Consider the following 42916-nt stretch of genomic DNA (forward strand, 5'->3'; position numbering starts at 1 on the left):
GTTCGAGTACGACCCCGCCGACCACCTGATCGGCAAACTCGACCAGCAACCCGCCGCGCAACACCGCCAGTTGCTGCACTACGACGCCACCGGCCGCATCATCGCCAGTCAGGACAGCCTGCACGGCCAGCGCGAAACCTTCGCCTACGACGCCGCCGCCAACCTGCTGGACGGCCCGCAGGCAGGCGCCGGGCGGGTGGTCCACAACAAACTGCTGACCTACCAGGACAAACGCTACCGCTACGACGCCTTCGGCCGCCTGATCGAAAAACGCAGCGCCGCCCGCGGCCTGCAACGCTTTGCCTACGACGCCGAAAGCCGCCTGATCGAAGTGTGCAACGAAAACGGCAGCGTTGTGCGCATGACCTACGACCCGCTGGGCCGACGCATCACCAAGACCGAACACGACCCCCACGACTACCCCCTGGGCGAAACCCGCTTCACCTGGGACGGCCTGCGCCTGCTGCAGGAACACCGCCACCAGCAGACCAGCCTCTACCTGTACGAAGACCAAGGCTACGAACCCCTGGCCCGCGTCGACGGCAGCGGCGCGCTGCAAAAAGTGCGCTACTACCACAACGACCTCAACGGCCTGCCCGAACAACTCACCGAAGCCGACGGGCACAGCGTCTGGCAGGCGACGTATCGAGTGTGGGGCAACACGCTGCAAGAAGTGCGCGAACCGTATTACATCGAAGAGCAGAACCTACGGTTCCAGGGGCAATACCTGGACCGGGAGACGGGGCTGCATTTCAATACGTTCAGGTTTTATGATCCGGATGTGGGGCGGTTTATTACGCCGGATCCGATTGGGTTGGCGGGGGGATTTAATCACTACGTCTATGCGCCGAACCCCGCCGGCTATGTTGATCCATTAGGATTAAGCTGCACATCAGCGAAAGGCTTCGCCAGGAAAAACACCATCGCTAAACGATGGGTTGGAAAATTGTCTGGCAAAAAACCCGCCGACGTCGACGGCTACCTGACGGCCCGAGGCTGGACAAAAACCTATCCCCAGGCCGGCAGACCGGATGCAATCCAACACGTTCAATATGTGCGCACTACAAAATCCGGAGCCACCTACAAGCTTGACTACCATCCTGGGGGTAGCTCTACCCAGCCCAACATTCACGGCAATGATTATTGGAAAGTGTATAGAACCAACAAAGCCGGCGAGGATGTTGTATTTGGAAGAATAGGCCACGGCGACTTTAAAAATTATGACCTTATCAAAGACTCGCCAGTGTATGTGAACGGCACACTCATGAATGGATTATAAAATGATTGATTTTTCAGCAGAGATAAAATCAAAACACTCCGCCGCCAATATACTACTGGGCGAAAATATTTCGACCTATGTCAACACCCTGTATACAGAACACAAGGTCGAAGTAAAGATTTACACCTTGCCGGATAACGAAACAAGGACAGCCTACGTGGTGGATAAAACCATCACCGTCTCGACACTTGCCGACGGAACAATTTTCTCTATAGGTTGCAACACGCGCTACAAAGGACGATACAAAGATACCCTTTCCACAGGTATGACATTTGCTCAGATAAAAAAACTCACCGCACGCCAACGCATCTTCAACGGTTCACTGATCATTGACGAGGATTTCGGTTTTTCCTACGTACTCCCCTCTCCCTATGACGAAATTGCAGACAGCATTGAAGACATACCACCCGATTTGAAGCTTAATGAAATTTACATCGCAGACTTTTCTTCATGGATCAGTCCACGGACTAATATCAGATAAAAATGGACCTATCCGAGCATCTTTCCTACAAACTTGAAAACTTCTTGAACGTCCGCTCCTACCCTAAGGCTCTAGGCGCCATTTTTTACGAAGAGGACGAGCCCTTACTGCTTCGTGTCGTGGCTAGAAAGCATAACGGCTGCCCCTTCAGCGTGAGCCGCTGGCACGATCTTTTTTCCAACAGTGCCTTTGAAAGGATCATGGCAAAAAGCGGCTTCACGGAGTCGGATTGTTACGCCGTCATCCTGCTCCTGTCGCGTTTTGGCTACCTGCTTGAAATCGACAACCGTCAGCGAACCAACAAGGACTATTTCATTTTTTTCTATCTGGTCCAGTTGCTCAGCCTGAAGAACAGCCCGCTCGACGCAGATGCGCAACTGAGGAACCACATGCTCAGGTTCCTCCTCTTCGAATTGAGCATCGATGACGAGGCCTATCGTCGGTTCAGCATCGAAGACCATCAGTTGATGATGGCGACCGACGCGTTGGGGCCAGTGGATTTTCTGAGCGTTATCGACTTGATCTATACAGCGATCAGGGCCAACAGCAGGAAAGAAAAGGTGCTGCTGGCCACGCTGAAAGACTATCAAGAGAGCATCGTCAGGTTATTAGTCGAACCCGACAATACCCACCACCGTTTTCCGCTCAACGATCATCACAGTGAACTGATGTATCCCGACGTATTCCTGAACGCCTATGCCCAAGACAAGCGGCAGGTGCTCAACGCGTTGCTCGATACGATCAATCCGCTTCAGTCAACGGAGAACCTGTTTGTCTCGAAACGGGCCATGACCTGTCTTTGATAAAGGACGAACAGACCTCGTTCTACAACATTTTGTACAGCCTGTAACTGTACAACCAGACAACTCCGCTGGAATGGCCAAGCGGCTTTGCTGTTCCCGACCACTTCGCCGAAATAAACATTATCAATATAACCTCGGCACTTTCTGGCCCCCGGAAGTGCCTCTCGATAAAGTCACACCGGTAACACGACAACTCAGCCCCCTCAACTATTCATAGAAAAGGATTTCCATGAAGAACTCGATCCACCTGAGACTTTTATCAGCCTTATTACTTTGCTGCTGCGTACCGGTCAGCCATTCGTTTGCTGCCGATGTTCCCCCCGACCACATCGTATTCGCCGCAAGCCCCAAATACCCCTCCAGTGAAAAGTCCGAAAACGGCGAACCGGAATCCAGAGCGGACACAGCGTCCCGCTCCCGATGGCTGATCGAGGCCCAGTACGCCAGCATCGCAGAGTTTCGTGAGCAGTCGGGTGGGCCGGGTGCCGTCCCGGTCATGATTAACGGCAACCTGACTCGATCAGGCCACTCCAGCGAGCGTGGCTATATCAAGACAGTCCTGCAGAACAAACTGAACAATCTTTACGACTATGGCCTGGGTAATCATGACTACGACTTCAATGTCGAAAGTTGCGCCAGTTGCGCCGCCGCAAGCGTCGATGATCTGAAAACGCGATACTGGGGAAAAGTGCCGAACATGGACTTGTCGGCCAGGGCCTCGGGCCTGACGAAAACCTGGTACGGGAGCCTGGCCTATTCCAAGGATTTTGGCGATGTGCATCTGGTTCAGTTGCACAACCAACCGGTCTACTCGGTGAATTTCTCTACGCAGGCCGTCTTCAATACAACCGCCTATGAAATCACGTCGTCCCTCGACTGGTTGGAGCGTGATCTGCAAAAGGCTCGCTCAAAAGGGAAAATCATTCTGTTGAACCTGCATCAGCCATTCCACTGGCCCGTCAGAGAGACGGAGATCAATCGTTTCACCAAGCTGATCGATGACTACGGCGTCACTGCTGTGTTTTCCCACACCACGGACAAGAAGCACGGGCATTACCCGTCCAACTACATCTACGGCGACGTGCCGCTGTTCATGAGTGGCTCGGCCGCAAGCAAGGCCTGGCTATATGTAAAGATCGCTGACGACAGGAAACGACTGATCGTCAATGTCGTTGCCGACAACGACTGGCGCAACCCTGTCGCCCGCCACACCATCGACGTTCGATAAGACTCAATGCGACGTCGATGGAAATCCCATCGACGTCATCTGCTGCGGCGGGACAGCTATACTCGACAAGTCAATTGATCTGGATCATGACTTGTTACATCCGCTACACCATTCGCCCCTTGCGCCCAACGCGACCAAAGGTCGCACCCTTGAGCTAGAGCGACAGGCGTATCATTGCGCCACTGCAACATCCTTCTGACCGTGGTCGGCACGTACTGGCCTCGGCACTTTTCCACTGCCGTGGGATGCAATTGATGAGCAACCAGATTCCGGTACATGACGTTACCCCGCCTGCCAAAGATGCGAACAAAAGCATCGACCTGTACGCCTCTCGGGAAAAGATCTACACCCGCGCTTTCACCGGCCTGTTTCGCAACCTGCGGATGGTCGGCGGTGCGGTATTGTTCCTGCTGTATTTCGGTACGGTCTGGTTGAACTGGGGCGGCCACCAGGCCGTCTGGTGGAACCTGCCGGAACGCAAATTCTTTATTTTCGGCGCGACCTTCTGGCCCCAGGACTTCATCCTGCTGTCCGGATTGCTGATCATTGCGGCCTTCGGCCTGTTTTTCATTACGGTCTATGCCGGGCGCGTCTGGTGTGGCTACACCTGCCCGCAAAGCGTGTGGACCTGGATTTTCATGTGGTGCGAAAAAGTCACCGAAGGCGACCGCAACCAGCGCATCAAACTCGACAAGGCGCCCATGGGCGCCAACAAGTTTTTGCGCAAGCTGGCCAAGCACAGCCTGTGGCTGTTGATCGGCTTCGTCACCGGCATGACCTTCGTCGGTTACTTCACACCGATCCGCGAACTGGTGTTCGAGTTCTTCACCGGCCAGGCCGATGGCTGGTCGTATTTCTGGGTCGGTTTCTTCACCCTGGCTACGTATGGCAACGCCGGTTGGCTGCGTGAGCAAGTGTGCATCTACATGTGTCCGTACGCACGCTTCCAGAGCGTGATGTTCGACAAGGACACGCTGATCGTGTCTTACGACCCGCGCCGCGGAGAAAGCCGCGGCCCACGCAAGAAAGGCATTGACTACAAGGCCCTGGGCCTGGGCGATTGCATCGACTGCACCATGTGCGTCCAGGTCTGCCCGACCGGCATCGACATCCGCGACGGCCTGCAGATCGAATGCATCGGCTGCGCGGCCTGCATCGACGCCTGCGACAACATCATGGACAAGATGGATTACCCACGCGGCCTGATCAGCTACACCACCGAACACAACCTGTCGGGGCAGAAAACCCATAAACTGCGCCCGCGCCTGATCGGTTATGCCCTGGTCTTGCTGGCGATGATCAGCCTGCTGGTGGCGGCGTTCTTCATGCGTTCGCTGGTGGGTTTCGACGTCAGCAAGGACCGCGTGCTGTACCGCGAAAACGCCGAAGGCCGGATCGAGAACGTCTACAGCCTGAAGATCATGAACAAGGACCAGCGCGACCACACCTACATCCTGGAAGCCACCGGGCTGCCCGATCTCAAGCTGCAGGGCCGGCGAGAGATCAAGGTCGCGGCCGGCGAGATCTTCAGCCAGCCGGTAGAACTGTCCAGCGCGCCGGAACAATTGCCATCGAGCACCAACGAGGTGACCTTCATCCTCAAGGATGCCGATGACGAAAGCGTCCATGTCCAAGCCAAGAGCCGGTTCATCGGCCCACAGACCCGTTGAGAGAAATGCCCATGCCTGCAGCAACTGCCACCAGCCCTTGGTACAAGCACCTCTGGCCGTGGATCATCATCGGGATCCTGGCCTGCTCGGTCACCCTGAGCCTGACGATGGTGACCATTGCGGTGAAAAACCCGGACAACCTGGTAAACGACAACTACTACGAAGCCGGCAAGGGCATCAACCGTTCGCTGGAGCGTGAACTGCTGGCCCAGACCCTGCAACTGCATGCCAACGTGCAACTGGACGATGTCACCGGCGAGGTGAACCTGCGCCTGAGCGGCAACAGCCGGCCCCAGACCCTGGAACTGAGCCTGATTTCCCCGACCCAACCGGAGAAGGATCGCAAAATCGTCCTGACCCGCAACGACAGCGAGCCGGGGCGCTACGTGGGCCAACTGACGGACAAGATCGAAGGCCGGCGATTTGTCGAATTGCTGGGGGCGCAGAACGACAAGACCTGGCGTCTGTTCGAGGAAGAGCAGATCAATCATGATCAGGCCATCTTGCTCGGCGATGAACCGCTGCAAGGGGCCGAAGACCTGAAAAAGTAAACCGCTTCCCTGTGGCGAGGGAGCTTGCTCCCGCTGGGCCGCAAAGCGGCTCTGTTTTTGTCTTTCATCCATTGGCCGGACGACTGCTTCGCAGCCGAGCGGGAGCAAGCTCCCTCGCCACGGACAATGTTCACAAACAGCAAGCTCTTCAGCCACAAAGGCCTTCATGCGACACCCATGAACAGTCCCCTGCCCTGCTACCACTGCGCCCTGCCCGTCCCACCCGGCAGTCACTTCACCGCCGTTATCCTCGGTGAAACCCGTCAGCTGTGCTGCCCGGGCTGCCAGGCGGTGGCCGAGGCCATTGTCGCGGGCGGCCTGGAGAGTTACTACCAGCATCGCAGTGAAGCCTCGGCCAACCCTGAAACCCTGCCGATCCAGCTGACCGACGAACTGGCGCTGTACGATCGACCCGACGTGCAGCAATCGTTCGTGCGTCATGAAGGCGAGTTGGCCGAAACCACGCTGTTGATGGAAGGCATCAGTTGCGCCGCCTGCGGCTGGCTGATCGAAAAACAATTGCGCAGCCTGCCGGCCGTCGCCGAAGCACGCTTGAATCTGTCCAACCATCGGCTGCATGTGCGTTGGGCCGATGCGCAGTTGCCGCTGAGCACGCTGCTCGCCGAGCTGCGCCAGATCGGATACGTCGCCCACCCGTACCAGGCCGACCAGGCCAGCGAGCAGCTCGCCGCGCAGAACCGCCTGGCCCTGCGCCAGTTGGGCGTGGCCGGGCTGCTGTGGTTCCAGGCGATGATGGCGACCATGGCCACCTGGCCGGAATTCAACATCGACCTGAGCCCGGAGATGCACACCATCCTGCGCTGGGTGGCCCTGTTTCTCACCACGCCCATCGTGTTCTATAGCTGCGCACCGTTCTTCAAGGGCGCGATGCGTGATCTGCGTACGCGCCACCTGACCATGGACGTTTCGGTGTCCCTGGCAATCGGCAGCGCCTACATCGCCGGGATCTGGACCTCGATTACAGGCGCTGGCGAGCTGTATTTCGACGCTGTTGGCATGTTCGCCCTGTTCCTGTTGGCGGGCCGCTACCTGGAGCGCCGGGCCCGGGAACGTACCGCTGCCGCCACTGCGCAACTGGTCAACCTGCTGCCGGCCTCATGCCTGCGCCTGGAAGAAAACGGCCAGAGCGAACGCATCCTGCTCAGCGAGTTGCGCACCGGCGACCGCGTGCTGGTGCATCCGGGGGCCGTGCTGCCGGCCGATGGCAAGATCCTCGACGGTCAATCCAGCATCGACGAATCGTTGCTGACCGGCGAATACCTGCCCCAACCTCGCCGGGTGGGCGACGCTGTCACTGCCGGCACGCTCAATGTCGAAGGCGCCTTGACGGTCGAGGTGCTGGCGCTTGGGCAAGAAACCCGGTTGTCGGCCATCGTGCGCCTGCTCGAACGCGCCCAGGCCGAGAAGCCGCGACTGGCAGAAATCGCCGATCGCGCCGCCCAGTGGTTTCTGCTGTTCTCGCTGGCGGCCGCTGCAGCCATCGGCCTGTGGTGGTGGCAACTGGACGCCCCCCGCGCCTTCTGGATCGTCCTGGCGATGCTGGTCGCCACCTGCCCTTGCGCGCTGTCCCTCGCCACGCCGACCGCGCTCACCGCCGCCACCGGCACCTTGCACAAGCTCGGGTTGCTGCTTACGCGCGGTCATGTGCTGGAGGGCTTGAACCAGATCGACACGGTGATCTTCGACAAGACCGGCACCCTCACCGAAGGCCGCCTGGCACTGCGCGCCGTTCGACCGTTGGCGACCCTCGACAGCGATCAGTGCCTGGGATTGGCGGCGGCCCTGGAAAACCGCTCCGAACACCCTATCGCCCGCGCCTTCGGCCGTGCGCCGCTGGCCGCCGAACAGGTCCACAGCACGCCGGGACTTGGGCTCGAAGGCCTGGTGGGCGAACAGCGCCTGCGCATCGGCCAGCCCGGCTTCGTCTGTCAGTTGAGTGGCGTCGCGCTACCCGTCATGCCCGACGAGCCTGGGCAATGGTTGTTGCTGGGCGATGAAATCGGTCCCCTGGCCTGGTTCGTCCTCGATGATCGCCTGCGCGCCGATGCCCCGGCGTTGTTGGCAGCCTGCAAGACCCGGGGTTGGCATACGCTGCTGCTGTCAGGCGACAGCTCACCGATGGTCGCCGGCGTCGCCGCCGAATTGGGCATCGACGAGGCCCGGGGCGGCTTGCGTCCGGACGATAAACTGGCGGTGCTGCAACAGTTGCACCAGCAAGGACGCAAGGTGTTGATGCTCGGTGACGGGGTGAATGATGTGCCAGTGCTCGCGGCTGCCGACATCAGCGTCGCCATGGGCTCGGCCACCGACCTTGCCAAGACCAGCGCCGACGCCGTGCTGCTGTCCAACCGCCTCGACGCCCTGGTCCATGCTTTCAGCCTGGCCCGACGCACCCGACGGGTAATCATCGAGAACCTGGTGTGGGCGGGCCTGTACAATGGCCTCATGTTGCCGTTCGCCGCCCTCGGCTGGATTACCCCAGTGTGGGCGGCGGTCGGCATGTCCATCAGTTCGTTGACCGTGGTGCTGAATGCGCTGAGGCTGACCCGTCAGCCCAAGGCAATAGTATTCGACGCCACGCCCGATACCCGCCCGCTGCCGGCCTGAGCCACGCGGGCCTGGAGTTCCGAGATGCCTGCTCTTTACGTGATGATCCCGGCGGCGCTGCTGATCGTCGCCATCGCCGTGTACATTTTCTTCTGGGCCGTGGACAGCGGACAGTACGACGATCTCGACGGTCCGGCCCATAGCATTCTGTTCGACGATCAGGACCCGAACCACAAGGCGGCGGTGGATGAAGCCGACGGCCAGCCCCGCGAACCGGACGACAAGGCCCCGCCCCATGCTTGATCTGGCGCCACTGCTGGTCTCGGCAATCATCCTCGGCCTGCTGGGCGGCGGGCATTGCCTGGGAATGTGTGGCGGGCTGATGGGTGCCCTGACCCTGGCGATTCCCAAGGAGCAGCGCAGCCGGCGCTTGCGGCTGTTGCTGGCGTACAACCTGGGGCGGATCCTCAGCTACGCCGGCGCCGGGTTGCTGATCGGCCTGGCCGGCTGGGCCGTCGCCAACAGCCCGGCGGCGATGTTCATGCGGGTGCTGGCCGGCGTGTTGTTGATTGTCATGGGCCTGTACTTGGCCGGTTGGTGGAGCGGCCTGACCCGCATCGAAAGCGTCGGTCGTGGCTTGTGGCGGCGCATCCAGCCCATCGCCAACCGCTTGCTGCCGGTATCGAGCCTGCCCCGCGCATTGCTGCTCGGCGCGCTCTGGGGCTGGCTGCCGTGCGGCCTGGTCTACAGCACCCTGCTATGGGCCGCCAGCCAGGGTAATGCGCTGGACAGCGCGTTGCTGATGCTTGCCTTCGGCCTCGGCACCTGGCCGGTGCTGCTCGCCACGGGCCTTGCGGCCGAACGCATCACCGCCCTGCTGCGTAAACGCAGCGTGCGCATGGCCGGTGGCTTGCTGGTGATCATATTCGGCGTCTGGACCCTGCCGGGGCCGCATCAGCATTGGCTGATGGGGCATTGACCGAGTCGCCTGCCATCGCGAGCAGGCTCGCTCCCACAGGGAATCGGTGGCGAACACCGGATTTGTGTCCACCCTGATCAATTGTGGGAGCGGGCTTGCCCGCGAAGGCGCCGGGCCAGCTTGCATCAATGTCGAATGCCGGACCGCTTTCGCGAGCAAGCCCGCTCCCACAGGATATCTGCCCAGCCCCTGCCCCGTTGATGCAAATCAACACGCCATCCCGCCGGTGCCTCTAGACTCGCGACCATGCCAGCCTATCCGGGGAATGCCCGCATGCTCGACGCCCTTCGTTGGGACTCTGACCTGATCCGCCGCTACGACCTGGCGGGACCACGCTATACCTCGTACCCGACCGCGGCGCAGTTCGGTAGCCAGGTCGGCACCTTCGACCTGCTTCATGCCCTGCGCGAGAGTCGCAAGGCCCAGCGCTCGCTGTCGCTGTACGTGCACGTGCCATTCTGCGCGAACATTTGTTACTACTGCGCTTGCAACAAAGTCATCACCAAGGACCGTGGTCGTGCCCACGCCTACCTGCAACGCCTGGAACAGGAGATCCAACTGATCGGCTGCCACCTGGACCCGGCCCAGCGCGTGGAGCAACTGCACCTGGGCGGCGGAACCCCGACCTTCCTCAGCCACGACGAACTGCGCCAGCTGATGGCAAAGCTGCGCCAGCACCTGAACCTGCTGGACGATGACTCCGGCGACTACGGCATCGAAATCGATCCTCGCGAGGCCGACTGGTCGACCATGGGCCTGCTGCGCGAACTGGGCTTCAATCGGGTCAGCATCGGCGTGCAAGACCTTGACCCGGCCGTGCAACGTGCGGTCAATCGCCTGCAAAGTCTGGACGAAACCCGCGCGGTCATCGAAGCTGCCCGAACGCTGCAATTTCGCTCGATCAACATCGACCTGATCTACGGCCTGCCCAAGCAAACCCCCGAAAACTTTGCCCGCACGGTTGAAGAGGTCATCAGCCTGCAACCGGATCGGCTCTCGGTCTTCAACTACGCGCACCTGCCGGAGCGTTTCATGCCCCAGCGGCGGATCAACAGCCAGGACCTGCCCAATCCAGTGCAGAAGCTGGCGATGTTGCAGGGCACCATCGAGCAGCTGACCGCCGCCGGTTACCGCTACATCGGCATGGACCACTTCGCCCTCCCCGATGACGACCTGGCCATTGCCCAGGAAGAAGGCACCCTGCAACGCAACTTCCAGGGCTACACCACCCACGGCCATTGCGACCTGATTGGCCTGGGGGTCTCGGCCATCAGCCAGATCGGCGATCTGTACTGCCAGAACAGCAGTGACCTGAGCCACTACCAGAACACCCTGGCCGATGGTCAGCTGGCGACCGCCCGCGGTTTGTTTTGCACGCCTGACGACCGATTGCGCCGTGCGGTGATCCAGCAGTTGATCTGCCACTTTCACCTGCCCTTCGCCGAGATCGAACGCCGCTTCAGCATTGATTTTTGCGAATACTTCGCCAGCCTGTGGCCGCAGTTGCAGGCCATGGCCGAGGATGGACTGATCGAGCTGGACCGCAGCCACATCACCATATTGCCCGCCGGGCGACTGCTGGTGCGCTCGGTGTGCATGGCGTTCGACGCCTATCTGGAGCAGCATAATCGGCAGCGATTCTCCCGAGTCATCTGAGCGCGACAATTTGACGAGAACACCGCACTGGTCGGAGATCCTTTGCTGGGTTACCCTTACGGCTTATGTGTGTTTTTCCCACAAGGATTTAAGAAATGTCCGAGCCAGTCAAACAGCGCGCTCATAGCCAGGCCCATTGCAAGGACTGCAGTCTGGCCCCCCTCTGCCTGCCACTTTCTCTGAATCTGGAGGACATGGACGCGCTGGATGAAATCGTCAAACGGGGCCGTCCGTTGAAGAAAGGCGAGTTTCTGTTTCGCCAGGGCGACGCCTTTGATTCCGTCTATGCGGTACGTTCGGGCGCCTTGAAGACTTTCAACCTGAGCGACGGTGGCGAGGAGCAGCTCACCGGCTTCCACCTGCCCAGCGAGCTGGTGGGCCTGTCCGGCATGGACACCGAGACCCATCCGGTCTCGGCCCAGGCGCTGGAAACCACGTCTGTGTGCGAAATTCCCTTCGAACGTCTCGACGAGCTGGCGCTGCAACTGCCGCAGCTGCGCCGCCAGCTGATGCGCGTGATGAGCCGGGAAATCCGTGACGATCAGCAAATGATGCTGCTGCTTTCGAAGAAAACCGCCGACGAACGCATCGCCACCTTCCTGGTCAACCTCTCGGCACGCTTCCGCGCCCGCGGGTTCTCGGCCAACCAGTTCCGCCTGAGCATGTCCCGCAACGAAATCGGTAATTACCTGGGCCTTGCGGTGGAAACCGTGTCCCGGGTGTTTACCCGCTTCCAGCAGAATGAGTTGATCGCCGCCGAAGGCAAGGAAATCCATATCCTCGACCCGATCCAGCTCTGCGCCCTGGCCGGCGGTTCGCTCGACGGCTGATTCACCAGCGCGGCCGAAGGACACTGAGCGATCGTCCCGGCCGCGCTATACTGCCGCGTTTGTAGCCCTGCCAGGACACCTGAACGATGGTCTTCGATTCCTTCGACATCAAATCCCTGATCCGTCCCGTGATTGACTTCCCCAAGCCGGGCGTGATCTTTCGCGACATTACCCCGCTGTTCCAATCCCCGACCGCCCTGCGGCTGGTGATGGACAGTTTCGCCCACCGTTATGTCGAGGCCGAATTCACCCACATCGGCGCGATGGATGCGCGGGGTTTCCTGATCGGCTCGATCCTGGCCTATCAACTGAACAAGCCGCTGGTGCTGTTCCGCAAGCAAGGCAAACTGCCGGCGGACGTGCTGGCCGAGGGTTACCAGACCGAGTACGGCGAAGCCTTCCTCGAAGTGCATGCCGACAGCCTGTGCGAGGGCGACTCGGTGGTGATGTTCGATGACCTGATTGCCACCGGCGGCACGCTGATCGCCGCTGCCAACCTGATCCGCCGCATGGGGGCCAAGGTCCACGAGGCGGCAGCGATCATTGACCTGCCGGAACTGCTGGGCTCGCAGCGCCTGGAAGACATGGGCATCCCGACGTTCTGCCTGACGCAGTTTTCCTTGAGCGAACGATAACCCACCGATGACACCCACCCCTGTGGTAGCTCGCTCCCACAGGGATTATTGGGTGTCTGTCAGAGAGTAATCGGCTTACGCCCGGCAAACGAGTGCGCCAGCGTCCCGCCGTCCACCAGCTCCAACTCGCCCCCCAGCGGCACGCCATGGGCGATACGCGAAGCGACCAGCCCCTTGTTGCTCAGCAACTGGGCGATGTAGTGGGCCGTGGCTTCGCCTTCCACCGTAGGGTTGGTCGCCAGAATGACTTCAGTGAAAGTCCCTGCCTCTTCGATACGCGCCATCAGTTCCGGGATGCCAATGGCTTCCGGCCCAAGGCCATCCAAAGGCGACAAATGGCCCTTGAGCACGAAATAACGACCGCGGAAACCGGTCTGCTCCACTGCATACACGTCCATCGGCCCTTCGACGACGCATAGCAGGGTGTCGTCCCGCCGTGGATCGGCGCATTGCGGGCAGAGGTCGTCCTCGGTGAGGGTGCGGCATAAACGGCAGTGCCCCACACCCTCCATGGCCTGGCTCAACGCCTGGGCCAGACGCGAACCACCGCTGCGATCGCGCTCCAGCAACTGCAAGGCCATGCGCTGGGCAGTTTTCTGACCAACGCCTGGCAAGGTTCGCAGGGCGTCGATCAGTTGGCGAATCAAAGGGCTGAAGCTCATGGAGGAAATGTCCGACATAACAACGAGACGCGGTTTATACCCGCGCCTCCGATTAGCGTCAAATACTCAATCCTGCGCCACCCGCACCACCAACTTGCCGAAGTTGCGCCCTTCCAGCAGACCGATAAAGGCCTGTGGCGCATTCTCGAGGCCATCGACCACATCTTCACGGAACTTGACCTTGCCGTCGCGCACCCACGGTGCCATGGCGCTGATGAATTCCGGCTGACGGTCACCGTAGTCGTCGAACACGATGAAGCCCTGGATCCGCACGCGCTTGGTCAGCAAGGTGCGCTGCAAGGCCGGCAAGCGATCCGGGCCGCTCGGCGCCTGATGTTCGTTGTAGGACGCGATCAGGCCACACAGCGGGATCCGTGCCTTGGCGTTGAGCAACGGGACAACGGCATCGAAGACCTTGCCGCCGACGTTTTCATAATAGATATCGATGCCCTTGTCACAAGCCTGGGCCAGTTCTTCTGCAAAACGCTCGCTTTTGTGATCGATACAGGCGTCGAACCCCAGTTCGTCGACCACGTACTTGCATTTCTCGCTGCCACCCGCCACGCCGACCACCCGCAGCCCCTTGATCTTTGCCACCTGGCCGACCACCGATCCCACGGCGCCCGAGGCCGCCGCGACCACCAGGGTTTCGCCGGCCTTGGGTTGACCGATGTCCATCAGTCCCATATACGCCGTCATGCCAGGCATGCCCAGCACGCCCAGGGCCATTGAAGAGCTCGGGAGCCCTGATGGAATCGGGATCACGTTGCGCCCGTCGCTGATGCTGTGGCTCTGCCAACCCGTGGCGCCCACCACCAGGTCACCTTCCTGGAATTTCGGGTGCATCGAACGCTCCACGCGACTGACAGCGCCACCGGTCATTACCTGGTCGATTTCTACCGGAGCGGCGTAGGACGGTGCGTCACTCATGCGACCACGCATGTACGGGTCCAGGGACAGGAACAGCGTCTTGAGCAGGATCTGTCCTTGCGCCAGGTCCGGCAGCGTCACCTGCTCCAGACGGAAATTGTCCGGGGTGGGTGCGCCTTTGGGGCGAGAGGCGAGGACGATGCGCTGGCTGGGGGTCGATGCCTGAGACATGGGGCGTTCTCCTTGATCGTTGGATGGGCTATAGGGAGCAGACCTTATTGGAGGGGCAGTGTTCGATGTTCTTGCCGTTGGGTGGTGGTGCCTTCATCGCGAGCAGACTCGCTCTCACAGGAAACTGTGGCGGACGCGGACATCAGGGCATTCGATCCATTGTGGGAGCGGGCCTGCTCGCGATGGCGATGTCACTGCCGCCACCTTATCTGGAGCAGAAACAAAAATGCCAGGCGCGATGCCTGGCATTGGGTGTAGCCCATCCCGACCGGGATGGCGAATCAGAACGGCAGTTTCATGCCCGGTGGCAGTTGCATGCCGGCGGTCATGCCGGACATCTTGTCCTGGCTGTTGGCTTCGATCTTGCGCACCGCATCGTTGACAGCGGCGGCGAACAAGGCTTCGAGCATCTCCTTGTCGTCTTCGCTCAGGCCTTCGACCACGCTCGGGTCGATGCTGACGCGCTTGATGTCATGACGACCGGTCATGACCACGGTCACCATGTCGCCGCCGGACTTGCCGGTGACTTCGGCGTTGGCCAGTTCTTCCTGCATCTTGGCCATTTTTTCCTGCATCTGCTGCGCCTGTTTCATCAGGCCGGCCATGCCACCTTTCATCATGGGAATCACCTCGAAAGTACGTGGATAAACACCGCGCCCGGCCCATATGGCCCGGCGCTTTCAGTTATGAGCCCTGGGTGACCGGGGCCTCGACAGGTTCGATAGTATCGTGGCGGACCACCGCACCGAACTGCTGCATCATCTGCTGGATGAACGGATCACTGTGGATCGAGTCCTCGGCCTCGCGCTGGCGGTCGGCACGACGCCGGGAGGCCGCCTGGGCCGGGGTCTCCTGCTCAGGCTTGATCAACTCGATGCTCAGCGTCAGGGTGCGCTGATGGTACTGGTTCAGCGCGTCGTTGAGACGCCGCTGTTGGGTCGCGTTGAACAGCGCGCTGTGGGCCGGGTCCAGGTGCAACAGCCAATGGTCGCCTTCTACCGAGATCAGCGTGCAGTTGGCGGCAATGCTGCCGGTCATGCCGGTGATCGGCAGCTTCGGGAACAATTCCAGCCATTGCAGGGCCAACCCGGTGGCCGGCATCGCCGCCGGTTCCGGCTCGGGCTCCGGCGCTGGCTCGGCGGCGTGCTCACTGGCGAGGTCGTCGAGATAGCTGTACGCCGAATCCATGTCTGGCTCAATGTAGTCCTCGTCCAGCGGCGGCTCGTCGTCCAGGTCCATGCCCGGCGTGGCATGCTCGACCTCGGCCACCGTCGGCTCGGGCACGGGTGCGGCAACCCACTCCGGCGCATCGGGCACCACGCTGTCAGGCGTCGGCAGCGGCATCGGCGGCAACTCTGGCTGCTCGGCAATGGTTTCCAATACAGGCTCTACCGCCGGTTGCTGGATAACCTCGGGCTCGACCGGGTCGTTCCAGGGCAGATCGATGACCTCCGCCACGACAGGCTCGGATACTGTGTCAACGCAAGGCTCGGGCTCGGGCTCAAGGCCGGGCTCCGGCTCAGGCGCAACAACAGCCGCCGGCGCTACCGGGGCCGTAGCCACTGCCGGCGCAACCACGGGCGCGGCAGCCACTGGCCTGGCGGAATCAGCTGTGGCCTGGCTGATCCCCACTGGCTTTAGCGCCTGCCTCGGCGCGTCCGCCGTATCGGCCGGTCGGAACGCCAGCATGCGCAGCAGGACCATTTCGAAGCCGCCCCGCGGATCCGGAGCCAGCGGCAGGTCGCGACGGCCGATCAGGCCCATCTGGTAGTAGAATTGCACATCCTCGGCTGGCAGCGCCCGGGCCAGGGCCAATACCCGGTCGCGATCACCGTGGCCGTTGTCGACACCCTCCGGCAAGGCCTGGGCGATGGCGACCCGGTGCAGCACGTTGAGAATCTCCGAGAGCACGCCATTCCAGTCCGGGCCCTGTTCGGCCAGGTGCCGCACGGCTTCGAGCAACGCCTTGGCGTCGCCTTCGATCAGCGCGTGCAGGACGTCATAGACCTGGCCGTGGTCCAGGGTACCGAGCATCGCCCGTACATCAGCGGCCATGACCTTGCCTTCGCCGAAGGCAATGGCTTGGTCGGTCAGGCTCATGGCGTCGCGCATCGAACCATCGGCGGCGCGGCCCAGCAGCCACAGCGCGTCGTCTTCGAACGGGACATTCTCGACGCCCAGCACATGGGTCAAATGCTCGACGACCCGCTCCGGCGTCATGTTCTTCAGGGAGAATTGCAGGCAGCGCGACAAAATCGTTGCCGGAAGTTTCTGCGGATCGGTGGTCGCCAGGATGAACTTGACGTAGGGCGGCGGTTCTTCGAGGGTCTTGAGCAGCGCATTGAAGGAGTGGCTGGAAAGCATGTGCACTTCGTCGATCAGGTAGACCTTGAAGCGCCCACGGCTCGGCGCGTACTGCACGTTATCGAGCAATTCGCGGGTATCTTCGACCTTGGTGCGGCTGGCGGCGTCGATCTCGATCAGGTCGACGAAGCGCCCTTCATCGATTTCCCGGCAGACCGAACACTCACCGCACGGCGACGAAGTGATACCGGTTTCACAGTTCAGGCATTTGGCAATGATGCGCGCAATGGTGGTCTTGCCCACGCCACGAGTACCGGTGAACAAATACGCATGGTGCAGCCGCTGGCTGTCCAAGGCATTGATCAGAGCCTTGAGCACATGGGTCTGGCCGACCATTTCGCGGAACGAGCGCGGGCGCCATTTACGTGCAAGAACCTGATAACTCATCGAAAACCGTCGCCACTGGAAAGCAGAAGCGGCTAATGCTAGCGGAGCAGGGGCGAAATTGCATCCGGTGTGCTCGTCTAATCTGACTAAGATGGGTTCAGCAATTGGGTTGTCGACAGGGTTTTGCACAGTCAGGAGAGTGTATGCGTTCGGCGATGGGGGCATTGTTATTACTGGGGACAGGTTGTTTTGCCGAATGTTTTGCCGAAGAAATGCCGTTGCGAATCGCCGTGACCGATGGCTGGGCCATGCCCATGGTGCAGATCGAACGGGGCCGGCCGACCCAGGGCATCATTCCCGATCTCCTCGTCAGCCTGGCGACTCAGGTCGGGATGCCGGCCCAGTTCCATGTCCTGTCCCGCGCCCGGCTGGACGGGGCGATGAAACACGGGGAAGTCGACATGCGCTGCTATGTCAGCCCGGCCTGGGTGAGTGACCGGGATGATTATCTGTGGAGCGGCCCGCTGTTCTTCCAGCGCGACCTGCTGGTCGGCGCGCCAGGCACGCCGTCGAAAGTAGTGCCTGCGATGCTGGGGCAACAACCCATCGGCACCGTGCTCGGCTATAGCTACCCGACATTGCAGTCCCTGTTCGATAACGGCCAACTGCGTCGCGACGATGCCCGCAGCCAGGAGCAGGTGCTGGCAAAATTGCTGGCCGGCCGCTATCGCTATGGCGTGTCCAATCAATGGGCACTGGACTGGTTCAACCAACGGCATAGCGCCGACCAGCAACTGCATCCAGTGGCCGTTCTGCAAGAACAGGAGCTGAGCTGCTATATACGCAACGACCCGAACATTCCGGCGCAGCGCATATTGCAAACCTTGTCCGACATGAAGGCATCGGGGGAAATCGACGCGATCATCCAGCTCTACACCGGCCGCGATACCGAGTCCGGGGCTGGCGCCCGCTCGCCCTGAACAACAGCGCGTTGCTGCCATTGCGGCGGCGCAACGTACCCGGTGGCCCAACCAGGCACTTGCTCGGCAGGCATCGGGCGAGCGATGAAATAACCTTGGGCGATCTCGCATCCCAGGCGCAGCAGCAGTTGGCCATGCTCCAGGCTGTCCAGGCCCTCGGCTACCACTGCGCGGCCAAACGCCCGTGCCAGGCCAATGACAGCTTCGGTCAGGGCCAAGTCATCCTGATCCTTGAGAATATCGCGAACAAAGGTCTTGTCGATCTTGATGGTTTGCGTACGCAGGTGCTTGAGGTCATTGAGGGAACAGTGGCCGGTGCCGAAGCCACCCAGCGAAAATCCCACGCCCAAGGCCTGGCACGCTTGCAGGCAGGCGCTGACATGCGCGAGATTTTCCACGGCGACGGATTCGACGATCTGCAGATCCAGCATGCGCGGCGACACGCTCGGGTGGCGTTCCAGCACCTGTTGCAACCGCTCGACAAAGTCGGTGCGCTGAAAATGGCGGGCCGAAATGTTGATACTTACCGGCCAGCCCTGCCCCGCCTGTTGCCAGCGCTGCAACTGGGTCATGACCTGCTCCATGACCCACTCGCCGATCTCGACGATCAGGTCGGTCTGCTCCACCAACGGAAGGAATTCCCGTGGCGGTACCAGGCCACGCTGCGGATGACGCCAGCGCAGCAACGCCTCGAGACCGACCACGCTGCCGTTGCGCATATTCACCTTGGGCTGGAAATGCAGCCGCAACTCGTCATCGGCCAATGCCTGGCGGACCCGTTCGACGGACTGGTACGTGGCCCGCACCTCTTTGTCCCGAGACACATCGAACACATGGAAGCGGTTGCGACCACTCTGCTTGGCCACGTACATCGCCTGGTCGGCGTGACGCAACAGAGTCTCGGCGTCCTCGTTGTCCCAGGGATGCAGCGTGACGCCGATGCTGGCGAAGACCTTGATGGTTTTACCGTCGATGGCATAGGGCATCGAGACAGCAATCAACACACGGTTCAACGCGCCGTGCAATTCCTCCTGCCCCCGCACATGGCGCAACACCAGCACGAACTCATCCCCCGCCAGCCGCGCCACCACATCCTCGCCTCGCACAATACTGCGCAGGCGCCGGGCGACTTCAACCAGCAGTCGATCACCGGTAGCGTGACCATGACTGTCGTTCACGGCTTTGAAACCGTCGAGGTCGAGCATGCACACCGCCAGGGGAAAGTTTTCCACCCGGGAAAACTCCAGGGCCTGATCCAGAAGCTCCGACAGATAAGTGCGATTTGGCAAGCCGGTCAGCATGTCGTGCCCGACCTGCCATTGCAGTGAATGCAGCAACCGGCGCTTTTCGCTGACATCGAAGCGAATCGCCAGGTAACGCTCGATGAGCCCGGTGACATCATCGATGACCGGTACCAATGTCGTATCGACCCAATGCAGCGTCCCGTCCTTGGCTCGATTGCAGATCTCGCCTTTCCAGATCTGTCCCAGGGTAATGGTGCGCCACATGGCGCTGAAGAACTCTGAAGGGTGCTGCCCTGAATTGAGCAGGCGATGGTTGGCACCCAGCAGCTCGTCGCGCCGGTAGCCGAAAAGCTGACAGAACTGGTCGTTGACGTAAGTGATCCGCCCGTCCAGGTCGGTTTCCGAGAAAATCGCGGCGGCGTCAACGGCTCTGCGGTACTTCTTATCCATCGAAGCGGTCATCCATGAGTCAGGCCCATTTGTCGCACGCGGTTGCTGTCTCCCGAGAGAGACGAAATCAACAGGGCTCAGACACTTGAAACGTGTAAGACACGGATCCGACCGGTTTAATCAGCAGGCCAGGCTGGGGCCGGGTGTCTTTCATTCATGACAGACCCAACCTTTTCATCTTTCTGGCGTCTGAAATACGTCACCAAACACCCGTGCCAAAGGCCGATTCTACGAAACGCATCACATTTTGCAAAGCAAGGTGATGGAACATGCGGTTGCCTAATGCAAAAATCTATCGTTAAGTTCTTGATTCTAAATGGGAATTGAGCGATGCAAATTTCAAGCTTGGGTACAGCCATCAGACGCTACCGTAAAGTAGCCGGGCTGACTCAGGCTGAACTTGGCGAAAAAACCGGTTTTGACCCCAAAACCATCAGCCGCTTCGAAACCGGCGCCTACATCCCCAGCATCGAAGCCTTGTGCCTCCTTGCCAAGGTGCTGGATGTGCAGATGAAAGCCTTTTTCGCCGACATGAGCGATGAAGACGAACAGCGAGCGTACCTGTTCAACGTCATCCATAAAGCCATGCCGAAGGACCTGGGGAAGCTGATCGCGGCGGTAGACCAAGCACTTTCCAAGTCTTGAGATCGATAAAAGACCGGTGGAGCGAGCCTGCTCCGGGCGGCGATCCGACGATAGCGGCATGCCAACCGACGTGACTTCCAGCTGAAGTACTGCGACGCGGACAGTCAGCGCTCCCCTTTCGCCCGATCCACCGCAATCACCACCAGCGACACTACCACGAACCCCACCAGCACCATCAAGGCGTTGACCAGTACCTGCGAATAACCCAGCCCGTTCACGTCTATGAAAGGATAGGGATAGGAGTCGACCAGGTAACCGCGTACCAGCGCATAGATGAAATAAGCCAGCGGATAAAGCAACCACGGCCAGACATTACTCCAGCGCAGCCCCTTGGGCACGCAGAACCACCAATAAACGACGAACACGATGGGCATCACGTCGTGCAGCAACTCGTCGGCCAGCCACTGCAGGCCCTGGGGATCCCACACATCGCGCAACAGCAGGTTGTAGGCCAGCCCGACCAGGACGATGGCAGCGGCCACGCCGCCTTGGGTCGAGATGCGGAGGAAAAAGCGCCGCAACGCCGAATCCCCCGTCGTCGCTGCATAGGTCAGCACCACTGCCACCAGGATGTTGGTCAGCACCGTGAAGTAACTGAAAAAGATATCCAACCCGCCCAGCAGACTCTTCTCGCCCTGCCAGCGCGACATCAGGATCAGGTAGAGCTGGAGCAGCAAGGCAAACCAACCCAGCGCCGCCGCGATCTTTACAGCCGAGCCACCCCTGCCTTGCGTTAACACCATGTCGTCGCTCATCACGCTGCCCTCCGGCTACGTGGCAGCTGCGACTGCGAAGTGCCAAAGATTGGCACTCATGAAACAGGCTGCCTGTCGAGCAGACCGTAGGAGGGATCGATATTGAGATCTACTGTCAGAAATGACAGAGCCGATCAACGGTCGTGATCATGCGTTCCGACCGACAGGTTTCTATCGCTCGGGCTGACATTTCAAGAATTTTTTTGAGAGATACCCATCGAGGACCGATGAGTCAGCGTTATGGAGGCAACCCCACCAGCCACACCCCGGCACACAATGTTCCCGCTGTGGCTGCTTCCTTCCGGATCTGACCAGGTTCACGGGTAATCGTTGCGGGGGGACCGATGGGGTCACCATAACGACGCCCGCCTGACGGCGAGCCGCGCCATTGTACCTATCTGACAAGAAGTTACAACCGTTCGCGGCGGATAAAAAAACCGAAGATGTTCAAGCACTTGTCATAGGAGCAGGACGAATCGAGCAGGGACGGGGCTAACCGCGCCCCTGCTCCCACAGCGAACAAAATGATGCGGCCCGGTTACGTCGCGAGCATTACCGACCCGTCAAGACGAAGTACTACAAACGACTACCGGACAGAACGGACCATAGGCGCCAGTGGTTGCCTGGGTCCGGACCTGGACATTGAAAGAAACCGGTCGAACGCCACCACTGACGCTTATCTCATGGCGATACCAACCACGACTGTCCGGTCGCACCCTCGTTGCAGGGACAGATTGCACCTGCCCCGTCGCCACTGCCGATACCCGGAACGTGTGAGCGGCAACCTGGTCGGGCCGGACGTTATCCGGGATCTGCCAGGCCAATATGATTGCGTAACGAGTTTGTCCAGCCTGGGAAAGGCGGCGCGGGGCATTGGGAACTACTGACGTCTTATCAAGCTCTTCGTGTTTCATAACATCTTCCTTAATGAATTCGCCATCATCCATGGCGGCCTCATGGTAACGGAGAAGCTCAAACACGAAACGCCATCAAACAAACGGAATCAATTTCACTGAGAAGCCAGTGAGCACCGACTACGGGACCGACGACTCAGACATTCTCCGCCGGAAAAATCACAACAACACCTCATCCGCCCGTCCCCCCTCTTCCTGAATCACCAAGTGAATGAAATGCAGCTTGGTAATCACCGCCGCCGGCAGGACAAAAGGATAAAAATCCGGCTGGCCCATGCTGCGGGACAGTTCGTTGAGCATGCCAGCCAGTTCGATCCAGGCGTTGACGAAGGACAGGAATGCAGCGCCGCCGACGTGTTCCGGGTCGAACAGGGTCTGGGGAGGAAACGGCTGGTAGTCGAAATCCAATTCCCGGGCGCTCATGCCAAAACCCAGGGCGGTATCCACCGCATCCATCATGTGCAGGTAGTGCGCCCAGGTTTCGGCCCAGTCTTCCCAAGGGTGCATGGTGGCGTAGGCGCTGACGTATCGGGTTTGCCAATCCTGCGGGGCGCCTTGCTGGTAGTGCCGCTGCAAGGCCTCGGAATAACTGGCGCGCTCGTCGCCGAACAAGCCGCGAAACGCGTCGAGCCAGTGGCTGTTGGCGATCAGCCGATCCCAATAATAGTGCCCAACCTCATGCCGAAAATGCCCGAGCAAGGTGCGATACGGCTCGCGCATCTGCTGGCGCACATGTTCGCGGTGGGCATCGTCGGCCTCCTGGATGTCCAGGGTAATCAGGCCGCTGGCATGGCCCGTGGTCGGCGGTTTGCCGTCGGGGTCGGCCCCGATGAAATCGAACGCCAGGCCGGTGTCTTCATCGACGGTTTTCGGAATGACCGGCAACCCCAGGGTAATCAATTGCGCCACCAGCCGGCGTTTGGCGGTTTCGACCTTGCGCCAGCGTTCAGGGTTTTCCGGGATCGACAGGTCGGGAATGGTGCGGTTCAGGCGACAGGCGATGCACAAGGTCTCGTGCTCGTTGGCCGGCAGCAGCCAGTTGCACGCCGCCGGCATGTCGAGGTTGGCGCAGCGGCGAAACAGCCCGGCCTCGGGGTCGACGTCCAATGTCCAGGTGCCAGGCTGGTTGCCCGGTTGCAGGGACGACAGACGACTTTCCTGCGGCTGATAGCCCAGCATCGCCAGACAGGCCAGGCACTGGCTGTTGCGGAAGAACAGGGACTGACCGCAACGACACGGCCAGACCTTGCTGTTACGCGAACGATCCCCCAGGAAAGGGGCAGCAATGCGCGAACTCAGTTGTTCGAAGAACCGGTACATGGCGATCTCTCCCTGGAGTCTGCAAGACTAGATCGTTGCCACTTCTCGTTCGTTCCCAAAACCGGCACTGCAAACAACCGTGGCGAGGGAGCTTGCTCCCGTTCGGCGGCGCAGCCGTCGTAAAACCGGTTGGCGCGGTATGCCTGGATATATGTGCGGTCCCGATTGGGGCCGCTGCGCCGACCAGCGGGAGCAAGCTCCCTCGCCACAAGAGGCCTGGGCAATGCCAGGGAATGTCCCGCGCCTAGACCGTTATGCCATGCCCGCCCAAAAACGCGACGAAGGCTTCTTCATCCAACACCTTGACGCCCAGCTCGTTAGCCTTGGTCAGCTTCGAGCCCGCGCCCGGCCCGGCCACCACGCAGTGGGTCTTCGCCGACACGGAACCGGCCACCTTGGCCCCGAGACTCTCCAGCTTGTCCTTGGCGACGTCGCGACTCATCAGTTCCAGCGAACCGGTCAGCACCCAGGTGTGCCCGGCCTCGGGCAGGCCTTCGACGACTTTCTTTTCGCTCTGCCAGTGCATGCCGAAATCGCGCAGCTGTTGCTCCGCGGCCTCGGCCTGCTGGCGGTTGGCTTCGACGGCGAAGAACTCGCGAACAGCGTTGGCCTGTTTCTCCGGCAGCGCCTGACGCATGTCCAGCCAGTCGGCACTCATGACTGCTTCGAGTGAGCCGAACTTGTCCGCCAGCTTCTGCGCCCCCCCCGGTCCGACCGAAGGAATATTCAGTTTGTCGAGGAAACCGCCCAGAGTGGTGCTGGCGGAGAATTCGGCGCCCAACTCGCCCTGGTCCTGGATCTCCAGGCCATGGCGCAGCAGGTCCTTGATCACCTGACGGTTATGCGGGTCCTCAAAGAAACTGTGGATCTCGTGAGCCACTTCCAGGCCGACGTCCGGCAAGTAGGTGAGCACTTGCGGCAACGCCGCCTGCACCCGTTCCAGCGACCCCAGGGAGCGAGCCAGGACCTTGGCGGTTTCCTCACCGACGTCCGGGATGCCCAGGGCATAGATGAAGCGCGCCAGGCTCGGCTGCTTGCTGTCGACGATGGCCGCCAGCAGATTCCTGCTCGACAGTTCGGCAAACCCCTCCAGGTCTACCACCTGCTCGAAAGTCAGGGCGTACAAGTCGGCAGGCGAGCCCACCAAGCCCTCATCGACCAACTGCTCGACGCTCTTCTCGCCCAACCCTTCGATGTCCATGGCCCGGCGCGAGACGAAATGAATGATCGCCTGCTTGAGTTGCGCACCGCAGGCCAGGCGCCCGACGCAGCGGTACACCGCGCCTTCGCTGACCGTCTCGCGGCCCTTGCTGCGCTTGATCAACTGCGTGCGTTCCACATGGGAGCCACAGACCGGGCACTGCTGTGGCACGTGCACGACGCGAGCGTTTTGCGGACGGCGTTCGGTGACCACTTGTACCACTTGCGGGATCACATCCCCGGCACGGCGGATGATTACCGTGTCGCCGATCATCAGGCCCAGGCGCGCCACTTCGTCCATGTTGTGCAGCGTGGCGTTAGCCACGGTCACCCCGGCGACTTTCACTGGCTTCAGGCGCGCCACGGGCGTGACCGCGCCGGTACGACCGACTTGGAACTCGACATCGAGCAATTCGGTGAGCTCTTCGCTGGCCGGGAATTTATGAGCGATCGCCCAGCGCGGCTCCCGGGCGCGGAAGCCCAGTTCGCGCTGGGAGGCGATGCTGTTGACCTTGAACACGACGCCATCGATTTCATAGGGCAGCGCGTTGCGCCGCTCGCCGATGTCGCGGTAATAATCCAGGCACTCATCGATGCCGTGGGCCAGCTTCAGTTCGCGGCTGATGGGCATGCCCCAGGCCTTGAGCTGCTTGAGGTTGCCGATGTGCGTATCGGCAATGTCCGCCGTGACCTGACCGATGCCGTAGCAGCAGAATTCCAACGGTCGGTTGGCGGTGATCCGCGAGTCCAGCTGGCGCAGGCTGCCGGCGGCCGCGTTGCGCGGGTTGGCGAAGGTCTTGCCGCCCGCCTCCAGCTGCGTGGCGTTGAGACGCTCGAAACCGGCCTTGGACATGTACACCTCGCCGCGCACCTCCAACAGCGGCGGCCAGCCGCTACCCTGGAGCTTGAGGGGGATGTTGCGCACGGTGCGCACGTTGACACTGATGTCTTCGCCGGTGGTGCCGTCACCACGGGTCGCACCGCGCACCAGCAGACCGTCCTGGTACAACAGGCTCACCGCCAGGCCGTCGAGTTTCGGCTCGCAGCTGTACTCCACCGCCGCGCCACCGCCCAGCAAGTCGCCCAGCGGCAGGTCGAGACCTTCGGTCACCCGGCGGTCGAATTCGCGCATCGTGGTTTCGTCGAAAGCGTTACCCAGGCTGAGCATCGGAATCTCATGGCGCACCTGACTGAACGCCGACAGTGCCATGCTACCGACCCGCTGGGTCGGCGAATCGCTGGTCACCAGTTCTGGATGCTGTTCTTCCAGAGCCTTGAGTTCGTGGAACAGGCGGTCGTACTCGGCGTCCGGGATACTCGGTTCGTCGAGAACGTGATAGCGGTAGTTGTGCTGATCCAGCTCGGTGCGCAGCTCTAGGATGCGGGTTTCAACGGCATTCATAGGTGTTCTCTCATAAAGCAAAAGAGCAGCCGAGGCTGCTCAATTTCTAATCTCATCGGCAAGTCGAACCTGGACCGGCCGAACGCAGAACCTGTGGCGAGGGAGCTTGCCCCCGCTGGGTCGCGGAGCGACCCTGATTCCGATCTCAACAACCGATCTCAACTATGGCATGAAACCGTCAAGGGCTGCTGCGCAGCCCAGCGGGAGCAAGCTCCCTCGCCACAAAAAAGCTCCTCGCCTGTCGGCAGCCTCAGCGCTTCTGGGTCAGTGCCCGGCGCTCGAACTCGACGATGCGCTGGCGATAATGCTCGATGGTCTGGGCGGTCAGAACGCTGCGCTGGTCATCCTTCAGTTCGCCGTTGAGCTCCTGGGACAGCTTGCGCGCCGCGGCCACCATCACGTCGAAGGCCTGCTTGGGATGACGCGGGCCAGGCAAACCGAGGAAGAAGCTCACCGCCGGAGTGCTGAAATGATCGATGTCGTCCAGGTCGAACACGCCTGGCTTGACCGCGTTGGCCATGGAAAACAGCACCTCGCCATTACCCGCCATGCTTTCGTGACGATGGAAAATGTCCATCTCGCCGAAACGAAGGCCGCTTTCCAGGATGTTCTGCAGCAGCGCCGGGCCCTTGAAGCCGGCCGGATCGCGGCAGATCACGCTGATGACCAGCACTTCTTCAGCCTGGGCCTGGTCTCTGTCGGCGCTCGAAGTTTTATTCTCATCCGGGAAGTCGTCGCGGCTGCTGAAGCTCGGGCCGCCGTCCAGGTCCAGGTTCAGGTTGAGGTCGCCCTGAGACGGCTCGCTGCCGCGCTTGCCGCGTTTGGAGCCGGACTCGCGCGGCTCGCGCACCGGCGCGCTCACCGACGGCAAGTCGTGCTCATCCAGCTGCGGCTCCTTGTGGGTTTCCAGCACGCGGGGCGGGCCCAGCAGTTCGGCATTGCCATCGTCATCGGGCAGGTTCGACAGGCTGCGATCCAGGCGAAACTTGAGTTTGCCCTTGCCGCCGCGCATGCGACGCCAGCCATCGAAAAGAATACCGGCAATGACAATGATGCCGATGACGATCAGCCACTCGCGCAGACCGATTTCCATGTAATCCCGTGCCTCTATAAAAATGCTGAAAAATAAGGGGTTTAGCTAATTGCAAACCGCTTTAAAACGTGGCGCCAACTCTATGTTCTGAATGGCCTTTTGCCCACGCACAGAAAAAAATTGTTCTTAAACTAGCATGACCGACAGCCACAAGCTACAAGCGGCAAGCCACCGGATCGAAACTAGGTCGCCTTGAAGTCGCCGCCGGCGTCAGGCGTCCACCATCGCCATGGCCTCCTCCACATCCACCGCCACCAGTCGTGAGCAGCCCGGTTCATGCATGGTCACGCCCATCAGCTGATCAGCCATTTCCATGGCAATCTTGTTGTGGGTGATATAGATGAATTGCACCGTTTCAGACATTTCCTTCACCAGCCGCGCGTAACGGCCTACGTTAGCGTCGTCCAAAGGTGCGTCGACTTCGTCGAGCATGCAGAACGGCGCCGGGTTCAGCTTGAAGATGGCGAACACCAGGGCCAGGGCCGTCAGTGCCTTCTCGCCACCGGAAAGCAAATGAATAGTGCTGTTTTTCTTTCCAGGAGGACGCGCCATGATTGTCACCCCTGTATCGAGTAGATCTTCGCCCGTCAGTTCCAAGTAAGCGCTACCACCACCGAAAACTTTCGGGAAAAGTGCCTGCAAACCGCCGTTGATCTGATCAAAGGTATCCTTGAAGCGGTTGCGGGTTTCCTTGTCGATCTTGCGGATAACGTTTTCCAGAGTCTCCAGGGCCTCCACCAGATCGTCATTCTGGGCGTCCAGATAACGCTTGCGCTCGGATTGCTGCTGGTACTCGTCGATGGCGGCCAGATTGATGGCACCCAGGCGTTGAATGCGCTGGGCAATGCGTTCCAGCTCGTCCTCGGCGTCTTTTTCATTCGCTCCGGCCACCAAAGTAGCCAGCACGCCATTGAGGTCGTAGCCGTCTTCCTGTAACTGGTCCTGCAAGGCCTTGCGGCGTACCGTCAGTGCCTGCCATTCCATGCGTTGCTGTTCCATCTGGCCGCGAATCAGTTGCGATTGCTGCTCGGCCTGGCTGCGGCGCTTCTCGGCGTCGCGCAGTTCGCGATCAGCGTCTTCCAGGGCAATTTGCGCGGTCTTGAGTTCCTCATCGACGCTCATGCGTTTATCGAGCAGTTCTTCGAGCTTGAGGCGCAATTCCTCCAGCGGTGCCTCGCCCTCCTCCAGATTGAGGCTTAACTGTTCGCGCTTTTCGGTCAGGCGCTCGGACTGCATTTCCAGTCGTTCCAGCGCTTGGCGCGTGGAGTCGTACTGCGCCTTGAGCGAGCCCAGGCGCACCGCCAACTGGTGGGCATGATCCTTGTGTTGCCGGGCTTCCTGACGCACCCGGTCGAGGCGCTCACGCAGGCTGTCGCGCTGGGCCAGCAGCAGCTCGCGCTGCTCGGTGTCCAGCGCCATCGCGTCGAGAGCTTCCTGCAATTGCAGGCGCGCTTCGCCGGTCTGTTCGTGCTCCAGCGCCCGCTGTTCGCCCAACTCGGCGATTTCTTCGTCGAGGCGCGTACGGCGCAGCGCCAGTTGTTCGACCTTGGCCTTGCCGGCCGATAACTGCGCCTTGAGTTCGCCTTGCTGGCGCGCTTCGTCCTGCAACAGCCGACGCAAATGCTCGCGACCATTCTCCTGTTGACGCTGTTGCGCCCGCAGGTTCTGCAATTCGGATTCGAGGGCTTCGACGCTGGCCTCGCGTTCTTCGCGTTCTTCGCCCAGGCGCTGGATCTCCTGACCACGGGCGAGCATGCCGCTCTCGGCCTCGCTGGCCCGGCGCACGCGCAGGAAATGCCGGCCGAGCCAATAACCGTCACGGCTGATCAGGCTTTCACCCACCGCCAGTTGCCCGCGCAAGGCCAGCGCCTGTTCGAGACTTTCCACTGGTTTGACCTGCCCCAGCCACGGCGACAAATCGACCTGAGCCTCGACCTTGTCCAGCAGGCTGCCCGGCACTCGCACGCCATCGCCCGCCGGACTGAGCAGACGCAGGTCGCCCTGGGTGAACCCCGACAGGTCGAAGCCCGCGAAATCGTCCACCAGCACCGCTTGCAGGTCGGCGCCCAGCACGGTTTCCACCGCCAGCTCCCAGCCGGCATCGACTTTCAGGCCTTCGGCCAGCCGCGGACGTTCGGCCAGATGCTGGTCCCGCAGCCATTCGGCAGTGCCAGTGCCGGGGTCCAGCGCCGCCTGTTGCAAGGCTTCCAGCGAAGCCAGACGCCCATTGAGCCGCTGCAACTCGCCCTGGGCCTGCTGCTGGTTGTGCAAAGCCGCTTGCAAGGCCTGGCGCAACTGCTCCAGGCGCTCGACCTGGGCGTCCTCACTGGCCTGCAAGTCTTCGAGCGTGGCCTCGCTCGCCGCCAATTGCTCACTCAAGTCCAGAATCGCCGCGTCTTCCGGATCCGCTGCCAGCAGCGCACGCTCCTCGGCCAGGCGACGCTGACGTTCGGCCAGGCGCTCCATGCTGGTTTCCAACTGCTGGATGCGTGACTGCTGGACTTCAGCCTGACGCCGCGGCTCGGCCGAGGCCAGGTTGAAACTGTCCCATTGCTCCTGCCAGCCGTGCATGGTCAGCTCGGCCTCTTCCAGGGCTGCGGCGGCCTCCTCGGCGGCGGCACTGGTGATGTCCTGTTCCGGCGTGAGCCGCTCCAGCTCTTCACCCAGGGTCAACAACAACGTGCGATCGTGGCCCAGGTGGGATTCGGTTTCCAGACGCGCCCGCTCGGCTTCCTTTAGATCATCCTGCAACTGGCGCAAGCGTTGGTGGCCGTGCTGGATGCTCTGCTCGACCCGGGCAATGTCGCCCCCCACCGAATAGAAGCGCCCCTGCACCAGATTGAAGCGTTCGGAGAGGTCATGGTGCCCATCGCGCAGGCGCTCGATGGCGGCGTCTGCATTGCGCTGTTCGGCGACCAAGGCTTCGAAACTGACCTCCTGGTTGCCGATGATCGCCTCGCGCTGGCCGACCTGCTCGTTCAGCGCCTGCCAACGCAAGGCCGAGAGCTGGGCCTTGAGCTGGCGCTCCTCGGCCTTGTATTCCTGATACTTCTTCGCGGACTCGGCCTGGCGGTGCAGGCGCTCAAGCTGGCGCTCGAGTTCTTCGCGCAGGTCGGTCAGACGCGCCAGGTTCTCGTGGGTGCGGCGGATACGGTTTTCCGTTTCCCGGCGCCGTTCCTTGTATTTGGAAATGCCCGCGGCTTCTTCGATGAAGTTGCGCAGGTCCTCGGGCTTGGCTTCGATCAGCTTGGAGATCATGCCCTGCTCGATAATCGAGTAGCTGCGTGGGCCGAGGCCGGTGCCGAGGAAAATATCGGTGATGTCGCGGCGCCGGCATTTGGCGCCGTTAAGGAAATAACTGTTCTGGCTGTCGCGGGTGACTTTACGACGGATGGAAATTTCCGCGTAGGCCGCGTATTCGCCGACCAGGGTGCTGTCGGAGTTATCGAACACCAGTTCGATGCTGGCCTGGCTCACCGGCTTGCGGCTGGTGGAACCGTTGAAGATGACGTCGGTCATCGACTCGCCGCGCAGGTTCTTCGCCGAACTCTCGCCCATGACCCAGCGCACGGCGTCGATGATATTCGACTTGCCGCAACCGTTGGGCCCGACCACGGCCGCCATGTTGCTGGGGAAGTTCACCGTCGTCGGGTCGACGAAGGACTTGAACCCCGCCAGCTTGATGCACTTGAGTCGCACGTCAGGCCTTCTTCAGGGCAGAAACCACCAGATCGCAACTGCGCTGGGCATAGGCCGTCAGCACGCTGCGGATCTGCGGCAAATCACGGGCCAGCACGGCGGCGAGCAGGCGCTGGAACAACTCCAGGTACTCGTTCATTTCCGCCTTGCGCTGCTCCAGGGCCAGGAAGTAAGCGCGGCTCATGGCCGGCTGCAGGTTCTCGACGGTCTCCTGCAAGTACGGGTTATTGGCAAACGGATAGGCGGCGCGCATCACGCTGAAGCTTTCATCGACGAAGGTACGGATGTCCTGGCGTGCGTAGGCGTCCTTGAGGCGCTGCTGGATCGCCACGAACGGCGCCATGTCGGCGGTCTCGCGCCAGCCTTGGGCGACGGCGTTGCCCAGCAGGATGTACAGCTCGCTCATCAGCGTGCACAGGCTGCGCACGTTGTGTTCGGTGAGTTCGGTGACGTGGGCGCCACGGCGCGGCAGGATCGCGATCAGGTGGCGTCGTTCCAGGATCAGCAGGGCCTCGCGGACCGAACCGCGGCTGACGTTGAGCGCCAGGGTGACCTTCTGCTCCTGGATGCGCTCGCCCGGCTTCATCTCGCCGCGAATGATGCGCTCGGCCAGGTAATGGGCGATTTGCTCGGCGAGGCTGTCCGGGGCCTTGAACGTCATGGATTTCCTTCAAACTCTTCGATTTGCACAAGCGGCGCAGTGTAGCGCACTCGATACGTCATGGCGCAGGGCCTGCACTGGGTTTTTGGCACGATATAAGCAAAAAAGCCCTCGTCCTGAACCGAAAACCTGTGGGAGCGAGCCTGCTCGCGATAGCGGTATGCCAGCCACCTCTGTATCGACAGACCGTCCGCTATCGCGAGCAGGCTCGCTCCCACAGAGAGTACATACTGACTAAATGAACATGCCAGTTGATCGACAAACCGAAATTTCCTGACCTTTAAGTCAGAAATTCATTGACCGAAAAGTCAGACCTGATAAATTCGGTCCACGTCGAACAACAATAATGAGTCTGCGAGGCCTTCCGTGATCCAGTTTTTACTTAACCAGGAACTCCGTAGCGAGCACGCCCTGGACCCGAACCTGACCGTGCTCGACTATTTGCGCGAGCACGTGGGTAAATCCGGTACCAAAGAAGGCTGCGCCAGCGGCGACTGCGGTGCCTGCACGGTGGTGGTGGGTGAACTGCATGCCGACCATAATGGCCGCGAGAGGATCCGCTATCGCAGCCTCAATTCGTGTCTGACCTTCGTTTCGTCCCTGCACGGCAAGCAACTGATCACAGTCGAAGACCTCAGGCACCAGGGCCAGCTGCACAGCGTCCAGCAGGCAATGGTCGATTGCCACGGCTCGCAATGCGGCTTCTGCACACCCGGTTTTGTCATGTCGCTGTTCGCCCTGCAAAAGAACAGCGAGCACGCCGACGCCCACAAGGCCCACGAAGCCCTCGCCGGCAACCTGTGCCGCTGCACCGGCTACCGGCCGATCCTGGCCGCCGCCGAGCAGGCCTGCTGCGGCAAACAGCCCGACCAGTTCGACGCCCGCGAAGCCGAGACCATTGTCCGCCTCAAGGCCATCGCCCCGACCGAAACCGGTGAACTCAACAGCGGCGACAAACGCTGCCTGGTGCCGCTGACCGTGGCCGACCTGGCCGACCTCTACGACGCTTATCCGCAAGCGCGGCTACTGGCCGGCGGCACCGACCTGGCGCTGGAAGTCACTCAGTTCCACCGCACCCTGCCGGTGATGATCTATGTGGGCAATGTCGCCGAGCTCAAGCGCATCGAGCGTTTCGACGATCGCCTGGAAATCGGCGCCGCCACTGCGCTCTCCGATTGCTACGAAGCCCTGAAAGCCGAGTACCCGGACTTCGGCGAACTGTTGCAGCGCTTCGCTTCGTTGCAGATCCGCAACCAGGGCACCCTCGGCGGCAACATCGGCAACGCCTCGCCGATCGGCGACTCCCCGCCCCTGCTGATCGCCCTCGGCGCACAGATCGTGCTGTGCAAGGGCCAGACCCGGCGCACCCTCGCCCTGGAAGACTATTTCATCGACTACCGGATCACTGCCCGCCAGGAAAGCGAATTCATCGAGAAGATCATCGTGCCCCGGGCCAGCGCCGAGCAGGCGTTCCGCGCGTACAAGGTGTCCAAGCGCCTGGACGATGATATTTCTGCGGTGTGCGCGGCATTCAACTTGCGGATCGACAACGGCGTGGTCCGCGATGCCCGCGTGGCCTTCGGCGGCATGGCGGCGACGCCCAAGCGTGCCAAGCATTGTGAAGCGGTATTGATTGGCGCGCAGTGGAACGACAGCACGCTGGAACGCGCCTGCGTCGCACTGGCGGACGACTTCACCCCGCTATCGGACTTTCGCGCCAGTAAGGAGTACCGCCTGCTCAGCGCCCGCAACCTGCTGCGCAAATACTTCATCGAACTGCAAACGCCGTACATCGAGACTCGGGTGACCGCTTATGTCTAACCATCACGCCGTAGAAAAGAGCCAAGCCGAACTGGCCGAGCTGTTCGCCCGCGACCTGACCACCGGCGTGGGCCGCAGCGTCAAGCATGACAGCGCCGCCAAGCATGTGTCCGGCGAAGCGCAGTACATCGATGACCGCCTGGAATTTCCCAATCAGTTGCACGTCTATGCCCGGCTGTCGGACCGCGCCCATGCCCGAATCCTGCGCATCGATACCGCGCCGTGCTACGCCTTCGAAGGCGTGCGCATCGCCATTACTCATGAAGATATTCCAGGCCTCAAGGACATCGGGCCGTTGTTGCCGGGTGATCCGTTGCTGGCAATCGATGATGTGCAGTTCGTCGGTCAACCGGTGCTGGCGGTCGCTGCCAAAGACCTGGAAACCGCACGCAAGGCGGCAATGGCGGCCATCGTCGAATATGAAGACCTGGAACCGGTGCTGGATGTGGTCGAAGCCCTGCGCAAGCGGCACTTCGTGCTCGACAGCCACACCCATCAACGCGGTGATTCGGCCGCAGCACTGGCAAGCGCCGAGCATCGGATCCAGGGCTCGCTGCACATCGGCGGCCAGGAGCATTTTTACCTGGAAACCCAGATTTCCTCGGTGATGCCCACCGAAGATGGCGGCATGCTGGTCTTTTGCTCGACCCAGAACCCCACCGAAGTGCAGAAGCTGGTGGCCGAGGTGCTGGGCGTATCCATGAACAAGGTCGTGGTGGACATGCGGCGCATGGGCGGCGGCTTCGGCGGCAAGGAAACCCAGGCCGCCAGCCCGGCGTGCCTGTGCGCGGTGATCGCGCACCTCACCGGCCAGCCGACCAAAATGCGCCTGCCCCGGGTCGAAGACATGCTGATGACCGGCAAGCGCCACCCGTTCTACATCGAGTACGACGTCGGGTTTGACAGCACCGGCCGCTTGCACGGCATCGCCCTGGAATTGGCCGGCAACTGTGGTTGTTCGCCGGACCTGTCGGCCTCGATCGTCGACCGGGCGATGTTCCACGCCGACAACGCTTATTACCTGGGCGACGCGACCATCAACGGTCACCGCTGCAAGACCAACACCGCGTCGAACACCGCCTACCGTGGTTTCGGCGGCCCCCAGGGCATGGTCGCCATCGAAGAGGTGATGGACGCCATCGCCCGGCACCTGGGGCTCGATCCGCTGGCCGTGCGCAAAGTCAACTACTACGGCAAGACCGAGCGCAACGTCACCCATTACTACCAGACCGTCGAGCACAACATGCTCGAAGAGATGACCGCCGAACTGGAGGCCAGCAGCCAATACGCCGAGCGCCGCGAAGCGATTCGTCGCTACAACGCAGGCAGCCCGATCCTGAAAAAGGGCCTGGCCCTGACGCCGGTGAAGTTCGGCATTTCGTTCACCGCCAGCTTCCTGAATCAGGCCGGTGCGTTGATCCACATCTATACCGACGGCAGCATCCACCTGAACCACGGCGGCACCGAGATGGGCCAGGGCCTCAACACCAAGGTCGCGCAAGTGGTTGCCGAAGTGTTCCAAGTGGAAATGGATCGGGTGCAGATCACCGCGACCAACACCGACAAGGTGCCGAACACTTCGCCGACCGCGGCCTCCAGCGGCGCCGACCTGAACGGCAAGGCCGCGCAGAATGCTGCCGAAACCATCAAGCGGCGCCTGGTGGAATTCGCCGCTCGCCAGTACAAGGTCAGCGAAGAAGACGTGGAATTCCACAACGGCCATGTGCGGGTGCGCGATCACATTCTGACCTTCGAGGCGCTGGTCCAACAGGCGTATTTCGCCCAGGTCTCGCTGTCGAGCACCGGCTTCTACAAGACCCCGAAAATCTACTACGACCGCAGCCAGGCCCGCGGTCGGCCGTTCTACTACTACGCCTTTGGCGCGGCCTGCGCCGAGGTCATCGTCGACACCCTCACCGGCGAGTACAAGATGCTGCGCACCGACATCCTCCATGACGTCGGCGCCTCGCTGAACCCGGCCATCGACATCGGCCAGGTCGAAGGCGGCTTTATCCAGGGCATGGGTTGGCTGACCATGGAAGAGCTGGTGTGGAACGACAAGGGCAAGCTGATGACCAACGGCCCGGCCAGCTACAAGATCCCGGCCGTGGCCGACATGCCGCTGGACCTGCGGGTCCGGCTGGTGGAAAACCGCAAGAACCCGGAAGACACGGTGTTCCACTCCAAGGCCGTGGGCGAACCGCCGTTCATGCTCGGCATCGCCGCGTGGTGCGCCATCAAGGACGCCGTGGCGAGTCTGGGGGATTACCGACACCAGCCGAAGATCGATGCTCCGGCGACACCGGAGCGGGTGTTGTGGGGGTGTGAGCAGATGCGTGGGTTGAAGGCGGTCAAGGCTGAGGAAGCTGAAGTCGAAGTGACTTCGCTCTAGACCGCGGCGCGGCCGATCGCGAGCAAGCTCGCTCCCACAGGGTATTTGGAACACCGATCCAATGTGGGAGCGAGCCTGCTCGCGATGAGGCCGGAACAGACAAAAGAGATGTCGAGGTGAACATGTACAACTGGATCAGCGCCCTCGCCGACCTGCAAACCCGCGGCGAACCCTGCGTGCTGGTGACAATCATCGAAGAGCTCGGCTCCACCCCACGCAATGCCGGTTCGAAAATGGTCATCAGCGCCAGCCAGACGTTCGACACCATCGGTGGCGGACATCTGGAATACAAGGCCATGGAGATCGCCCGGCAAATGCTCGCCAGCGGCCAGCAGAACACCCATCTGGAGCGCTTCAGCCTCGGCGCCAGCCTGGGCCAGTGCTGCGGCGGCGTCACAGTGCTGCTGTTCGAACCGATGGGCCAGGTGCAAGCACAAATTGCCGTGTTTGGCGCCGGCCATGTCGGCCGGGCGCTGGTGCCACTGTTGGCGAGCCTGCCGTGTCGCGTGCGCTGGATCGACTCGCGGGAAAGCGAGTTTCCCGAACAGATGCCCCACGGCGTGCACAAGATCATCAGCGAAGAACCGCTGGATGAGGTCGATGAGTTGCCTGCGGGCAGTCACTGCATCGTCATGACCCACAATCATCAGCTGGACCTGGAACTGAGCGCGGCGATCCTCAAGCGCAACGATTTCGCCTACTTCGGCCTGATTGGTTCCAGGACCAAACGGGTCAAGTTCGAACACCGCCTGCGCGACCGCGGCTTCGACAGCGGCACCCTGCAACGCATGCGGTGCCCGATGGGCATCGGCGAAGTCAAAGGCAAGCTGCCTGTGGAAATCGCCATCTCCATCGCCGGCGAAATCATCGCCACCTATAACGCGGATTTCGGCCAACACACCTCACGCGCCGAACCCATCGCCAAGCTGCTGCCGGCCTCACGCCGCAGCCAGCGTTGATACTTCAATCGAGACAAGCTCATGCCCCTGACACGCAAAGCCTACCGCGCCGCCCTGCTCCACAGCCTCGCTGACCCGGCCGAGGTCGGCCTCCAAGCGTCCTATGAATATTTCGAGGACGGTTTGCTGGTGGTGGAAAACGGCCAGATCAGCGCCATTGGCCATGCCCAGGACCTGCTGCCGACCCTGGCGGCGGACATCGAAGTCGCTCATTACCCGGACGCGCTGATCACCCCCGGTTTCATCGACACGCACATTCACCTGCCCCAGACCGGCATGGTCGGCGCCTATGGCGAGCAATTGCTGGACTGGCTCGACACCTACACCTTCCCCTGCGAAAGCCAGTTCGCCGACCAGGCTCACGCCGACGCCGTGGCCGATATTTTCGTCAAGGAATTGCTGCGCAACGGCACCACCACCGCCTTGGTGTTCGGCAGCGTGCACCCGCAATCGGTGAACGCGTTTTTCGAAGTGGCCCAGAAGCTCGACCTGCGGATGATCGCCGGCAAGGTGATGATGGACCGCAACGCCCCGGACTACCTGACCGACACCGCCGAATCCAGCTACATCGAAAGCAAGGCGCTGATCGAGCGCTGGCACGGCAAGGGGCGTCTGCACTATGCCGTGACCCCGCGCTTCGCGCCCACCAGTACCCCGGAGCAACTGACCCTGGCCGGCCAGTTGTTGAATGAATACCCGGACCTGTACATGCAGACCCACATCAGTGAAAACCTGCAAGAAGTGCAGTGGGTCAAAGAGCTGTTCCCCGAGCGCAAGGGCTATCTGGACGTCTACGACCATTACCGACTGCTGGGCGAACGCTCGGTGTTCGCCCACGGCGTGCATCTGTGTGACGAGGAATGCGCGCGCCTGGCCGAGACCGGCTCGGCCATCGCCTTCTGCCCGACCTCGAACTTCTTTCTCGGCAGCGGCCTGTTCAACCTGCCGATGGCCGAGAAGCACAAAATAAACGTGGGTTTGGGCACTGACGTGGGCGGCGGCACCAGTTTTTCGCTGTTGCAGACCCTGAACGAAGCCTACAAGGTCATGCAACTGCAAGGCGCACGGCTAAGTCCGTTCAAGTCGTTGTACCTGGCGACTCTCGGCGGCGCCCGGGCCTTGCGCCTGGAGGACAGGATCGGCACCTTGCAACCGGGCACCGACGCGGATTTCCTGGTACTGGACTACAACGCCACACCGCTGCTGAGCTATCGCCTCAAGCAGGCACGGGACATTGCCGAGCGGTTGTTTGTGTTGATGACGCTGGGGGATGACCGGACCGTGGCGCAGACCTATGCGGCTGGGCGGTTGGTGCATCAGCGGTAGACTGTTGTTGCCGGGAAGATTGCTATCGCGAGCGGGCTCGCTCCCACAGGGGTTATGTAAACACTATAAATCCACTGTGGGAGCGAGCCTGCTCGCGATGAAGACAACACGGTCTCACTGATTCCATCAAAGCTTGGCCGTCGACCGCCCCGGCTTCTTGCTCTGCAACAAATGCGAAAACACCGCATGCAAATCATCCGACGCGCTTTCCTCGTCGAGGTTGAGCTTGCTGTCGATGTGGTCCATGTGATGCATCATCAGGTCCACGGCCAGCGTGGCGTCCCGGGCTTCGATGGCGTCGATCAACTGGGTGTGTTCGTCGTAGGAGCAGTGCGAGCGGTTGCCGCTTTCGTATTGGGCGATGATCAGCGAGGTCTGGGACACCAGGCTGCGCTGGAAGCTGATCAGCGGTGCATTCTTCGCCGCTTCGGCCAGCTTGAGGTGGAATTCCCCCGACAAACGGATACCGGCGCCTCGGTCGCCACGGGAGAAGCTGTCGCGTTCGTCGTTGACCATCTGCCGCAGCTCGGCGAGCTGCTCGGCGGTGGCATGTTGCACCGCCAATTCCGTGATCGCCCGCTCCACCAGACGCCGGGCCATGAATACCTGGCGGGCCTCTTCGACGCTCGGGCTGGCGACGACGGCGCCGCGATTGGGCCGCAGCAATACCACGCCTTCGTGGGCCAGGCGTGACAGCGCACGGCGGATGATCGTGCGGCTGACTCCGAAAATCTCCCCCAGTGCCTCTTCGCTCAATTTTGTACCGGGCGCCAGGCGTTGTTCGAGAATGGCCTCGAAGATATGCGCGTAGACAATATCGTCCTGGGTTCCACTGCGGCCGGCTTTACCTGCGCGCGGTTGTTTCTTGAGGGGTTGCAACTGTTCGTTCATGGGCACTCGAGTCGGAAAACTGCGGCGAATTGACCGTGACTGTAATACGGCACAGCAGGTCGCTGGCAAGTATCGGGTAAAAAACACCTGGATTGTACACAACCTCTGATGGCAACACGACTGTACGGCTGTTTGCGGACATGGCTGTATCGCAATCGGGCAGTGGGTTGAGTTTAGGCTTAAACCGCAACTCTGTGGCGAGGGAGCTTGCTCCGCTCGGCCGGGCTGGCGCTCCAGTGCGTAGCAGCCGCACGAGGGCCTGCTGCGCAGTCCAGCGGGAGCAAGCTCCCTCGCCACAGGGTTACCCCAGGCCTTACCAATTTATAACAAGGACCACCTCCCACCATGACCGAAGTCACGACCATGCCACTTCGCCCGCTCGCCGACACGTCGCCCTCGGCCATCGTCGCCGGGTTCATTGCGATGATGACCGGCTACACCAGCTCCCTGGTTTTGATGTTCCAGGCCGGGCAGGCGGCGGGGTTGAGCAACGGGCAGATTTCCTCGTGGATCTGGGCGATCTCCATCGGCATGGCGGTGTGCTCCATCGGCCTGTCATTGCGCTATCGCACGCCGATTACCATCGCCTGGTCGACACCCGGCGCGGCGCTGCTGATCACCAGCCTGGGTGGCGTGAGTTATGGCGAGGCGATTGGCGCCTATATCACCTGCGCGGTACTGGTGACCATTTGTGGCCTGACCGGCAGTTTCGAGCGTCTGGTCAAGCGTATCCCGGCCTCGTTGGCGGCGGCGTTGCTGGCTGGAATCCTGTTCAAGATCGGCAGCGAGATTTTCGTCGCTGCCCAGCATCGCACGGGCCTGGTGCTGGGGATGTTTTTCACGTACCTGATCGTCAAGCGCCTGTCACCGCGTTACGCAGTGCTGGCCGCGCTATTGGTGGGCACGGCGCTGTCGGGTCTGCTGGGTCTGTTGGACTTCAGCGGCTTTGCCCTGGAAGTCGCCACACCGGTCTGGACCACGCCCCATTTCTCGCTGGCGGCGACCATCAGCATCGGCATCCCGCTGTTCGTGGTGGCGATGACGTCGCAAAACATGCCCGGTATCGCCGTGCTGCGGGCCGATGGCTACAACGTTCCAGCCTCACCGCTGATCACCAGCACCGGCATTGCTTCGCTTTTGCTGGCGCCGTTCGGCTCCCACGGGATCAACCTGGCGGCCATCAGCGCGGCGATCTGCACCGGGCCCCACGCCCATGAAGACCGCAACAAACGCTACACGGCTGCGCTCTGGTGTGGCGTTTTTTATGGGATCGCCGGGGTATTTGGCGCGACGCTGGCCGCGTTGTTCGCGGCGCTGCCCAAGGAGTTGGTGCTGTCCATCGCAGCACTGGCACTGTTCGGGTCGATCATCAACGGCTTGAGCATCGCCATGAGCGAAGCCCGGGAACGGGAAGCGGCGCTGATCACCTTCATGGTCACGGCGTCGGGGCTGACGCTGTTTTCCATTGGGTCGGCGTTCTGGGGGATCGTGGCGGGGGTGCTGACCTTGCTGATCCTGAACTGGCGTAGCGCTTGAGAGCATCGCGAGCGGGCTCGCTCCCACAGGGATTATGTGAATGCCATAAATCCCCTGTGGGAGCGAGCCTGCTCGCGATGACGACCTGAAGGACAACAGAAATCCGACAGCCAGACACAATAAAGCCGGCGCCCAGACGGGCCGCTGGCTCTGACCATCAAGCAATCACGCCTTGGCGTTGATCGGCTTTTCCGGATACCACACATCCATCAGCGGGCTGACTTCAACGCTGGTCAGCTCAGGACGCGCCTTGAGCCAGGCTTCAACGGCAGCACGCTGCTCTTCGGTCACCGAGCCGCGCTTCTGCAGGCAGACCAGACCGTAGTCATCGCCGCCGACGTAGCCCAGGCCATTGGCTTCCATGGCTTCTTTGAGGAAAGCGTCGAGGAAAGCGTCAATAGCCTCGTCGGCCAGATCTTCTTTGAAATCCAGGTTGAGTTCGAAACCCAGCTCTTGAAATTCATCCACGCACAGCTTTTTGCGCAGACGCCGGGAACGGTTAGTCGCCATTGAAACAATCCTCATAAGTAATAACGGCCGGCACTTTACCAGTTTGGCGCATCGATTGCCCGACTGATCGGGGGCTTGGGGCTACCGTCGGTAAAAAATAGCGCATGAACAGTCCCGGCACGGCCCAAGCCGTTGCAGCTTGGGGCATAATGCCGACACTTTCATGACCGTTGAGGACGTTCATTTTCATGTCCTCGTCTTTTCCCCCTCGCCCGTAGGGTTTTATTTCAGATGATCAAATCTTTGCGTCCATTGCTTCTGGCCAGTCTTCTTCTTCCCCTGGCCCTGCCCGTCTCCACCCACGCCGCCACGATCAATACCGCCCTGTCGCCCAATGTGCAAAAAGCCCTCAAGGCCAGCAAGCTGCAAGACAACGCCCTGTCCCTGGTGTTGGTGCCGCTCGACGGCCCCGGCACCCCGACACTGTACAACGCTGACGTCTCGGTAAACCCGGCGTCCACCATGAAACTGGTGACCACCTACGCGGCCCTGGAAATGCTCGGCCCCAATCACCAGTGGAAAACCGAGTTCTACACTGACGGCACCCTCAGCGGCGGGATACTCAACGGCAACCTGTACCTCAAGGGCGGCGGTGACCCCAAGCTGAACATGGAAAAACTCTGGCTGCTGATGCGGGACCTGCGCGCCAACGGCGTCCAGCAGATCACCGGCGACCTGGTGCTGGACCGCACCTTCTTCATCCAGCCGCAATTGCCCGAGTTCAATGACGATGGTAATGACGAGAACAAACCGTTCCTGGTCAAGCCCGATTCGCTGCTGGTCAACCTCAAGGCCCTGCGTTTCGTTGCCCGCAATGACGGCGGCCGGGTGCTGGTGTCGGTGGAGCCGCCGATTGCCAGTGTCCGCATCGACAACCAGGTCAAGGCGGTCAATTCCAAGCAATGCGCCGGCGGCGTGCGCTACAACCCGGTGCCCCAGGCGGACGGCAGCGTGACCGTGACGGTCGGTGGGCAACTGGGGGACGGTTGCAGCTCCCAGACCTATCTGTCGCTGCTGGACCATGCCACCTACACCGCCGGTGCGGTGCGGGCGATCTGGAAGGAATTGGGCGGCAGCATCCAGGGCAAGGACCGCCTCGCGCCGACCCCGAGCAACGCCAAGGTGCTGGCCCGGGCCTTTTCGCCGGACCTGGCGGAGATCATCCGCGACATCAACAAATACAGTAACAACACCATGGCCCAGCAGCTGTTCCTGAGCCTGGGCGCGCAGTTCCGCAACGAAGCCGACGGCGACGACGCCAAGGCCGCGCAACGGGTCGTGCGCCAATGGCTGGCCAAGAAAGGTATCACCGCACCGCACCTGGTGATGGAGAACGGCTCAGGCCTGTCTCGCGCCGAGCGGGTCAGCGCCCGGGAAATGGCCGCGATGCTGCAAGCCGCCTGGCGTAGCCCGTATGCCGCCGAATACATCAGCTCGATGCCAATTGCCGGTACCGACGGCACCATGCGCAAACGCCTCAAGACCACCGCAATGGCCGGCGAAGCCCACATCAAGACCGGAACGCTGAACACCGTCCGCGCCATCGCCGGCTACAGCCGCGACATCAACGGCAACACGTGGGCAGTCGTGGCGATCCTTAACGATCCGAAACCTTGGGGCGCTTCATCAGTGCTGGACCAGGTGCTGCTGGACCTCTACCGCCAGCCGAAACTGCCGCAGACGGCTTCGGTGCTCTGACCCGACACAACGCCATGTGAGAGCCAGCCTGCTCGCGATAGCTTGAACACTCAGCCTCTTTGTAGACTGAACCACCGCCTTCGCGAGCAAGCTCGCTCCCACAGGGTCAACCGCCAGCCGAAAGACCCGCATATATCCCCAATCAACTGTGGGAGCGAGCCTGCTCGCGATGGCGGTGTGTCATTCAACATCAAGCCGACTGAACCACCGCATTCGCGAGCAAGCTCGCTCCCACAGGGTCAACCGCCAGCCGCAAGACCCGCATATATCCCCAATCAACTGTGGG

The 42916-nt window shown here is 61.3% G+C and carries 34 protein-coding genes and 1 other RNA gene; 20 read left to right on the top strand and 15 right to left on the bottom strand.

Annotated elements, in window-relative coordinates; genetic code table 11:
* The 12 genes from ACLEJQ_RS24295 to ACLEJQ_RS24350 all read left to right on the top strand — a co-directional run.
* Positions 1-1279: RHS repeat domain-containing protein (locus ACLEJQ_RS24295; protein ID WP_440799220.1), on the top strand; the 1279-nt coding region annotated here is incomplete at its 5' end.
* A 1-nt stretch (position 1280) separates the two neighbouring features.
* On the top strand, positions 1281-1760 hold the full coding sequence (locus ACLEJQ_RS24300; RefSeq protein ID WP_440799222.1) for a hypothetical protein: 480 nt from the start codon (positions 1281-1283) through the stop codon (positions 1758-1760).
* A gap of 44 nt (positions 1761-1804) precedes the next feature.
* On the top strand, positions 1805-2563 hold the full coding sequence (locus tag ACLEJQ_RS24305; RefSeq protein ID WP_440799224.1) for a hypothetical protein: 759 nt from the start codon (positions 1805-1807) through the stop codon (positions 2561-2563).
* A 229-nt stretch (positions 2564-2792) separates the two neighbouring features.
* Complete coding sequence (locus ACLEJQ_RS24310) at positions 2793-3791, top strand: metallophosphoesterase family protein (protein ID WP_440799226.1); 999 nt, start codon at positions 2793-2795, stop codon at positions 3789-3791.
* A 254-nt stretch (positions 3792-4045) separates the two neighbouring features.
* Positions 4046-5461 (top strand): cytochrome c oxidase accessory protein CcoG, encoded by a 1416-nt coding sequence (gene ccoG / locus ACLEJQ_RS24315; protein ID WP_440799228.1) that lies wholly within the window; start codon positions 4046-4048, stop codon positions 5459-5461.
* Positions 5462-5472: 11 nt separating this feature from the next.
* The gene (locus ACLEJQ_RS24320) at positions 5473-6012 is read left to right on the top strand and encodes a FixH family protein (RefSeq protein ID WP_440799230.1); all 540 of its coding nucleotides are present in this window, start codon (positions 5473-5475) and stop codon (positions 6010-6012) included.
* A gap of 177 nt (positions 6013-6189) precedes the next feature.
* On the top strand, positions 6190-8640 hold the full coding sequence (locus tag ACLEJQ_RS24325) for a heavy metal translocating P-type ATPase (RefSeq protein ID WP_440799232.1): 2451 nt from the start codon (positions 6190-6192) through the stop codon (positions 8638-8640).
* A gap of 24 nt (positions 8641-8664) precedes the next feature.
* Positions 8665-8883: a cbb3-type cytochrome oxidase assembly protein CcoS gene (gene ccoS / locus ACLEJQ_RS24330; protein WP_053158784.1), complete on the top strand. Its 219-nt coding sequence runs from the start codon at positions 8665-8667 to the stop codon at positions 8881-8883.
* The gene (locus ACLEJQ_RS24335; RefSeq protein WP_440799234.1) at positions 8876-9559 is read left to right on the top strand and encodes a sulfite exporter TauE/SafE family protein; all 684 of its coding nucleotides are present in this window, start codon (positions 8876-8878) and stop codon (positions 9557-9559) included. Before ccoS ends, ACLEJQ_RS24335 begins: the two co-directional genes overlap by 8 nt.
* A 273-nt stretch (positions 9560-9832) precedes the next feature.
* Positions 9833-11215: an oxygen-independent coproporphyrinogen III oxidase gene (gene hemN, locus ACLEJQ_RS24340; RefSeq protein WP_440799236.1), complete on the top strand. Its 1383-nt coding sequence runs from the start codon at positions 9833-9835 to the stop codon at positions 11213-11215.
* Between the two features lie 95 nt (positions 11216-11310).
* Entirely contained in the window at positions 11311-12045 is a 735-nt protein-coding gene (fnr, locus tag ACLEJQ_RS24345) for a fumarate/nitrate reduction transcriptional regulator Fnr (RefSeq protein ID WP_440799238.1), read from the top strand.
* A gap of 86 nt (positions 12046-12131) precedes the next feature.
* Positions 12132-12680, top strand: a complete 549-nt coding sequence (locus ACLEJQ_RS24350) for an adenine phosphoribosyltransferase (RefSeq protein WP_041020481.1) — start codon at positions 12132-12134, stop codon at positions 12678-12680.
* A gap of 59 nt (positions 12681-12739) precedes the next feature.
* Here the strand turns inward: ACLEJQ_RS24350 and recR are convergent, their stop codons facing one another.
* The 4 genes from recR to dnaX form a co-directional block, all read right to left on the bottom strand.
* Positions 12740-13342: a recombination mediator RecR gene (gene recR / locus ACLEJQ_RS24355; RefSeq protein ID WP_440799240.1), complete on the bottom strand. Its 603-nt coding sequence runs from the start codon at positions 13340-13342 to the stop codon at positions 12740-12742.
* 66 nt (positions 13343-13408) lie between these two features.
* The gene (locus ACLEJQ_RS24360) at positions 13409-14443 is read right to left on the bottom strand and encodes an NADP-dependent oxidoreductase (protein WP_440799242.1); all 1035 of its coding nucleotides are present in this window, start codon (positions 14441-14443) and stop codon (positions 13409-13411) included.
* Positions 14444-14724: 281 nt separating this feature from the next.
* Entirely contained in the window at positions 14725-15063 is a 339-nt protein-coding gene (locus ACLEJQ_RS24365) for a YbaB/EbfC family nucleoid-associated protein (protein ID WP_003183512.1), read from the bottom strand.
* A gap of 64 nt (positions 15064-15127) precedes the next feature.
* Positions 15128-17194, bottom strand: coding sequence for a DNA polymerase III subunit gamma/tau (gene dnaX, locus ACLEJQ_RS24370; RefSeq protein WP_440799244.1), 2067 nt, complete (start codon positions 17192-17194; stop codon positions 15128-15130).
* Between the two features lie 143 nt (positions 17195-17337).
* Between dnaX and ACLEJQ_RS24375 the strand changes: the two genes are divergently transcribed.
* Positions 17338-18114, top strand: coding sequence for a substrate-binding periplasmic protein (locus ACLEJQ_RS24375; protein WP_440799246.1), 777 nt, complete (start codon positions 17338-17340; stop codon positions 18112-18114).
* On the opposite strand, the gene ACLEJQ_RS24380 is transcribed toward ACLEJQ_RS24375, so the two are convergent.
* Positions 18066-19808 carry a putative bifunctional diguanylate cyclase/phosphodiesterase gene (locus tag ACLEJQ_RS24380; RefSeq protein ID WP_440799248.1) on the bottom strand — a complete coding sequence of 581 codons (1743 nt, stop codon included), beginning with the start codon at positions 19806-19808 and terminating at the stop codon, positions 18066-18068. The genes ACLEJQ_RS24375 and ACLEJQ_RS24380 overlap by 49 nt on opposite strands.
* 330 nt (positions 19809-20138) lie before the next feature.
* Between ACLEJQ_RS24380 and ACLEJQ_RS24385 the strand changes: the two genes are divergently transcribed.
* Positions 20139-20453 (top strand): helix-turn-helix domain-containing protein, encoded by a 315-nt coding sequence (locus tag ACLEJQ_RS24385; RefSeq protein WP_440799250.1) that lies wholly within the window; start codon positions 20139-20141, stop codon positions 20451-20453.
* A gap of 104 nt (positions 20454-20557) precedes the next feature.
* Here ACLEJQ_RS24385 and ACLEJQ_RS24390 read toward each other — a convergent pair whose 3' ends face one another.
* From ACLEJQ_RS24390 to ACLEJQ_RS24420, 7 genes are all read right to left on the bottom strand, one after another.
* Positions 20558-21208, bottom strand: coding sequence for a Pr6Pr family membrane protein (locus tag ACLEJQ_RS24390; protein WP_440799252.1), 651 nt, complete (start codon positions 21206-21208; stop codon positions 20558-20560).
* Between the two features lie 250 nt (positions 21209-21458).
* An RNA gene (gene ffs / locus ACLEJQ_RS24395) (signal recognition particle sRNA small type) lies at positions 21459-21555 on the bottom strand.
* Between the two features lie 726 nt (positions 21556-22281).
* Positions 22282-23442, bottom strand: a complete 1161-nt coding sequence (locus tag ACLEJQ_RS24400; RefSeq protein WP_440799254.1) for a zinc-binding metallopeptidase family protein — start codon at positions 23440-23442, stop codon at positions 22282-22284.
* Positions 23443-23686: 244 nt separating this feature from the next.
* The gene (gene ligA / locus ACLEJQ_RS24405) at positions 23687-26044 is read right to left on the bottom strand and encodes an NAD-dependent DNA ligase LigA (RefSeq protein WP_440799256.1); all 2358 of its coding nucleotides are present in this window, start codon (positions 26042-26044) and stop codon (positions 23687-23689) included.
* A gap of 250 nt (positions 26045-26294) precedes the next feature.
* Positions 26295-27137 carry a cell division protein ZipA gene (gene zipA, locus ACLEJQ_RS24410; RefSeq protein WP_440799258.1) on the bottom strand — a complete coding sequence of 281 codons (843 nt, stop codon included), beginning with the start codon at positions 27135-27137 and terminating at the stop codon, positions 26295-26297.
* A 210-nt stretch (positions 27138-27347) separates the two neighbouring features.
* Entirely contained in the window at positions 27348-30836 is a 3489-nt protein-coding gene (smc, locus tag ACLEJQ_RS24415) for a chromosome segregation protein SMC (RefSeq protein ID WP_440799260.1), read from the bottom strand.
* A gap of 1 nt (position 30837) precedes the next feature.
* Positions 30838-31497, bottom strand: a complete 660-nt coding sequence (locus ACLEJQ_RS24420; protein WP_440799262.1) for a GntR family transcriptional regulator — start codon at positions 31495-31497, stop codon at positions 30838-30840.
* A gap of 366 nt (positions 31498-31863) precedes the next feature.
* On the opposite strand from ACLEJQ_RS24420, the gene xdhA reads away from it, so the two are divergent.
* The 4 genes from xdhA (at position 31864) to guaD (ending at position 37995) form a co-directional block, all read left to right on the top strand.
* The gene (gene xdhA, locus ACLEJQ_RS24425) at positions 31864-33318 is read left to right on the top strand and encodes a xanthine dehydrogenase small subunit (protein ID WP_440799264.1); all 1455 of its coding nucleotides are present in this window, start codon (positions 31864-31866) and stop codon (positions 33316-33318) included.
* The gene (xdhB, locus tag ACLEJQ_RS24430) at positions 33311-35710 is read left to right on the top strand and encodes a xanthine dehydrogenase molybdopterin binding subunit (protein ID WP_440799266.1); all 2400 of its coding nucleotides are present in this window, start codon (positions 33311-33313) and stop codon (positions 35708-35710) included. The genes xdhA and xdhB overlap by 8 nt, the downstream gene beginning before the upstream one ends.
* Before the next feature lie 122 nt (positions 35711-35832).
* Entirely contained in the window at positions 35833-36669 is an 837-nt protein-coding gene (xdhC, locus tag ACLEJQ_RS24435) for a xanthine dehydrogenase accessory protein XdhC (RefSeq protein WP_440799268.1), read from the top strand.
* A 21-nt stretch (positions 36670-36690) separates the two neighbouring features.
* Positions 36691-37995 carry a guanine deaminase gene (gene guaD, locus ACLEJQ_RS24440; protein ID WP_440799270.1) on the top strand — a complete coding sequence of 435 codons (1305 nt, stop codon included), beginning with the start codon at positions 36691-36693 and terminating at the stop codon, positions 37993-37995.
* 126 nt (positions 37996-38121) lie between these two features.
* On the opposite strand, the gene ACLEJQ_RS24445 is transcribed toward guaD, so the two are convergent.
* A complete protein-coding gene (locus ACLEJQ_RS24445) occupies positions 38122-38886 on the bottom strand; it encodes a GntR family transcriptional regulator (protein ID WP_042728046.1) in 765 nt (254 codons plus the stop codon).
* A 345-nt stretch (positions 38887-39231) separates the two neighbouring features.
* On the opposite strand from ACLEJQ_RS24445, the gene ACLEJQ_RS24450 reads away from it, so the two are divergent.
* Positions 39232-40422: a benzoate/H(+) symporter BenE family transporter gene (locus ACLEJQ_RS24450; RefSeq protein WP_440799273.1), complete on the top strand. Its 1191-nt coding sequence runs from the start codon at positions 39232-39234 to the stop codon at positions 40420-40422.
* Positions 40423-40587: 165 nt separating this feature from the next.
* Here ACLEJQ_RS24450 and ACLEJQ_RS24455 read toward each other — a convergent pair whose 3' ends face one another.
* Both ACLEJQ_RS24455 and ACLEJQ_RS24460 read right to left on the bottom strand, forming a co-directional pair.
* Positions 40588-40932, bottom strand: a complete 345-nt coding sequence (locus tag ACLEJQ_RS24455) for a YggL family protein (RefSeq protein WP_440799274.1) — start codon at positions 40930-40932, stop codon at positions 40588-40590.
* Positions 40922-41122: a hypothetical protein gene (locus ACLEJQ_RS24460; protein WP_440799276.1), complete on the bottom strand. Its 201-nt coding sequence runs from the start codon at positions 41120-41122 to the stop codon at positions 40922-40924. The genes ACLEJQ_RS24455 and ACLEJQ_RS24460 overlap by 11 nt, the downstream gene beginning before the upstream one ends.
* 41 nt (positions 41123-41163) lie before the next feature.
* Here ACLEJQ_RS24460 and dacB point away from each other — a divergent pair, with 41 nt between their 5' ends.
* The gene (dacB, locus tag ACLEJQ_RS24465) at positions 41164-42630 is read left to right on the top strand and encodes a D-alanyl-D-alanine carboxypeptidase/D-alanyl-D-alanine endopeptidase (protein ID WP_440799278.1); all 1467 of its coding nucleotides are present in this window, start codon (positions 41164-41166) and stop codon (positions 42628-42630) included.
* The last annotated feature ends 286 nt before the right edge of the window (positions 42631-42916 follow it).

The sequence above is a fragment of the Pseudomonas sp. SMV71 genome, assembly GCF_052042015.1.
Taxonomy (GTDB): Bacteria; Pseudomonadota; Gammaproteobacteria; order Pseudomonadales; family Pseudomonadaceae; genus Aquipseudomonas.

Bases quoted from the DNA above. Each gene is read 5' to 3' on its own strand.
- ACLEJQ_RS24300 (WP_440799222.1), top strand. From the start codon at position 1,281: ATGATTGATTTTTCAGCAGAGATAAAATCAAAACACTCCGCCGCCAAT.
- ACLEJQ_RS24310 (WP_440799226.1), top strand. From the start codon at position 2,793: ATGAAGAACTCGATCCACCTGAGACTTTTATCAGCCTTATTACTTTGC.
- ccoG (WP_440799228.1), top strand. From the start codon at position 4,046: ATGAGCAACCAGATTCCGGTACATGACGTTACCCCGCCTGCCAAAGAT.
- ACLEJQ_RS24320 (WP_440799230.1), top strand. From the start codon at position 5,473: ATGCCTGCAGCAACTGCCACCAGCCCTTGGTACAAGCACCTCTGGCCG.
- ACLEJQ_RS24325 (WP_440799232.1), top strand. From the start codon at position 6,190: ATGAACAGTCCCCTGCCCTGCTACCACTGCGCCCTGCCCGTCCCACCC.
- ccoS (WP_053158784.1), top strand. From the start codon at position 8,665: ATGCCTGCTCTTTACGTGATGATCCCGGCGGCGCTGCTGATCGTCGCC.
- ACLEJQ_RS24335 (WP_440799234.1), top strand. From the start codon at position 8,876: ATGCTTGATCTGGCGCCACTGCTGGTCTCGGCAATCATCCTCGGCCTG.
- hemN (WP_440799236.1), top strand. From the start codon at position 9,833: ATGCTCGACGCCCTTCGTTGGGACTCTGACCTGATCCGCCGCTACGAC.
- fnr (WP_440799238.1), top strand. From the start codon at position 11,311: ATGTCCGAGCCAGTCAAACAGCGCGCTCATAGCCAGGCCCATTGCAAG.
- ACLEJQ_RS24350 (WP_041020481.1), top strand. From the start codon at position 12,132: ATGGTCTTCGATTCCTTCGACATCAAATCCCTGATCCGTCCCGTGATT.
- recR (WP_440799240.1), bottom strand. From the start codon at position 13,342: ATGAGCTTCAGCCCTTTGATTCGCCAACTGATCGACGCCCTGCGAACC.
- ACLEJQ_RS24360 (WP_440799242.1), bottom strand. From the start codon at position 14,443: ATGTCTCAGGCATCGACCCCCAGCCAGCGCATCGTCCTCGCCTCTCGC.
- ACLEJQ_RS24365 (WP_003183512.1), bottom strand. From the start codon at position 15,063: ATGATGAAAGGTGGCATGGCCGGCCTGATGAAACAGGCGCAGCAGATG.
- dnaX (WP_440799244.1), bottom strand. From the start codon at position 17,194: ATGAGTTATCAGGTTCTTGCACGTAAATGGCGCCCGCGCTCGTTCCGC.
- ACLEJQ_RS24375 (WP_440799246.1), top strand. From the start codon at position 17,338: ATGCGTTCGGCGATGGGGGCATTGTTATTACTGGGGACAGGTTGTTTT.
- ACLEJQ_RS24380 (WP_440799248.1), bottom strand. From the start codon at position 19,808: ATGGATAAGAAGTACCGCAGAGCCGTTGACGCCGCCGCGATTTTCTCG.
- ACLEJQ_RS24385 (WP_440799250.1), top strand. From the start codon at position 20,139: ATGCAAATTTCAAGCTTGGGTACAGCCATCAGACGCTACCGTAAAGTA.
- ACLEJQ_RS24390 (WP_440799252.1), bottom strand. From the start codon at position 21,208: ATGAGCGACGACATGGTGTTAACGCAAGGCAGGGGTGGCTCGGCTGTA.
- ACLEJQ_RS24400 (WP_440799254.1), bottom strand. From the start codon at position 23,442: ATGTACCGGTTCTTCGAACAACTGAGTTCGCGCATTGCTGCCCCTTTC.
- ligA (WP_440799256.1), bottom strand. From the start codon at position 26,044: ATGAATGCCGTTGAAACCCGCATCCTAGAGCTGCGCACCGAGCTGGAT.
- zipA (WP_440799258.1), bottom strand. From the start codon at position 27,137: ATGGAAATCGGTCTGCGCGAGTGGCTGATCGTCATCGGCATCATTGTC.
- ACLEJQ_RS24420 (WP_440799262.1), bottom strand. From the start codon at position 31,497: ATGACGTTCAAGGCCCCGGACAGCCTCGCCGAGCAAATCGCCCATTAC.
- xdhB (WP_440799266.1), top strand. From the start codon at position 33,311: ATGTCTAACCATCACGCCGTAGAAAAGAGCCAAGCCGAACTGGCCGAG.
- xdhC (WP_440799268.1), top strand. From the start codon at position 35,833: ATGTACAACTGGATCAGCGCCCTCGCCGACCTGCAAACCCGCGGCGAA.
- guaD (WP_440799270.1), top strand. From the start codon at position 36,691: ATGCCCCTGACACGCAAAGCCTACCGCGCCGCCCTGCTCCACAGCCTC.
- ACLEJQ_RS24445 (WP_042728046.1), bottom strand. From the start codon at position 38,886: ATGAACGAACAGTTGCAACCCCTCAAGAAACAACCGCGCGCAGGTAAA.
- ACLEJQ_RS24450 (WP_440799273.1), top strand. From the start codon at position 39,232: ATGACCGAAGTCACGACCATGCCACTTCGCCCGCTCGCCGACACGTCG.
- ACLEJQ_RS24455 (WP_440799274.1), bottom strand. From the start codon at position 40,932: ATGGCGACTAACCGTTCCCGGCGTCTGCGCAAAAAGCTGTGCGTGGAT.
- ACLEJQ_RS24460 (WP_440799276.1), bottom strand. From the start codon at position 41,122: ATGAAAATGAACGTCCTCAACGGTCATGAAAGTGTCGGCATTATGCCC.
- dacB (WP_440799278.1), top strand. From the start codon at position 41,164: ATGATCAAATCTTTGCGTCCATTGCTTCTGGCCAGTCTTCTTCTTCCC.